This window comes from Pseudomonas sp. NFACC10-1, from assembly GCF_900119195.1.
GTDB lineage: Bacteria > Pseudomonadota > Gammaproteobacteria > Pseudomonadales > Pseudomonadaceae > Aquipseudomonas > Aquipseudomonas cerasi.
Map to the genome: position 1 here is coordinate 844,974 of NZ_FPJB01000001.1, position 56,014 is coordinate 900,987.

The window sequence follows — 56,014 nt, forward strand, 5'->3', positions numbered from 1 at the left end:
GAGAACTGCATTCCCACGCTGGAGCGTGAGGAACGATAACCTCAACTATCGTGCCCGATGCTCTGCGCTTCTGCCCGAAGGGCGTGGGAGTGAGCTTGCTCACGAAGGGGCAAGTGCAGGCGCGACTACCGTGCGGCGCTCTGCGTCGCATGCCTTCAGCCAATAAAAAGCCCCGCTAAAAAGCGGGGCTCTGTGGTGCGTGCTGTCAGGGCAATCAGCTGCCTTTGACGGCCTTGCCGTTGACGGTGCCGTCCAGCAAGACGATGTTGTATTCCTTGCCGTCGGTTTCGACCTGTTGCAGGCGGACCAGCAGGTAATCCCAGTCCTTGGCGAACCACAGCACAGTGGTGCGCTTGCTTTGCGTCGGGTCACGCACGCGCTCGACCTTGATTGCATCGACCTGGCCGGTCTTGGTGGTGACCTTTTCCGAACCCAGCACGCGGAAGTCGTAGGTGTCTACTTCATCACCGTCGACAACCTGATAGCTCATGCTCTTCTTGCCCTCAGCGATGTCGTGTTGCAACGCCAGCTGATAGGTGGACTTGTCGAGGATGCCACGGTTGAGCGGCAGCTTGATCGCATCGCCACGGTCGGTGCCGGTGACGAACTTGGTGTTCCAGTCGAACGCCAGATCGACCTTCTTGGATTTACCCAGGCCACTGCGCTCGAAGTTGTAGGTCTGCGGCAGCAGGGTGTCCTTGTCGACCTTAAGGGTGCTGACTTCAGTCAGGCTGGCGATCATCATCGAGGCCTTGAAGCTCAGGGTCCAGGTGCCATTGGCGCCGGCTTCCAGGCTGCGTTCGGCCGTGCCGCTCATGGGCAGCTGTTTCCAGTCGGCGGTGTAGCTGGCGGAGAAGGGTTGAAGGTCTGCGGCCTGTACGGCAGGCAAGGCGAGCAGAGCGAAAGCGAAGAGCAGAGCGCGACGCATAGTATCTCCTAATGTCGAATCAGATGGCCGCTGGCCGGGAGTAACTGGCTATCGAGTAACGCACCTTGTTCACCAAGGCTCAGTCGGCCTTCGGCAAACCAGCGAATGGCCAGTGGGTAAATACGGTGCTCTTGAACATGGACCCGTTGCGCGAGCGTTGCGGGCGTGTCGTGCAACTGTACCGAAATAACAGCCTGTACGACCAGTGGGCCGCCATCGAGTTCCTCGGTAACGAAATGCACGCTGCAACCATGCTCGGTGTCGCCGGCCTCCAGCGCACGCTTGTGCGTGTGCAAGCCTTTGTAACGCGGCAGCAGGGAAGGGTGAATATTCAACAGGCGGCCATGGTAGTGGCGAACGAATCCTGCGCTGAGAATGCGCATGAACCCGGCCAATACGACCAACTGTGGCTGGAAGGCGTCGATCCGTTCGATCAGCGCTGCATCGAAGGCTTCACGGCCCTCGTATGCGGTGTGATCCAGTACGCAGGTTTCGATGCCTGCGTCCCTTGCACGTTGCAGGCCGAATGCATCTGCGCGGTTGGAAATCACCGCGCGGATGCGGACGGGGCTGGCCCCGTCCTTGAAGCTGTCGATCATCGCTTGCAGGTTGCCGCCGGTGCCGGACAACAGCACCACGACTTCGCAGATGGCTGGCATCAATGCGCCTTGAGGTTTTTCAGCTCGACCTGTGCTGCGCCTTCGGCAGCGGTGGCGATCTGGCCGATCACCCAAGGCTGCTCGCCGGCTTCACGCAGCACCTTCAGTGCTGCTTCGACGTGCTCCTGAGCGACACAGATCACCATGCCCACGCCGCAGTTCAGCACGCGGTGCATCTCGTTTTCCGCAACGTTGCCTTGCTGCTGCAGCCAGTCGAACACGGCCGGACGCTGCCAGCTGGCGACGTCGACCACGGCCTGAGCGCCTTCCGGCAGTACGCGTGGAATGTTGTCGAGCAGGCCGCCACCGGTGATGTGGGCCATGGCCTTGACTGCGCCGGTTTCCTTGATCAGCTTGAGCAGCGGCTTCACGTAGATGCGGGTCGGCGCCATCAGCAGTTCGGTCAGTGGCTTGCCGTCCAGCTGGATGTTTTCGATATCGGCGCCTGCCACTTCGATGATCTTGCGGATCAGCGAGTAGCCGTTGGAGTGCGGGCCGGACGATGGCAGGGCGAGCAGGGCGTCACCGGCAGCGACTTTCGAGCCGTCGATGATCTCGGCCTTTTCCACGACGCCGACGCAGAAGCCTGCCAGGTCGTAGTCTTCGCCTTCGTACATGCCCGGCATTTCAGCGGTTTCGCCGCCGACCAGCGAGCAGCCGGCCAGTTCGCAGCCGGCGCCGATGCCGGTGACGACCTGAGCGGCGGTGTCGACGTTCAGCTTGCCGGTGGCGTAGTAATCGAGGAAGAACAGTGGCTCTGCGCCGCAGACCACCAGGTCATTGACGCACATGGCGACCAGGTCGATGCCGATGGTGTCGTGCTTGTTCAGGTTCAGCGCCAGACGCAGCTTGGTGCCCACACCGTCGGTGCCGGAAACCAGAACCGGTTGCTTGTAGCCGGCCGGGATTTCGCAGAGGGCGCCGAAGCCTCCCAGGCCGCCCATGACTTCCGGACGCTTGGTGCGCTTGGCGACGCTCTTGATGCGTTCGACCAATGCTTCACCGGCGTCGATGTCTACACCGGCGTCTTTATAGCTCAGGGAGGGTTGCTTGCTCATAGAAAATCCAGGCCTTTAGGGGGGATTCGGAGGTATCGACCGCTGCGTTAGGACCCGTTCAGCACCGCGCTGTCATGCGGTGGTAATGTTGGGGCCATGGCGATTGCCGGTCTGCGAAGGCGCGCGATTTTATCAGGCTTGCTCATCAGGGGCCATCCTTGCGCCGACAACAGGGCGGTGTTGCACCAAATTAACCTCAAGCAGGTGGCCTGTCAGTGCGACCCTGGACGTTTAGGGTGTACTTTATGCGCGAACTGAATGATAGGTGGCTCACGTCTGTCCCAGACTGGTACACCTGCTGAAACCGCTTCTTTTTACTTTTTTCCGTTCGGGAACTGTCCATGCGTTTTTCCAGAATTCTTCTAGTCGGCTGTCTATCCCTGATCAGCCTTCCCAGCCTTGCCGAAACGGTCAGCAACCTTTATCAGGTTCGCGAGCCGGTCAATGGCCAGTCGCCCGATGAGCGCACGCGGGCCACGCAGGCCGCCGTCGAAACCCTGGTGCTGCGCCTGACCGGCGACGCCAAGGCCGTGCAGGGCTCGGCCATCGCCGCACTGCGCAAGGACCCGCAGCAGATCATCAGCCAGTACGGCTACGAGGCCGGCCCGCCGGAAACCCTGCTGGTCGACTTCGATCCGGCCACCACCGACCGTGCCTTGCACGATGCGGGGCTGCCGATCTGGGGCAGCAATCGCCCGTCGATTCTCGGCTGGTGGCTGAATGACTCGGTGGAAGGCTCGAATCTGGTCGGCGACGGTCAGGCCGCTGCCGAACCCTTGCGCCAGGCCGCTCAGCACCGCGGACTGCCGCTGCGTCTGCCGCTGGCTGATTTGAGCGAGCAGGGTATCGGTAATGCGAAAACCCTGGAGGGCACTGACCCTGCGCCGCTCAAGGAAGCCTCCGAGCGCTATGGCGCTGACGCGATACTGGCCGTGCACGCCCGGGAAGATGGCGGTCAGTGGCAGGGCAAATGGCGCTTGTGGCTGGGTGATCAGCGCGAACAGGGCACCGCAACCGGTGCCACATCCGAAGCCTTGGCCGATGCGGTGCTGCTGTCGGTCAGCGAGCGTCTGGCTCCGCGCTTCGTCGCCAAGCCCGGTGCGTCGACCGGCATGCTGATCCAGGTCCAAGGCATGACACTCGAGCGCTATGCGCAACTGCTTCAGTTACTCGAACCGTTCGGCGTGCGTCTGAGTTCTGTCGAAGGCGATAAAGTGGTGTTTGAGGTCAGTGGCAGCACCGATCAGCTACGCTCGCAGTTGTCGCTGGCCAAATTGCAGGAAGTGCCCGCAGCCGAAGCAGCCGCTACCGCAACGTCGCCTGCTGCGCCTGTCGATGCGACTGCGCCGGTTGCGCCAGCCAATGGAGCTGCTGCTGTTCCGGCACCTGCGCCCGCACCGATGATTGTTCCGGCGTCTGCGCCACAGCTCTATTTCCGCTGGTAACCCGGCAAGAACGCTTTTCCACTGGCTTGAGGGATGTTGATGACTGATACGCGGCGTTGGTTCTGGATCGGCGGCCTGGCCTTGCTGGTTGCATTCGTGGTGCTGTTGCACACGATCCTCACTCCTTTTCTGGTGGCGTTACTGCTGGCCTACATGGGTGATCCGCTGGTGGACCGTCTGGAGCGCGCCGGACTGTCCAGAACCCTGAGCGTTGTGGTCGTGTTCGGGTTGTTCACGCTGGTGCTGATGGCGTTGCTGCTGGTTCTGGTGCCGATGCTCGCCAAGCAGTTGTTCCGTCTTTACGAGCTGGCGCCGCAGATTCTTGACTGGCTGCAGCACTCGGCGTTGCCGTGGGTCCAGGCCAAGTTCGGGCTGGCAGACGGGTTCTGGAAGTTCGACAAGATCAAGGCAGCCATCTCCGAGCATATGGGCCAGGCCGGGGACATCGTCTCTATCGTGCTGTCCCAGGCTACGGCGTCCAGCCTGGCGCTGATCGGCTGGCTGACCAATCTGGTGCTGATCCCAGTGGTGTGTTTCTACCTGCTGCGTGACTGGGACATCATGACCGGCAAGATCCGTGGCCTGCTGCCGCGTCAGCGTGAAGGGCAAATCGTCAAGCTGGCGGGCGAGTGCCACGAAGTGCTGGGCGCGTTCATACGCGGTCAGTTGCTGGTGATGGTCGGCCTTGGCGTGATCTATGCGGCCGGTCTGATGCTGGTCGGGCTGGAGCTGGGCCTGCTGATCGGCGTGATTGCCGGTCTGGCGGCCATCGTGCCTTATATGGGGTTCGTGATCGGTATCGGTTCGGCGCTGGTGGCCGGGCTGTTCCAGTTTGGCGGTGACCTGTACCCGATGATGGGGATTGTGGCGGTGTTCATGATCGGTCAGGCCCTCGAGGGGATGGTGCTGACGCCGTTGCTGGTCGGTGATCGCATCGGCCTGCACCCGGTCGCCGTCATCTTCGCGATTCTGGCGGGTGGCGAGCTGTTCGGCTTCACCGGCATTCTGCTGGCCCTGCCGGTGGCGGCGGTGATCATGGTGCTGGTGCGCCACATGCATGATCTGTACAAGGACTCGGAAATCTACGCAGGCGCGGAAGATCCGGAGCTGTAATATCGATGCAAGCCTCTTCGCCGCCCGGTGAGGAGGCTCATGCCTTGAGTGCATGCCCCCTGCAAACGCCCTGTCCTGGGCTCTGTACGAAAAGTGGCTGCGCTCGGTGATGCTTCGTTAAAAACAGGCTCGGATGCGAGTCCAATCGGAATGCTCATTTACAACACGTAGAGTCGAGCGCGACCCCGGCCGTTCCTCGCCTGTTTTTGCCTTGCCTGACCTTCGCTCGCCGACTTTTCGTACAGCGCCTGGACGGCGCTTTACTCACCCTGACGCAAACCTTTGATTTTGCTTGAGGTCTGTCGCATTGTGCGACCAGCGTCACGGGTATAAACTTTGCGCTCTTTACACAGAGGCCTTGACGGTTTGCATGAGCCGTTAGTCAGCATGAAACCGATTCAGCTGCCCCTGAGTGTGCGTCTGCGTGATGACGCCACTTTCGTCAATTACTATCCAGGCGCCAACGCCGCTGCACTCGGCTATGTCGAGCGGCTGTGCGAAGCCGACGCTGGCTGGACCGAAAGCCTCATCTATCTGTGGGGTAAGGACGGAGTAGGGCGCACGCACCTGCTGCAGGCTGCCTGCCTGCGTTTCGAGCAGTTGGGCGAGCCTGCAGTGTATCTGCCGCTGGCCGAAGTCATAGATGAAGGCATCGAGCTGTTCGATCATCTGGAGCAGTACGAGCTGGTGTGTCTGGACGATCTGCAGGCGATCGTCGGCAAGCCCGACTGGGAAGAAGCGCTGTTTCATCTGTTCAATCGTCTGCGTGACAGCGGGCGTCGTCTGCTGATTGCCGCGTCCAAATCGCCCCGCGAATTGCCGGTAAAGCTTCCCGACCTGAAATCGCGCCTGACCATGGCATTGGTGTTCCAGATGCGCGGTCTGTCCGACGAGGACAAGCTGCGCGCCTTGCAACTGCGTGCCTCTCGGCGTGGTCTGCACCTGACCGACGATGTCGGGCATTTCATCCTGACGCGTGGTACACGCAGCATGAGCGCGCTGTTCGAATTGCTCGAGCGCCTCGATCAGGCGTCACTCCAGGAAAAGCGCAAGCTGACCATTCCCTTCCTTAAAGAGACCCTCGGGTGGTAGATCAGGCGCTGTTGATGCAGACGGCGGCTGCCTTGCGCCATGCACAACGGATTCTGGTGATCACCGGGGCGGGTTTGTCTGCCGATTCGGGGTTGCCGACCTACCGAGGTGTGGGCGGGCTTTACAATGGCAAGACCGATGATGGCCTGCCTATCGAAATGGCCCTGTCCGGGCCCATGCTGCGTCGTGACCCGGAGCTGTGCTGGAAGTACATCGCTGAACTGGGCAGGGCGTGTCTGGGTGGCGAGCCGAATGTCGCGCATTACGCCATCGCCCAGTTGCAACGCATCAAACCCGAGTGCTGGGTGCTGACCCAGAACGTCGACGGTTATCACCGTGCGGCGGGCAGTCCGCCGGAGCGCCTGATCGAAATTCACGGGCAACTCTCGCCACTGTTTTGCCAATCCTGCGGTGCTGAGGATTCGCAATTGAGTGAGCACTTGCAGCGCCCTTTGCCCCCCTTATGCCCGGCATGTAGTGGCATTTTGCGACCGTCCGTCGTTCTTTTTCAGGAAATGCTTCCCGAAAAAGCCCTGGAAACACTGTATGAACAGCTGGCTAAAGGCTATGACGCAGTGCTCAGTATCGGCACCACCGCAAGCTTCCCCTACATTCACGAACCGGTCATTCGCACCAGAGTTTCCGGGGGGTTTACCGCAGAAATCAATCCGCAGCCGACGGATCACAGCGCGCAGATGGACGTATTTTTGCCCTACCGCGCGGCACATGTCATGGCCGAACTCATAAGTCACATCTAGTTCGATTGAATTTGCAAATCACCTTCATAAAAGGCATAGTCTCGCCATCTTAACTAGTCAGCCACGGTTGTGCCCATGCAAGTTGTTCGCTTCGCACCCCTCGTGCCTCTCGCACTCGTTACATTTCTCTTCGGTTGCTCGGCCAATATGCCGGTCGCACAGCAGGAACAGGCCCAGCCAGTTCCACGCTATCAGAGCGCAATCAATGCCAATGCCCAGTCCGCAGCCCGTCGCGCCGACGCGGCAGTCCTGCAGGACGAGCTCGCTACCGAAGACGAACTGGCCCAGTTCGCTGATAACAAGTCTTACCAACTGCCGGCCCTGGCCGACAGCATCCTGGAGCGTGGCAAGTCGCTGATCGGCACACGCTACAAGTTCGGCGGCACGTCGACTTCTTCGGGTTTCGATTGCAGCGGCTTCATCGGTTATCTGTTTCGCGAAGAGGCTGGCATGAGCCTGCCACGTTCCACGCGTGAAATGATCAACGTCAACGCACCTCTGGTGGCGCGCAACAAGCTTCAGCCGGGCGATGTGCTGTTCTTCAGTACTCGCGGTCGCGGTCAGGTCAGCCACGCAGCGATCTACGCCGGTAATCGGCAGTTCATCCACTCCAGCAGTCGCCGCAGCGGCGGTGTGCGCATCGACAGCCTCGATGACGCCTACTGGAGCAAGACCTTCATCGAGGCCAAGCGGCCCCTGGCGATGGCCCCGGGTACTGTTGCAGTAAAATCGACACCTGAAGTAACGCAGACAACGGCGATGACTTCGACTACAGTCAAGACCGCGCCCAAGCGGCGTAAATAAATAGAACGCGCAGTACAAGACCTTCGGGTCTTTCTGCGTTTTTGAGCTTCTCGGCAGCGTAAGCCGCATCCGGATAGGTTGTTGTGGTTATGTCGATTGCGTTGCGCCTGTTAGTCATTTCTGTTGCTGCGTTGCTCGGTGCCTGCGCCAGCGCGCCGCCCCCGCCCAAAGCGCCCCGGATCGTTCAGCGTCCGGTGGTCACTGCTCCTCCCCAGATTCTTTCTCCAGCTGCCGAAGACGTGCTGTTTCGTGCGTTGGGGCTGGTTGGCACGCCTTATCGCTGGGGCGGCAACACGCCTGACTCCGGTTTCGATTGCAGCGGTCTTATAGGTTACGTCTATCGTGACGCGGCTGGCATTTCCCTGCCACGTTCCACACGCGAGATGATCGTGATGGGCGCACCGAATATTCGCCGCGAGCAACTGCAGTCAGGTGATCTGGTGTTCTTTGCCACGTCAGGTGGTTCGCAGGTGTCGCATGCGGGGATTTACGTGGGCGAAGGCCGCTTCGTGCATGCGCCGGCCACCGGCGGCACGGTGAAGCTCGACAGTCTCGACAAGCCTTACTGGCAGAGAGCCTACCTCAACGCCAAGCGCGTGATTCAGCCGTCCAGTCTGGCGCAGAATCGGCCCTAGGCAGGAACCGCTGATCAGCGGCTCCCCCCAGCTCCAGCCTCAGGATCGGACGCAGAGCGTCCAGAAAGGCGTGTCCACGCTGGGGATCGCCGCAGCTGTGTCGGCCTCTTCGCGAGCAAGCTCGCTCCCACAGGGATCACCGCTCGGCGTTACTGAGCAGCCTTGGCTGATGTCACGCGCCAGATCTTGTTGCCGACATCGTCCGCCACCAGCAAACCGCCGCGCTGGTCATTGACCACGCCAACCGGACGGCCCATGGCTTTTTCATCCTTGTTGAGGAAGCCGGTCAACACATCGACCGGTGTGCCGTTGGGTTTGCCGCCACTGAATGGAATGAACACCACCTTATAGCCGCTGTGCGGTTTGCGGTTCCATGAGCCGTGCTGGCCAATGAACAGGCCTTCGTTGAACGGTGCAGCCAGTGTCTTGCCGTCGGCGAACACCAGGCCCAGCGAAGCGGTGTGCGGACCGACTGCGTAATCCGGGGCAATCGCCTTGGCAACCAGGGCCGGGTTCTGCGGCTTGACGCGCTCGTCGACATGCTGGCCGTAGTAGCTGTAAGGCCAGCCGTAGAATGCGCCGTCCTGCACCGAGGTGACGTAGTCAGGCACCAGATCGCTGCCGATCTCGTCGCGCTCGTTGACCGCCGTCCACAGTTTGCCGGTCTTCGGCTCCCAATCCATGCCGTTGGGGTTGCGCAGGCCCGACGCGAAGATCCGGTGGTTGCCGGTGGCCGCGTCCACTTCCCAGATCGCCGCACGACCCTCTTCCTTGTCCATGCCGTTTTCGGCCACGTTGCTGTTGGAGCCCACGGTCACGTACAGCTTGCTGCCATCCTTGCTGGCGATGACATTCTTGGTCCAGTGGTGATTGAGCGTGCCGCCCGGCAGGTCGACCACCTTGGTCGCCTGCGCGCTGATCGAGGTCTGCCCTGATTCATACGGGAAGCTGATCAGGCGATCGGTATCGGCGACATACAGCTTGTTGCCCACCAGGGTCATGCCGAACGGCGAATTGAGGTTTTGCAGGAAAACCGTGCGCGTCTCTGCCACACCGTCCTTGTCCACGTCGCGCAGCAAGGTGATGCGGTTGGCGCTGGGCACACCGGCACCGGCGCGCCCCATGACTTTTTCCATCACCCAGCCGCGAATGCCTTTGGAATCATCCGGTTTGGCGGGCGAATTGGTTTCTGCGACCAGCACGTCACCGTTGGGCAACACATACAGCCAGCGCGGGTGGTCGAGGTTTTCGGCGAACGCAGCCACTTGTGTGCCCGGCGCGGCGACCGGCTTGGCGCCTTTTTCCCAGCCTACGGCAGGGGCGATGTTGACGGTCGGGATCAGCGTCTTGTTGGGCTCCGGCAGCTTGGGCGAGGGGCCTGTTCCATCCGAGACTTGCAGTCTCGAAGACTCGCCGCAGGCAGCGAGGCCGCCGGCGACCAGAAGCAACACTGCGTAGTGGGGGCTGAGTTTGAACATTGTCGATCTCCATTAACAAGGGCATGGTCCAGTAACTGATAGAGGCACCGCCAACCCGCTAGGTTCAATCACGTTCCGCGGCGACGGTGTCGATTGACGCTCCCGGTCCAACCCTCTACCCTTCGCGGTTTGTTTCAGGTGCTCTGCAATCCCCGATTGGCAGAGTGAAACAGGGAAGCCGGTGTGGGTCGACAGATCCGATCCCGGCGCTGCCCCCGCAACGGTAAATGAGTCAAGGCTGTGCCTGACGCCACTGTGTTTCGACATGGGAAGGCGCGCAGCCGGGGTGACCCGCTCATGAGCCCGGAGACCGGCCTGAATCACTCAATGACATCACGGAGGGTGATGTTCTGTGCAGGGCGTTGCCGTGCTGTCCAGTGCTGTCCTTCCGTCTGTTGTCGCCTGCCCCGAGCGGAGAACCCAGATGAACGAATCCCCCGAACGCGACGAACGCCATCTGGCGCGCATGCAGCGCAAGAAAGCCGTCATGGACGAGCGTATCGCCAGCTCGCCCAACGAGTGCGGCCTGCTGCTGGTATTGACCGGCAATGGCAAGGGCAAGAGCAGCTCGGCATTCGGCATGCTCGCCCGCGCCATGGGCCACGACATGCAGTGTGGTGTGGTGCAGTTCATCAAGGGCCGCAACAGCACGGGCGAAGAAATGTTTTTCCGCCGTTTCCCCGAGCAGGTGCGCTATCACGTAATGGGTGAGGGCTTCACCTGGGAAACCCAGGATCGCCAGCGCGACATCGCCGCCGCCGAAGCCGCCTGGGCCGTGTCTCAGGAAATGCTTCGCGATCCGGCCATTGGTCTGGTGGTGCTCGACGAACTGAACATCGCCCTCAAACATGGCTACCTCGACCTTGAACAAGTGCTCAGCGACCTGCAGGCACGTCCGCCGATGCAGCATGTATTGGTGACTGGCCGCGGTGCCAAAGCCGAATTGATCGACCTGGCCGATACCGTTTCCGAGATCGGCGTGGTCAAGCACGCGTTTCAGGCCGGTATTCGTGCGCAGAAAGGTATCGAGCTGTGAACCCTTCATCATTGAGCGCATTGCAATGAGAGCCCCGCGTGATTGTCCGGCGGTATTGATCGCTGCGCCTGCCTCCGGGCAAGGCAAAACCACGGTGACCGCTGCACTGGCACGCTTGCACCGCAACCAGGGGCGCAAGGTCCGGGTGTTCAAGTGCGGCCCGGACTTTCTTGACCCGATGATTCTTGAGCGGGCCAGTGGTGCGCCGGTCTATCAACTGGACATGTGGATGGTCGGTGCCGATGAAAGCCGTCGCCTGTTGTGGGAGGCGGCTGACGAGGCGGACCTGATTCTGATCGAAGGGGTCATGGGGCTGTTCGACGGCACGCCGTCGAGCGCCGACCTGTCCCGGCATTTTGGCGTGCCGGTACTCGGTGTGATCGACGGCACGGCCATGGCGCAGACGTTTGGCGCACTGGCGCTGGGCCTGGCGCGCTATCAGCCTGATCTGCCGTTCGCCGGCGTGCTGGCCAATCGCGTCGGCACGGTACGCCATGCGCAGTTGCTGGAGAACAGCCTGACCGAAGGCCTGCGCTGGTACGGCGCACTGTCCCGGGAAGTCGGCTTCGAATTGCCCAGCCGTCATCTGGGGTTGGTCCAGGCCAGTGAGCTCAATGATCTGGACGTGCGTCTGGACATGGCTGCTGCGGCGCTGGCCAGTACCTGTGAAGTGGCTTTGCCGCCGGCCGTGACCTTTACCGCGCCCGACCCGGTTCATGTCGAACCGCTGCTGCGCGGCGTACGCATTGCCATCGCACGCGATGAAGCCTTTGCCTTTCTGTATGGCGCGAGCCTGGAACTGCTGAGGAACATGGGCGCCGAGCTGAGTTTCTTCTCGCCGATCCATGATCGCGAGCTTCCCGAGGCCGACAGCCTGTACCTGCCCGGTGGCTACCCGGAGCTGCACCACGTGGCGTTGGCCGCCAATGGCACAATGCAGGCTTCGATCAGGGCTCACCATATTGCCGGCAAGCCGATTCTTGCCGAGTGCGGCGGCATGCTCTATTTGCTCGAAGCCCTGACCGATGTCGAGGGCGTGCGCGCCGAACTGGTCGGCTTGCTGTCCGGTGAAGCGGTCATGCAGAAGCGTCTGGCGGCGCTGGCCTTGCAGGCCGTCGAGCTGCCCGAGGGCACGCTGCACGGCCATACCTATCACCACTCGCTGACCAGCACCGAGCTGCAGCCGATTGCGCGTGGCGTCAGCCCCAATGGCGGGCGCGGCGCAGAAGCGGTCTATCGTTTGGGTCGTCTGACCGCGTCCTACGTGCATTTCTATTTTCCTTCCTGCCCCCGGGCGATTGCGGCGCTGTTCAAACCATGACCGAGCAAGCGTTCAGCCCCGAAGAGCGGGCTGCGGTGTACCGCGCTATCGCCGAACGTCGCGACATGCGCCACTTCATCGGTGGTGCGGTCGCGCCCGAGCTATTGGCGCGCGTGCTCGAAGCTGCGCATCAGGCTCCCAGCGTCGGGCTGATGCAGCCGTGGCGCTTCATCCGCATCAGCGATCCGCTATTGCGCGGCAGGATGCAGGCGCAGGTAGAGGAGGAGCGTGTTCGTACCGCCGAGGCGCTGGGGGAGCGAACCGACGAGTTCATGAAGCTCAAGGTCGAAGGCATCAACGACTGCGCAGAAGTGCTGGTCGCCGCGCTGATGGAAGGGCGTGAGCAACACATTTTCGGGCGTCGCACCTTGCCCGAAATGGACATGGCATCGCTGTCCTGCGCGATCCAGAACCTGTGGCTGGCATCGCGTGCAGAAGGCCTGGGCATGGGCTGGGTGTCGCTGTTCGACCCCGAGGCATTGGCCGAACTGCTGGGCATGCCTGACGGCGCGAAGCCGCTGGCGATCATTTGCCTGGGGCCGGTCAAGGAATTCTATCCTGCGCCAATGCTGGTGATGGAAGGCTGGGCGCAGGCGCGTCCGCTGCACGAGCTGCTGTACGAGAATCAATGGGGAGTGAATCAATGAGTGTGGCGCTGTTGAGCGTCGCCGGGGTCGCGCTGGATGCGCTGCTCGGTGAGCCAAAACGATGGCATCCGCTGGTGGCGTTCGGCAACTTCGCCAATCGGGTCGAGCAGCGTTTCAACAGTGGCGGCCGTGGCTGGCGCAGTCACGGCGTTACCGCCTGGGTCATCACCGTTGTGCCGCTGACGCTGCTGGCCACGCTGCTGAGCTGGTTGCCTGGCGTGGGCTGGCTGTTCGAGATTCTGGCGCTGTATGGCGCGCTGGGCATGCGCAGTCTGGGCGAGCACGTTCAGCCGGTGGCGCAAGCGCTGCGCAGTGATGATCTGGTTGAAGCACGTCAGCGGGTCGGTTATCTGGTCAGTCGCCAGACCACTGAGCTGGACGCTACCGAAGTCGCCCGCGCAGCCACCGAGTCGGTACTGGAGAACGGTAGCGATGCGGTGTTCGCGGCGTTATTCTGGTTTGTCGTGGCCGGTGCGCCCGGCGTGGTGCTGTACCGGCTGAGCAATACGCTGGACGCCATGTGGGGCTATCGCAACGAGCGCTTTGAGCGTTTTGGCTGGGCTGCGGCGAAGATCGACGATCTGCTCAACTATATTCCCGCACGTCTTGTGGCATTGACTTACGCTTTGTTGGGCAAGACCCGACTGGCGCTGCGTTGCTGGCGTACGCAGGCTCCGGCCTGGGACAGTCCGAATGCCGGTCCGGTGATGGCCGCTGGCGCAGGCGCGCTGGGTGTCGAACTGGGTGGCGCGGCGATCTACCACGGCGAGTTGCATCAGCGTCCGCAACTGGGTGAGGGTGCGCCTGCCGACGCGGACTCGATCGATCGCGGCTGGCAACTGGTGCAGCGCGGCGTCTGGTTATGGCTGCTGGTCATCTGCGTGGCGGCTGAATTTTATGCTTGAGCACGGCGGGCGGTTGCGCGCGGCGGCGCAGCATTACGGTATTCAGCTAGCCGACTGGCTGGACCTGTCCACTGGGATCGCGCCCTGGTCGTGGCCCATCCCGGAGATTCCGACGCGTGCCTGGGCGCGGTTGCCCGAGACCGACGATGGTCTGGAAGCGGCGGCCTGCGCGTATTACGGTGTGTCCCGGTTATTGCCGGTGTCTGGTTCGCAGGCCGCGATTCAGGCACTGCCGCGGGTGCGCAGCGGGGGGCGAGTTGGCGTTCTGTCGCCCTGCTACGCAGAGCACGCGCATGCCTGGCGCAAGAACGGTTTCGTGGTCCGTGAGGTGGGTGAGCAGGAGGTCGACTACTTCCTCGACAGCCTGGACATACTGGTAGTGGTCAACCCCAACAACCCGACCGGTCTGCACCTGAGCGCCGAGCGCTTGCTGGAGTGGCATGCACGACTGGCCGAGCGCGGTGGCTGGCTGGTCGTCGATGAAGCGTTCATGGATAACACGCCGGGCATGAGCCTGGCGGCCGAAACGGGGCGCAGCGGGCTGATCGTCCTGCGTTCGTTCGGCAAGTTTTTCGGCCTGGCTGGCGTGAGGCTCGGTTTTGTCATGGCCGAGCCGGTGCTGTTGAGGATGCTGGCGCAGGAAATCGGCCCCTGGTCGGTCAGTGGGCCAACCCGGATCATCGGTCAGGTGTGCCTCAGTGATCAGCAGGGGCAGGCGCGTCAACGTGAGCGCTGTGACCAGGCCCGCGACCGGCTGGTGGCGTTGCTCGACCGCTACGCTCTGACCCCGCAAGGCGGCTGTGCGCTGTTCCAATGGCTGGTGACCCCTGAGGCGCAGACGCTCTATGAGTTTTGTGCGCGGCGCGGCGTGCTGCTGCGTCTGTTCAAGGGTGACACCTCCGAGTCGTCCAGTCTGCGTTTCGGTCTGCCCCGCGACGAGGCCGACTGGCTGCGGCTGCACGATGTTCTGCTTGAATACCGCAAGGAATACCCATGAGCACGCTGATGGTACAAGGCACCACCTCCGATGCCGGCAAAAGCACTCTGGTGACGGCCCTGTGCCGCTGGCTGACTCGTCAGGGCGTCAGGGTCGTGCCGTTCAAGCCGCAGAACATGGCGCTCAACAGCGCGGTGACTGCAGACGGCGGCGAGATCGGCCGCGCGCAGGCCGTGCAGGCGCAGGCGTGCTACCTCGAACCGCACACCGACATGAACCCGGTGCTGCTCAAGCCCAACAGTGACACGGGCGCGCAGGTGATCATTCACGGCCGTGCAGTGACCACCATGAACGCGGTGGCTTATCACGGCTACAAAGAGATCGCCATGCAGGCGGTGCTGGAATCCCATCGGCGCCTGGGTGAAAGCTACCCGGTGATCGTGGTCGAGGGCGCGGGTTCTCCGGCCGAGATCAACCTGCGCGCCAACGATATCGCCAACATGGGCTTTGCCGAGGCGGTCGACTGCCCGGTGCTGCTGATTGCCGATATCAATCGTGGCGGGGTGTTTGCCCATCTGGTCGGCACCCTCGAGCTGCTGTCGCCCAGTGAGCAGGCGCGGGTCAAGGGTTTCATCATCAACCGTTTTCGCGGTGACATCGCCTTGTTGCAGCCGGGCCTGGACTGGCTGGAAGCACGCACCGGCAAGCCGGTCGTTGGCGTGCTGCCCTACGTGATGGACCTGCACCTGGAAGCCGAAGACGGCCTGGACCAGCGCCAGACCGACAAGGTCGAGCATGTGCTGAACGTGGTGGTCCCGGTGCTGCCTCGCATCAGTAATCACACTGATTTCGACCCGCTGCGCCTGCACCCTCAGGTCAATCTGCAGTTCATCGGTCCCGGCCAGGCGATTCCTCCTGCGGACCTGATCATTCTGCCCGGCTCGAAAAGCGTGCGCAGTGATCTGAACTACCTGCGCAACAATGGCTGGGACACCGCCATCGAGCGGCATTTGCGTTATGGCGGCAAGCTGATGGGGATCTGCGGCGGCCTGCAAATGCTCGGTGAGCAGGTGCACGATCCTCTCGGGCTGGAAGGCGCAGCCGGGTCCAGCGCCGGGTTTGGCCTACTGGCAATGAGCACGGTGCTGGAAGCGGAAAAGCAACTGCGCAATGTGCGCGGTCGTCTGACCCTGGAAGACGCCGAGGTCAGCGGCTACGAAATTCATGCCGGGGTAACGACAGGGCCGGCGCTGGAGCAGGCTGCCGTGCAACTGGACGACGGGCGTTGCGATGGCGCGCAGAGTGTCGACGGGCAGGTGCTCGGGACTTACCTGCACGGCCTGTTCGAATCACCTGCGGCCTGTAGCGCGTTACTGCGCTGGGCGGGGTTGGCGAACGTGCAGTCCGTCGACTATCACGCCCTGCGCGAGCGCGACATCGAACGTCTGGCGGACCTGGTGGAAAAACACCTGGACGGCCCATTGCTTCGCGAACTGTGTGGCCTGGAGGCGAACTGAATGCTGCAATTGATCCTCGGCGGCGCGCGCTCCGGCAAGAGTCGCCTGGCGGAAAAACTGGCCGCCGACAGCACGCTGAAGGTGACCTACATCGCCACCAGTCAGCCTCTGGACGGCGAAATGAATCAGCGTGTTGCCAGTCATCGCGCACGCCGTCCCGAGCACTGGGGGTTGGTCGAAGAGCCGATCGAGCTGGCGCGGATGCTGCGCGAAAATGCGGCGCCCGATTGCTGCCTGCTAGTCGATTGCCTGACCCTCTGGCTGACCAATCTGCTGATGCTCGACAACCCCGAGCGCTTGCTTCAAGAACGTGAATCCCTGCTCGACAGCCTTGCCGGGCTGCCGGGTGAAATCATTTTTGTCAGCAACGAAACCGGGCTTGGCGTCGTGCCGCTCGGCGAACTGACCCGTCGCTATGTCGATGAAGCCGGCCTGTTGCATCAGGCGCTGGCCGAGCGTTGCCAGCGTGTCGTGTTGACCGTTGCCGGCTTGCCCCTGACGTTGAAAGGAACCGCGCTATGAGTAATTCCTGGTGGCTCAAGCCTGCACAGGCCATTGATGTACCGATGCGCGAGGCGGCACTGGCCCGTCAGCAGCAACTGACCAAACCCGCCGGTTCGCTGGCGCAATTGGAGCGCCTGGCGGTACAGCTGGCCGGTTTGCAAGGGCGTGAGCGTCCGTCCGCCGATCAACTGTGGATCGCGATTTTTGCCGCTGATCATGGTGTCGTCGCTGAAGGTGTGTCGGCGTATCCACAGGAAGTCACCGGGCAGATGCTGCACAACTTCGTCAACGGCGGCGCCGCGATCAGCGTGCTGGCGCGTCAGCTCTCCGCGCAACTGGACGTGGTCGATCTGGGCACTCTGTCGCCAATGGATTTGCCCGGGGTGCGCCATCTGCGCATTGGCGCGGGCACCGCCAATTTTGCCTACGGGCCGGCCATGAGTGTCGAGCAGGGGCTCGCTGCCCTGCAGGCCGGGCGTGACAGCGTATTGCGCGCCAAGGCTGTCGGCACTGAACTGTTCATCGGCGGCGAGATGGGCATCGGCAACACCACAGCCGCCAGCGCAGTCGCCTGCTCGTTGCTGGAGTGCGCTGCGCCGTTGCTGGTTGGACCCGGTACCGGGCTGAACGCCGAGGGTATTCAGCACAAGACTCATGTCATCGAGCGCGCACTGGCATTGCACGCCGATCAGGCGGGAGACCCGTTGAACAGCCTGTTCTGCCTGGGCGGCTTCGAAATCGCCGCGCTGACCGGTGCGTACCTGGCCTGCGCGCAGGAAGGTATTGCGGTACTGGTCGACGGTTTCATTTGCAGCGTGGCCGCGCTGGTAGCGGTGCGCCTGAATCCTTCCTGCCGCAACTGGCTGTTGTTCGGTCATCGGGGCGCCGAACCGGGCCACCGGCATCTGCTGGAAACGCTGCAGGCCGAACCGCTGCTGGACCTCGGTTTGCGTCTGGGCGAGGGCAGCGGTGCCGCACTGGCTGTGCCGCTGGTACGCCTGGCGTGCGAGCTGCACAGCGGCATGGCGACGTTTGCCGAAGCAGCTGTGGCGGATCGCCCCGCATGACCTTGCACCTGGACCTGTTGCGGCACGGCGAAACCGAACTGGGCGGCGGCCTGCGCGGCAGTCTCGACGACGCGCTGACCGAGTCTGGCTGGCAGCAGATGCGTGCGGCGGTGGTCGATGGCGGCCCCTGGACGCGGATTGTCAGCTCGCCGCTGCAACGTTGCGCACGTTTCTCCGAAGAGCTGGCGCAGCGCTTGTCGTTGCCTCTGCACCTGGAGCCAGGTTTGCAGGAGCTGCATTTCGGCGACTGGGAAGGGCACAGCCCTGCGCAACTCATGGAAACCGATGCGCAGGGCCTGGGTCTGTTCTGGGCGGACCCCTACGCGTTCACACCCCCCAACGGCGAGCCGGTGCTGGATTTCTCGAGCCGGGTATTGAGTGCCATTGAGCGTCTGCATCAGGCTTACGCCGGTGAGCGCGTGTTGCTGGTCAGTCATGGCGGTGTCATGCGCTTGCTGGTGGCGCAGGCGCGTGGTTTGCCGCGTGAGCAACTGTTGCAGGTGGTGGTCGGGCATGGCGCGCTGTTGTCGATTCAGGTCGCTGCTGATCGCGTACTCACGGAGATCTGAGATGCTGCCGTTCTGGATCGCCCTGCAATTTCTCGGCAGCCTGCCGATCAGACTGCCCGGCATGCCGCGCCCTGAAGAGCTAGGACGCTCCTTGCTGTACTACCCGTTGGTCGGGGCGGTGTTCGGCACGCTGCTGCTGGGCTTCAACACCTTGCTCAGTGGTACGCCGCTCATGCTGCACGCCGCGCTGGTACTCAGTGCCTGGGTATTGCTCAGCGGCGGCCTGCATCTGGACGGTCTGGCCGACAGTGCTGACGCCTGGCTGGGCGGCTTCGGTGACCGTGAACGCACCTTGAAGATCATGAAGGACCCACGCAGCGGGCCTATCGCCGTGGTCACGCTGGTCCTGGTGCTGATGCTCAAGTTTGCTGCGATTCTGGCGCTGATCGAGAGTCATGCCAGTGTCTGGCTGCTGTTGGCGCCGGTGATCGGGCGCGCGGCCATGCTTGGGCTGTTTCTGGGAACGCCGTATGTGCGTTCCGGGGGATTGGGGCAGGCGCTCGCCGATCACCTGCCGCGTGGCCCTGGACGCAAGGTTTTGGCCGCCACTGCCATTGCGTGCGTGCTGCTCGCCGGCTGGTCAGGGGTAGCTGTATTGCTGGTCTGCGCCGTTTGTTTCTTCTGGCTGCGGCAGTTGATGATGCGCCGTTTGGGCGGCTGCACCGGCGATACGGCCGGGGCATTGCTCGAGCTGCTGGAATTGGCGGTGCTGCTGACGCTGGCGCTGCTTTGAGACCCTGCACAACGCTTTGTTGACAGCTTTTACCGGCAGCGCGTAGCTTCGCGAATCGCGGGTCAAACCATGTAACACAAAGCGCAGGGAGCTTAACCATGACATCGATCTGGCGTACCAGTGGCTGGGTTCTGCTGGGCAGTGCGTTGATTCTTGCGCTTTCGCTGGGTACGCGGCACGGCTTCGGTCTGTTTCTGGCACCCATGAGTGCCGAGTTTGGCTGGGGGCGTGAAGTCTTTGCCTTTGCCATCGCCCTGCAGAATCTGATGTGGGGCCTGGCGCAGCCCTTCGCCGGTGCGCTGGCAGATCGATTCGGGGCGGCGAAAGTTGTCTTCGTCGGCGGTGTGCTGTATGCAGCAGGTCTGCTGTGTATGAGTACCGCCGATTCTTCCCTCAGCCTTTCATTGAGCGCCGGTCTGCTGATCGGTATCGGTCTGTCCGGCACATCGTTTTCGGTCATCCTGGGGGTCGTGGGGCGTGCGCTGCCTGCGGAAAAACGCAGTATAGGCATGGGGATCGCCAGCGCCGCCGGCTCATTCGGTCAGTTCGCCATGCTGCCCGGTACATTGGGTTTGATCAGTTGGCTGGGCTGGTCCGGCGCCTTGCTGGTGCTGGGTGTGATGGTGGCGTTGATCCTGCCTCTGGTGGGCATGCTCAAGGATACGCCGAGTGTATCCACCGGCGTCGAACTGACCCTCGGCGAGGCGCTGCGCGAGGCGTGCTCGCATTCGGGGTTCTGGCTGTTGGCGCTGGGGTTCTTTGTCTGCGGTTTTCAAGTGGTCTTCATTGGCGTGCACTTACCGGCCTATCTGGTGGATCAGCACTTGCCCGCCAAGGTTGGCACTACAGTGCTGGCCCTGATTGGCCTGTTCAATATCTTCGGCACCTATACCGCAGGCTGGCTGGGCGGGCGCATGTCCAAACCCCGGCTGCTGACTGTGCTTTACCTGTTGCGCGCGGTGGTGATCGTGCTGTTTCTCTGGATACCCTTGAGCCAGACCACGGCGTATCTGTTCGGCGTGGCGATGGGCTTGCTGTGGCTGTCGACCGTGCCGCTGACCAACGGTACGGTTGCGACACTGTTCGGTGTGCGTAACCTGTCGATGCTGGGCGGCATCGTCTTTCTGTTTCACCAGTTGGGCGCCTTCCTCGGTGGCTGGCTGGGCGGGCTGGTGTATGACCGCACCGGCAGCTACGACCTGATCTGGCAAGTCTCGATCCTGCTGAGCCTGCTCGCGGCGGCGCTCAACTGGCCGGTGCGCGAGCGCCCGGTGGCGCGCTTGCAGGCGCAGGGCAGTCTGGCATGAGTCGGCGATGGCCTTTGCTGATGGCACTGCTGGTGGGCGCGGTGGTGCTGGGATTGCTCTGGTGGGCCTGGCAGCATGTCGGGCTGGCCGCTCTGCAATTGGGAATGGGCGCTTGCTAGGCAGACGCTCCGGCATGGGGTAGCGTGTCGGCAGACGACAACAATATTCAGGGCCGCCATGATGAACATTCGCTTTCTTTCGATCCCTCTTTTGCTGCTGGCCGTGAGCGGTGCAGCAATGGCTGCCGACTGCCCGCCATTGCTGCAAGGCGAATTGCCCAAGCTGCGCGCCAAGGAAAACATCGACCTGTGCAAACGCTTCGCCGGCAAGCCGCTGGTGGTGGTCAATACTGCCAGCTTCTGCGGCTTCGCCCCGCAGTTCAAAGGTCTTGAAGAGCTGAGTCAGCGCTACAAGGGGCAGGGGCTCGAGGTGTTGGGCGTGCCGTCCAATGATTTCAAACAGGAAGCCAAGGATGGTGAGGAGACCGCCAAGGTCTGCTACGTCAACTATGGCGTGACCTTCACCATGACCGAGCCGCAGGCGGTACGCGGTGACGATGCGACCCACTTGTTCAAGGTGCTGGCCGAGCAGAGCAGTGCGCCGCGCTGGAACTTTTACAAATACGTGGTTGATCGCCAGGGCAAGGTCATCGCCAACTTCTCCAGCATGACCAAGCCGGATGATCCGGAGCTGATCGCAGCCATTGAGAAGGCGATTGCGTCGAAGCCTTAAGGGGGCAAAAAAGGGCGGTTTGAGTCTTGTTTGAATCGACCACCCTTGTGTGACGCGGAGTGCCATAAAGAGGACGCAGAGCGTCCAGAACTGCATGCCGACGCGGAGCATCGGCACGATAGTCAATCAGTGACGCGGAGTGTCGGCACGATAGTCAGTCAATGACGTGGAGCATCGGCACGATAGTCAGTCAATGACGTGGGGCGTCGGCACGCTAGTCAATCAATGCAGGTCTGAGCGCTCCAGGCACGCAATAAAAAAGCCCGCAACCATCACTGGTTGCGGGCTTTTTTCAGCCTGGCAGTTGCTATCAGAAGCGATAGGTAACCGAAGTGCCCAGGCCGTGAGCGGTGTTGCGGTAGTCGGCGCTGTACGAGCCTTTAGACGGGCTGCTGTCGCGGATCTTGGTTTCGTCTTCACGCAGGTACGAATACGCCACGTCGATGGTCAGGTCGTCGGTCGGGCTCCAGCCTGCACCGAAGCTGATGATCTTGCGATCGCCGGTCGGGATGCGTGGGGAGCGGTTGACGTTGTTGGTCGGCGACTGATCAACGGAGAAGCCGGTGCGCAGCGTCCACTCTTTATTGACCTTATACGACGCACCGATGGCGTGTGCCCAGGTGTCGTGCCAGTTCTGTTCTTCGGTGATGGTGCCGATTGGGCCTGCGGAACCGCCCAGCAGGGCAGGGACGCCATCGTTGTTGACGGTGATGTCTTGCAGGCGGCTCCAGCGAGTCCAGGTACTGCCGGCGTAGACCGTCCAGTTCTCGTCGATCTGCTGGGTGATGGAGAAGTCCACGGACTCAGGCGTGGAGATGTCCAGCGAAGCGTCATACTTCTGACCGCCGAACGGACCAAAGCCCGAACCTTCGATCTTGGTCTTGCCCTTGAGCTTGTAATCGACCTTGGAGTGGTAAGTCAGGCCCAGGCGGGTGGTGTCGGTAGCCTGGACCAGAATGCCGGCATTGAAGCCGACTGCGGTGTCATCGCCTTCGATCTTCACCTTGCCGTCGTTACGGCCAAGCGAGCTAGTATTCAGGGTCGCAGAGGTCAGCTCGCCGTCGATACGGTTGATCGTCGGGCCGAAACCGATGGAGACCTTGTCGTTGAATGCATAACTGACGGTCGGCTGGAAGGTCACGACCTGGACGTGACTCTTGTCGCCAAAATAGCGGCCAGCGAAGCCTTTTTCGTAATCGGTGACCAGGCCGAACGGTACGTACACGCCCAGACCAAATGCCCAGTGATCATCGATTGGTTTGACGTAGTAGCCCATGGGTACGCCGACCACCGGAACCATATCGCCGTCGTTGCTGCCGCCAAATGTGCCACGACCGTTGTCGATGTCGGTCTTGGCGATCACGGCAGCTGCGCCGCCGCTGATTTGTTCACGTTTGATGCGGGACATACCGGCAGGGTTGCCGAATACGGTGCTTGCGTCATCGGCTGACGAGGAGCGACCTGCAAAGCCGGTGCCCATGCCGCTGATGCTTTGTTCGTTGAGGGCAAAGCCGGCAGCGAGCAGTTGAGAAGAGGCCAGACCCAGTGCGAGTCCAAGCGTTGTCCGGTTCAGTGCTTTTGTCATTATTTTCATTATTAGAACTCCTTGTTGTTCACCGGTCGAAAATTACCAACATTTTCGACGGCGCGCTATAGGCTGAGGAGCCCGATTTAGAGCTATTCTTGTAGGACAATCCCATCAAGGGAGTAGGAATTGCAATTTAGAGCAAGTTCCAGTGCTGCAGGCATTGTGTGATGCAGACGATACAAAGCGCGCATAAAAAAGCCCCGCCTTTGCAGTGCGGGGCTTTCGGCTTGCGGTGCAGCGTTTTCGTCAGGCGATGAGGGCCTGACGGGTACGCTCGATCACGGCCTGCAGCGGCTCGGCGCTGGCGTACTGATCGGGGTACAGGCGTTCGCTGTGGCGGGCGATGCCGTGTTCATTGACGATGGTGAAGCTGAAGCAGCCTTTGCGAGCGGCCATGATCAGGCAGTTCATCGGGGCAAAAGCGTTGGTCAATGTGTGAATTGCATGTTGAGTCTGAGTATTCATATTCAAGGTGTTTCCTGAAGCAACACGGAACAATACCGTGCAAAAATAAAGATTCCAGTAAACGCGGGCCGACATTTGATACAAAAGCCTGGCTGGGCGGAGAACCTGACTGGAACAAAGACAGGCAGTTGAAGCGCGCTTTATCGTATGGCGCTCTGGCTGACCGGTAGGTACTTAGGAGGGCAGGCAACACAACAGGAGCAAAGGTTCTACGCTCCGGGTGAAGATCCTGATCAATTGCAGGCTGGTTGAAGCAGACCATGAGAGCCATAACTGCACTGTCACCCCAAATGGTGCATCAGCGCGAGAGGTTCATGTCTGGAAACCATCGAGGTGGTCGATCCCTTGTTGCCAACATTCTCGTCGTATGGAGGAGTGTCTGTCGGGGGACTTGTCGACCGGAATTGATTTTCAGCTTGGTACTAACGGCGGCGATATTACCCGCCTCATCGAAACATTGCAAGTGGCAGTGAATGAATCTTCACCAGTGCCCGACCAGTCGATAGATCAGTACGGTAACCGATGCAACCATCGAGCAGCCCAGCAGGTAGGCGGCTACGGTCAGCCGTAGTGACCTGCGGCTTTCGATGGCGCGCATGATATCGCCTGTCGCGTTGATACGCCCGTTGCTCAGATCGCTGCAGATGATCAGCATCAGGGCAATCGCCGACAGCAGCACGCTGTAGGCGAACACGCCGCCGTCCGGGGGTGGCAGTACGATACTGACTGCCAGGGCGACGAGGCAGACGGCCAACAACAGCAGGAAGAACCTGGCGATCTCCTTCATGGATTCCTTCACTGAATCGTTGGTGAATTAGGGTGAGGTGCATTTTTGCCAGTGCTTGGACCGCGGCTTGTGCAATTTGTCGCCTGCGTCGCTTTCATTGCCCCGAATAATGCTCGAAATGCGTCGTCAGCCCTGTCGATCCAGCACCTGAAAACCTGCTGAAAGCCTTGTATTCATTGAGAATACGTTGCAATTGAGCAAACATTACATGACGCGTGAAATGATGCAAAAGGGGCATGCTCATGAGTTGTGCACATTAGCGGCACAAGCTGCCACATCACTGTCACAAGCGAAGCTAAGGGTTTGATTTATGACGGTGAATTATTAAGTCAATGAAAAACATCGTTTTTTTTAGCTGGTGAAAAAATCGTCAGTTTGAGCGCAGGCCCCATGCTGCTTGCGTTTGCGGAAGTTAAAGGGGGGTTGTCCACTGAGTTATCCACAGCTTCTGTGGATTGTCCCGCGCAAAATGTCCCCCTAATAGGGGCTGTGTGCCGCGCTGAAAACGCGTACAATCCGTCCCCCCGATTTACCCCCGCCTGTTGATCCCGTCTCACCCGAGACGATGTTTCTGCTGCACTATCACGCTCTACCCAAACTGCCGCTGGCCCTTATTATTCAGCCCGCATGGAGTCTTTATGGCACTGGACCTGAACAGCCTGTTACTGGGGCTTGGCGCAGCAGCATTGCCCTTGCTGGGCCTGCTCTGGCATTTGCAGCGCCGTCTGGCCGCTCGCCAGGCTGAGAGCGCCCTGCTCGACGAGCGTCTGAGCATGGCGCAAATGGCGCAGGAGGGTCTCAATGCCCAGCTGGATGCGTGCCGTGACGAGGTCAGCGACCTCAGTCAGGCCAATGCGGCCAAGCAGGCTGACCTTGCGGCATTGCGCCGCGAGGTCGAGTTGCTGCGCCAGGAAAGCGATAACGCGCGCGAAACGGCGCAGGACTGGAATCATGAACGTGCCGCCAGAGAGGCGGAGTTGCGCCGTCTTGATGCGCAGTGTGCCGCGCTTAACGCTGAGTTGCGCGAACAGCAGGATGGCCATCAGCAGCGCCTGAACGATTTGCAGGGTTCCCGGGATGAACTGCGCGCGCAGTTCGCCGAACTGGCGGGCAAGATTTTCGATGAGCGCGAGCAGCGCTTCGCCGAGACCAGCCAGCAGCAGTTGGGCCAATTGCTCACGCCGCTCAAGGAACGTATCCAGTCGTTCGAAAAGCGTGTCGAGGAAAGTTACCAGAACGAAGCGCGCGAACGCTTCTCCCTGGCCAAGGAGCTGGAACGTCTGCAGCAGTTGAATCAGCGTTTGAGTGATGAGGCGACCAACCTGACACGCGCCTTGAAGGGGCAGAAGACCCAGGGCAACTGGGGCGAGTTGATCCTGGAACGCGTGCTGGAGCATGCCGGGCTTGAAAAGGGCCGTGAGTACCAGACGCAAATCAGCCTCAAAGGGCCGGACGGTGAGCGCTTTCAGCCTGACGTGCTGATCATGTTGCCGGGCGACAAGCAGGTGGTGGTCGACGCCAAGGTCAGCCTGACGGCCTACCAGCAATATGTGTCTGCCGATGACGAGGTGATTGGACAGGCTGCGCTGAAGCAGCACGTACTGTCGTTGCGTAACCATGTCAAAGGCTTGTCGGGCAAGGATTACAAGCGTCTAGAAGGGCTTCACAGTCTGGATTTCGTTCTGCTTTTCGTGCCGATCGAAGCGGCTTTTTCTGCCGCCTTGCAGGCCGAGCCGAATCTGTTTCAGGAAGCCTTCGACCGCAACATCGTGATTGTCAGCCCCACGACCCTGCTGGCCACGTTGCGGGTGATTGACAGCTTGTGGAAGCAGGAGCGTCAGAGCCAGAACGCCCGTGAGATCGCCGAGCGGGCAGGCTGGCTATACGACAAGTTCGTATTGTTCATTCAGGATCTGGATGAGGTAGGCAACCGCCTGCAACAGCTGGATAAGGCCTATTCGGCAGCGCGCAACAAGCTCACCGAAGGGCGCGGTAACCTGATCAGCCGCAGCGAACAACTCAAACTGCTCGGTGCGCGGGCCAGCAAGAGTCTGCCCGCCGATTTACTGGAGCGGGCGATGACCGATAATGATGGCCTGATCAGCCCGCCGGACTGAGCTGCTCGAATCGTCGGCGTAATGTTCAGTAACAGGCCGTCCGTCGCAAAGACTAGAAGCGATCCTGCACAAATGTCACATTGGCTCCATCGGGAAAATTGTTTCTCGTTGCACTCGGCTAACAGTTCATTTGCTTCTATGATCTCTAGTGAGTGATGAGTACGGATTGACTGCCGGGTATTTCCCTCAAGGGGGCTCTATGAATAGCAAACTGCAAGAATGGCTCCACGATGTAGGCGTTGCACTGGGTCTGATAGAACGCCCAAAACTGCAACCCATTCCGGTTCGTGCCGATGACGATCGTCGCCGTCAACGCCGGTAAGCTTCTCGCCTGATCCTGGCCACAGGGTAGTGCGCATGTTGAGTTTCGTCGGGGCGCATAGGGCGTCCCGATACAAGAGCCGGCGCTAATGCTGATGCCCGGGCTCGTTCTTCGGCTCTATCGAGCCCTTTTCCGTCTCCTGCAATAAAATCAGTCCTATGATCCTGTGCAACGCAAACTGTCCGGGGCTGGCGATCACCGCTGTCCTGATGGTTTCCGTGAGTGTGAAGCCGAGGGCTTCCTTCAGTTCGAGGAAAAACAGCTCGATATCATCGTCATCAAGGGCCAGATCGGCGAGCGTGGCGTCATCCTGAATCGCGCTCTTGTCCACTAGAATGATGCCTAGGGCGTTGAATACCTTTTGCCTGATCTCTTCGCGATTCATGAAAGCCCCTGATGTGGATCTTGTCAGATACAACAGGCGTACTTCATTTCTCCAGCCCAGACCCATGAGGCTAGCTCAAATCGCCGTTGCGGCTGTGGATTGCCCCGCCGTTATGGTGCCGATTTGTTTAAAATGCAGGGCTGTTCGACAGGCGGTTGGTGGCAACGCTGATTCGTTGTGCTGTGCAGCACCTTTAACCTTGTGAGATTGACCGAGTACTGATCCATGTCCCGCGCCCGTTGTGAGCGTTGTCTGCGTCCTGCCACGCATTGTCTGTGCGCCCTGATTCCGCAGCTGGACAGCCGCACGCGAGTGTTGATCCTGCAGCATCCCGATGAAGTCGGCCATGCCTTGAACACCGCCCGACTGGCCGCGCTCGGCCTGGTCAACGCGCAGTTGTTGGTGGGCGAAGTGTTCGACGATCTGCAGCAGATTCTGAATCCGCCCGGCTATCAGCCTCGATTGCTGTTTCCGGGTGAGGCTGCGCAGGCGCTGACGCCTTATGCACAGGATTCACTGCCCATGCTGCTGGTCGTGCCGGATGGCACGTGGCGCAAGGCGCGCAAATTGCTGCACCTCAACCCCTTGCTCGCCGAGCTGCCAAGGGTGACGCCGGGCGCTGCGCCTGTTTCGCGTTATCGCTTGCGCAAGGCGCCGGGCCCGGAAGCCTTGTCGACGCTCGAGGCCATCGTGCATACCTTGCAGACGCTGGAAGCACCCACCTCGTTCGAGGCGTTGCTCAAGCCGTTCGATGCGTTGATCGAAGGTCAGATTCAGGCCATGGGCAGTGAGACCTACCAGCGCAATCACGGCGGCCAGCGGTAAGGAACACAATTTGCGCCGTTAACTGCATCCAGCTGTAACTGTTGCTTTGCCGATCAGCGCCTAGAATGAGTGCTCTGTTCTATCTCTTGCGGAAGTTGCGATGCACATCTCGTCTGGTCGCTGGGTCTATGGCCTTTGTCTGTCACTGTTGACCGCGCTGCTGTGGGGGATTTTGCCGATCAAACTCAAGCAGGTGCTGCAGGTGATGGATCCGGTGACCGTGACCTGGTTCCGTCTGGCTGTGTCCGGGGCGCTGTTGTTCATCTGGCTGGCGTCGGTCAAACGCCTGCCCAGTTTCAAGGTGCTGGGGCGCAAGGGCAGGGTGCTGGTCGGGCTGGCCGTGTTCGGTCTGGTCGGCAACTATGTGCTCTATCTCATTGGCTTGCGGTTGCTGAGCCCGGGTACCACGCAATTGCTGGTTCAGGTCGGTCCGATTTTTCTGTTGATCAGCAGCATCTTTCTGTTCAAGGAGCGTTTCAGTCTGGGGCAGGGCATCGGTCTGGCGGTGCTGCTGGTGGGTTTCGGGTTCTTTTTCAATCAGCGGCTGGTGGAGCTTTTCACCTCGTTGGGCGATTACACCCTGGGCGTACTGGTGGTGCTCCTGGCCTCGACCATCTGGACGTTCTACGGGCTGAGTCAGAAGCAGCTTCTGACGGTATGGAATTCACTGCAGGTGATGATGGTGATCTACCTGTTTTGCGCCCTGTTGCTCACGCCGTGGGCGCACCCTGCCGAGGCGTTGCTGTTGAGCCCGTTACAGGGCTGGCTGCTGCTGGCCTGCTGTCTGAATACGCTGGTGGCTTACGGTGCGTTCGCTGAAGCGCTGGCGCACTGGGAGGCCTCGCGGGTCAGTGCGACGCTCGCGCTGACGCCCTTGGTCACGCTGACCGCCGTGGCGGTTGCCGCCTGGCTGTGGCCGGATTACGTGCAGGCTGAAGAGTTGAACATGCTGGGTTATGGCGGTGCGCTGCTGGTGGTGGCCGGATCGGCGCTGACGGCGCTTGGCCCCTCGCTGGTCGCCGGTCTAAGGGCCCGCAAGGCGCGGCTGGCGCAGGCCTGACTTGCGGGTGGTGGGGCAGATCAGCGTCTGCCCAGCCCCTGCGCCTGAATAATCCACTCCTGACGCTGCTGTTCGCTGGCGCTGTGTACCGGGGCAAACTCGGTCAGACGTTTGGTCTTTATCCCGCAAAAGCCGAGTATGGTCCGCACCATCTGCCGGTGAGCCGGCGCGCCGTATATCCAGTGAAAGTAGCGTGGCGGCGTGTCCATGGCGACCATCAGCTCCGCCGTCCGGCCTCGGAGCAGCTCATTGGATGAATGCTTGCGACCATGCACCTTGAACGCAAAACCGGGTGTCAGCACCCGGTCGAAAAAGCCCGTCAGTAATGCCGGCAAACCGCCCCACCAGACCGGATAGACGAAGACCAGATGCTCGGCCCAGTGGATCTGGCGCTGGGCTTCGAGCAGGTCGGGCTCAAGTGTCTGAGTCTGATCGTAGCCGTTGTGCAGAATCGGATCGAAGTCCAGTTCGCCGAGCTTGATAACCCGCACTACATGCCCTTCGCCCCGTGCCGTCTGCGCATACGCGTCACCCAGCGCGTGGCAGAAACTGATGGCCTTCGGCGTGCCGTAGACCATCAGGATTCGTTTGCCATTGCCCTCCAGAGGCGTTGCGCCGCTTCTGGCATCAGCCATTACTGCCTGCCTCGAGCATTTTGTCCGGCCGCACCCAGGCGTCGAACTCTTCATCGGTCAGGTAGCCGAGGGCCAATGCCGCTTCGCGCAGGGTCAGCCCCTCGGTGTAGGCTTTCTTGGCAATCTGCGCCGACTTGTCATAGCCGATATGCGGATTGAGTGCGGTGACCAGCATCAGGCCGCGCTCCAGGTGTTCAGCCATTTTTTCGCCATCCGGCTCCATGCCCGCGATGCAGTGCTCGTTGAAATTGCTGCAGCCATCGGCCAGCAGGCGAATCGACTGCAGAATGTTATGAATGATCACCGGTTTGTACACGTTGAGTTGCAGGTGACCCTGACTGGCGGCGAAACCGATGGTCACGTCGTTGCCCATGACCTGGCAGGCCAGCATCGACAAAGCCTCGCACTGGGTCGGGTTGACCTTGCCGGGCATGATCGAACTGCCGGGCTCGTTGGCGGGCAGTCTGACTTCTGCCAGCCCTGCACGCGGGCCTGAGCCCAGCAGGCGCAGGTCGTTGGCAATCTTCATCAACGTACCGGCCAGCGTCTTCAGTGCGCCGGACAGCGCTGCGAGCGGCTCATGACCGGCCAGCGCGGCGAACTTGTTGGGCGCCGTGACGAACGGCAGACCGGAGAGGGCGGCGAGTTCTGCTGCAATGGCCTCGGCAAAGCCCTTGGGCGCATTGAGTCCGGTGCCGACTGCTGTCCCGCCCTGAGCCAGCTCGTAAACGGCGGGCAGGGCGGCGCGAATGGCTTTTTCCGCGTAATCGAGTTGCGCGACAAACCCGGACAGCTCCTGGCCGAAGGTGATCGGCGTTGCGTCCATCATGTGCGTGCGCCCGGTCTTGACCAGCTTCATGTGCCGCGCGGCCTGTTCGGCCAGCCCGCTGGACAATTCGGCGATGGCGGGCAGCAGCTGCGCCTTGACCGCCTGAGCTGTGGCGATGTGCATGGCCGTCGGGAAGCAGTCATTGGAGCTTTGCGAGCGATTGACATGATCGTTGGGGTGGACCGGCGACTTGCCGCCACGACCCTGGCCAGCCAGTTCGTTGGCGCGGCCTGCGATCACCTCGTTGACGTTCATGTTGCTTTGCGTGCCACTGCCGGTCTGCCAGACCACCAGCGGAAATTGCGCGTCATGCTGACCATCGAGCACTTCATCGGCGGCCTGTTCGATCAGGCGGGCGATGTCGGCAGGCAAGTCGCCATTTCGATCATTGACACGTGCAGCAGCTTTCTTGATCAGGGTCAGCGCGTGCAGGACGGGCAACGGCATTCGCTGGTCGCCAATCGCAAAATTGATCAGTGAGCGTTGGGTCTGCGCGCCCCAGTAGGCATCTTCGGGGACTTCGATCGGGCCAATGCTATCGGTTTCGGTGCGGCTCACTGGTCTTACTCCTTTAAGTGCGTTGCAGGGTTAGGTGTCCATATGCCCACAGGGTTCCCGCGCAGTGCTTTTTAACCGCTGGGTGAACCGGGGGTTGAGCCAAAAGCCCAGATAAGCGCAGAATGGTCGGCCCTGGGGTAATGCCTCGTTTGCTAGATAAGGAAACTCGATGACCCGTCTTCGTGCCATTTGTACCGCGGTAGCCCTGGTCTGTGCCAGCGGCCAGGTCTTCGCCGACACCGCCAGTCACAACGCGAGCGCCGAAACGTTCCTGAAGCTTGCCAACGCCGATCGCCTGGGCGCTCCGGTCTACGCTCAGGTTCAGCAGATGTTCGCTCAGCGTTTTGCTGAAACCAAGGCACCTGCATCGAAAAAAGCCCTGCTTGAAACCTATCAGGCCAAGGCCAACACCGCTCTGGACCAAGCCATTGGCTGGAACAAGCTCAAGCCCGAGATGGTCAAGCTGTACACCGCCAACTTCACCGAAAGCGAGCTGAAGGATCTGGTTGCGTTCTACCAGTCGCCACTGGGCAAGAAAGTGATGACCAAGATGCCTGAGCTGGCTCAGCAGTCGGCCCAGCTGACCCAGAGCAAGCTGGAAAGCGCTGTTCCGGTCGTCAACAAGCTGCTGGCTGACATGACTGCCGAACTGGAACCTGCCAAGGCAGCTGCTCCGGCTCCGGCCAAAAAGCCCTGACAGGCGATTTCCATCATGACCATGCAACAACGAATCGAGTCGGCGCTTGCGCTGCTGCAACCGCATCATCTGCAAGTGCTCGACGAGAGTCATATGCACAGTCGTGGCCAGCAGACCCATTACAAGGCTGTTCTGGTCAGTGATCAGTTTCAGGGCTTGAACTCGGTCAAGCGGCATCAGAAGGTGTACGCCACGCTGGGCCCGCTCGTGGGCGAGTTTCATGCGCTGGCGTTGCACACTTACACGCCTGAAGAATGGTCGAAGGTCGGTGCAGCGCCTGCTTCGCCGACCTGCGCCGGCGGGCACTGATCAGGGCTTTTTACTGATCCGACCCCCTTGCCGGGGGCGATTGCCCCGCCGAGCTGTCTGCTGTACTCCGGTTTTTGCTAGAATCCGCACCGCGCCGCCTGGCCGGTGCGTTTTTTTGGTCCGCAATTTTTTACCCGGTAGGCCCTTTGCGAGGGTCGCCACTGGAGAGATACATGACTCAAGAGCCGATGACTCAGCCGATCGTCGTGGCCGCGCTGTACAAGTTCGTCACCCTCAGCGATTACGTGCAGCTGCGCGAGCCGCTGTTGCAGGCGATGGTCGACAATGGCATCAAGGGCACGTTGTTGATCGCCGACGAGGGCATCAACGGCACCGTGTCCGGCAGCCGCGAAGGCATCGATGGTTTGATGGCGTGGTTGAAGAACGACCCGCGTCTGATCGACATCGATCACAAGGAATCCTACTGCGACGAGCAGCCGTTCTATCGCACCAAGGTCAAACTCAAGAAAGAGATCGTGACCCTTGGTGTCGAAGGCGTCGACCCGAACAAGAGCGTCGGTACTTACGTCGAGCCCAAGGACTGGAACGACCTGATCAGCGATCCCGAAGTGCTGCTGATCGATACTCGCAACGATTACGAAGTCTCGATCGGCACCTTTGAGGGCGCCATCGATCCGAAGACCACGTCGTTTCGAGAGTTCCCGGAATACATCAAGGCGCATTTCGACCCGGCAGTACACAAGAAGGTCGCTATGTTCTGTACCGGCGGCATCCGTTGCGAAAAAGCCTCGAGTTACATGCTTGGCGAGGGCTTCGAAGAGGTCTATCACCTCAAGGGCGGCATTCTCAAGTACCTGGAAGAGGTCCCCGAGCAGGAAAGTCACTGGCGCGGCGAGTGTTTCGTGTTCGACAATCGGGTCACGGTGCGTCATGACCTGACCGAAGGCGATTATGATCAGTGCCACGCGTGTCGCACGCCCATCAGTGCCGAGGACCGCGCCAGCGAGCATTACTCGCCTGGCGTCAGTTGCCCGCATTGCTGGGATTCGCTGAGCGAGAAGACCCGACGTAGCGCCATCGACCGGCAAAAGCAGATCGAACTGGCCAAGGCACGTAACCAGCCTCATCCGATCGGTCGCAACTATCGTTTACCCTCCGAGGCCTGAGCCATGTCTGCCCGCCTGATCTATGTCATGGACCCGATGTGTTCCTGGTGCTGGGGCTTCGCCCCGGTTGCCGACGCGTTGGTGCAACAGGCTCGGGCGGCGGGTGTGCCGCTGCATCTGGTCATGGGCGGTCTGCGCTCCGAAGGTGCTGCGCTGGAGCCGGCCAAGCGTCGTTACATTCTTGAGCACTGGCAGGCGGTCGAAGAGGCCACCGGCCAGCCGTTTCTTCGTGAAGGCGCGCTGCCGGAAGGTTTTGTCTATGACACCACACCCGCTTGTCTGGCCGTCACTGCAGCAAGGCAGCTGGACCCTGACCGCGCCTGGGCACTGGTCGGGCTCATTCAGCGTGCGTTCTACAGCGAGGCCCGGGACGTGACGCGTCCTTCAGTGCTGGCCGAACTCGCGGAGCAGACGGGGCTGTCGCGTCAGGCATTTGCCGATGAGTTCGAAAGTCCGCAGCGGCAGGCGGCCACCGCCGCCGATTTCGCCTGGGCACAGGATCTGGGCATCGCCGGCTTCCCCACCCTGCTGGCCGAGCGCAACGGTCAGTTGGCGCTGCTGACCAACGGTTATCAGCCACTGAGCAGCCTTTCGCCCTTGCTGGGTCGATGGCTGGAGCGTGCAGCCAGTGCATGATGAAGTGCCTGAGGCTGCCCGACAGTCGCACACCACGCGCAGCGATGCGCTGAGCTGGGCCGAGATCCGTCGTCTCGCCCTGCGGCATAAAAAAGCCCTGTGGCTGGCCAACGGTGTCGCAGTGCTGGCCACGCTGTGCAGCGTGCCTATCCCGTTGCTGCTGCCGTTGCTGGTCGACGAGGTGTTGCTGGGCCGTGGCGATGCTGCGCTCAAGGTCATGGATCACTTGCTGCCTGGCAACTGGCAAAAGGCGGCGGGCTACATTGGTCTGATGCTGTCGTTGACACTGGTGCTGCGGGTCGGGGCGCTGGTGTTCAACGTGCTGCAGGCGCGGCTGTTCGCCGGGCTGGCCAAGGACATCGTCTATCGTATCCGGCTGCGGCTGATCGAGCGGCTCAAGCGTATTTCCCTGCGTGAATACGAAAGCCTGGGCAGTGGCACGGTGACCACACACCTGGTCACCGATCTGGATACGCTGGACAAGTTCGTCGGTGAAACCCTCAGTCGTCTGCTGGTGGCCACGCTGACGCTGGCAGGCACTGCGGGCATTCTGATGTGGATGCACTGGAAGCTGGCGCTGCTGATCATGCTGTTCAACCCGCTGGTCATCCTGCTCACGGTGAAACTGGGCAAGCGCGTCAAGCACCTCAAGAAGCTGGAGAACGACAGCACGTCGCGGTTCACCCAGGCACTGAGCGAGACGCTGGATGCGATTCAGGAAGTTCGGGCGGGTAACAGACAAGGCTTCTTTCTGGGACGCCTGGGCGTACGTGCGCAGGAAGTGCGTGATTACGCGATCAATTCACAATGGAAAAGCGACGCCTCGGGCCGTGCCAGCGGGCTGCTGTTCCAGTTCGGTATCGATATCTTTCGCGCCGCAGCAATGCTTACCGTGCTGTTCTCGGACCTGTCCATCGGGCAGATGCTCGCGGTGTTCAGCTACCTGTGGTTCATGATGACGCCAGTCGAGCAATTGCTGAACCTGCAATACGCCTACTATGCGGCAGGCGCTGCCCTGACACGCATCAATGAGTTACTGGCGCGCGCCGACGAGCCGCAATATGCCGGCGGTACTGATCCGTTCGAGGGTAAGGAAACCGTCGGGGTCGAAGTGCGTGGCCTGACTTTCGGTTATGGCGAAGACCTGGTCCTGGACCAGTTGAACCTGAACATCGCGCCGGGAGAAAAGGTCGCCATTGTCGGTGCCAGTGGTGGCGGCAAGAGCACGTTGGTGCAGTTGCTGCTGGGGCTCTATACAGCGCGCACCGGGGTGATCCGTTTTGGCGGTGTCAGCCAGCAGGATATCGGCCTGGAAACCGTGCGCGAGAACGTCGCCGTGGTACTGCAGCATCCGGCGCTGTTCAACGACACCGTGCGCGCCAACCTGACCATGGGCCGCGACTGCAGCGATGAAGCCTGCTGGCGTGCGCTGGAAGTTGCGCAACTCGATTCTGCGATCCGCGATCTGCCACAAGGTCTGGACAGCGTGGTCGGACGCTCCGGGGTCAGAATGTCGGGTGGCCAGCGCCAGCGCATGGCTATCGCGCGCATGGTGCTGTCCGACCCCAAAGTAGTGATCCTCGACGAGGCCACCTCGGCGCTGGACGCTGCCACCGAATACAACCTGCATCAGGCGCTCGCACGTTTTCTGCGCAGTCGCACGACACTGATCATTGCCCACCGCCTCTCGGCCGTGAAGCAGGCCGACCGGGTACTGGTGTTCGATGGCGGGCGTATTGTGGAAGATGGTGACCATCAGCAGTTGATTGCCGATGGAGGTCTGTACGCCAAACTGTACGGACATTTGCAACAAATCTGATGCGCGAAGCCTCTATCAGCGCACAGGTTGGCTCGATTGCGGGAGAATCACCTGCCATCATGGGCGAATTTAGCCTAGTCTCTGCGCTAGACGTTTATTCAGGCATGTGGTGACGTGAAACCCATGAAGCAACCATGGATCTTCTCCAAGCCCCGTCTGTTGGGCATCGTATGGCCTTTCATTGCCGTCGCGCTGTTTCAGGCGTTGCTGGGATGCGTCAGTCTCTACACCATGTCTGCCGTGCGCAGCTATGTGGCGGGGGAGAGTCTCTGGTCCAAGGGGCAGAAGGACGCCATCCACTACTTGAGCCTGTACGCCAACCGGCATGATGAGCGTGACTACCTCAAGTATCAAAAAGCCTTTTCCGTCCCCCAGGGCGGCCATGCGCTGCGCAAGGCGCTCGATCAGCCCAATCCGTCCCTGGCCGAGGCCAGAAGTGGAATCATTCAGGGCGGCAATCACCCGGATGACGTAAACGGCATCATCTGGATGTACCTGAATTTCCACAACTTCAGTTTCATGAAGCAGGTCATTCATTTCTGGGAAGTGGGTGACGGCTACCTCATGCAGCTCGACGAACTGGCCCGGCGCATCCATGAGCGGGTCGGGCAGGGCGCTGTGAGCGCCGCCGAAGTCGATCAATGGCGCGAGCAGATCAATGTCATCAATGAAGGCGTAACGCCTGCTGCGCGAGCGTTCAGTGATGCGCTGGGCGAAGGCTCCAGGCTGATCCTCAACCTGTTGATAGCGGTCAACCTGGTCACCGCTGTGGTATTGATTCTTCTGGCGCTGCTGCGTGTGCGTCGTCTGATCGTCCAGCGACGTGTGTTTGCCGATGCCCTGCAACTCGAAAAGGAGCGCGCGCAGATCACGCTGGAGTCTATCGGCGACGGCGTGATCACTATCGATGTGGCCGGCGCTATCGTCTACATGAACCCCGCCGCCGAGGGCCTCACCCACTGGAAAAGCACTCAGGCCAGCGGGCTTCCGCTGGCTGCGCTGTTCAATCTGCTGGATGAAAACGATCAGAAGGACCAGTCAACGCTGGTCGAGCAGATCATCACCGGCAAGCTCAAGGGCGGCAGCGCCAACAGCAAGCTGATCCAGCGGCTTGATGGCAGCACGGTGCCGGTCGCGCTGGTCGGCACGCCGATCTACACCGAAGGCGTGATCAGTGGTGCGGTGCTGGTGTTGCATGACATGACCCAGGAGCAGCAATACATCGCCGATCTGTCGTGGCAGGCTGCCCATGATCCGCTGACGGGCTTGGTCAACCGCAGTGAATTCGAACGCCGCTTGCAGCGAGTGCTCGACGAAGACTGCGGTCAGGGCCGCAGCCACTGCCTGATGTTTCTCGATCTGGATCAGTTCAAGCTGGTCAATGATACCGGTGGCCATGCGGCGGGTGATGAACTGCTGCGTCAGCTGTGCCGGGCCTTGCCGCAGGGCTTGCGTGACGGGGATACGCTGGCCCGGCTGGGAGGTGACGAGTTCGGTGTTTTGCTGGTTGATTGTCCCGCCGAAACAGCGCTGGATATTGCCGAGGCGTTGCGCGAGGTGGTGCAGCATCTGCATTTCATGTGGAAAGGTCGGCCATTCATGACTACCGTCAGTATTGGCCTGGTGCACCTCGGCGACACGCCTGCTTCTCTGGAGGGTTCATTGTCTGCCGCTGACATGGCCTGTTATATGGCCAAGGAAAGGGGGCGCAATCGGGTTCAGGCCTACAGTGTGGATGATCTCACGCTGTCGATGCGTTTCGGCGAAATGGCCTGGATACAGCGGCTGCACATGGCAATGGACGAGAATCGCTTTTGTCTTTACGCGCAGGAAATCGCGTCGATAAAGGGCGAAGTGGGCGAGGTGAGGCACATTGAAATCCTCTTGCGTCTGCGCGATGAGTCTGGGCGAATGGTCGTACCGGACAATTTCATTCCGGCCGCCGAGCGCTACGGACTCATGACCACGCTGGATCGCTGGGTGGTACACAATGTGTTCAAAGTCATAGCCCAGTGCCAGAGTGATGATCGGCATCAGGTACCGCAGGCACTATGTGCTATAAATTTGTCTGGATCGAGTATCGGTGATGATACGTTCCTCGAATATTTGAAACAGCAATTCAGCACGTTTGCCGTGTCGCCCGGGATGATCTGCTTCGAGATCACCGAGACCAGTGCGATTGCCGACCTGCAAAGTGCGATCAGATTCATCAACGAGTTGAAGGGATTGGGGTGTCAGTTTTCCCTTGATGATTTCTGCTCGGGTATGTCGTCTTTTGCCTATCTCAAGCACCTGCCGGTGGATTTCCTGAAGATTGATGGCAGTTTTGTAAAGGACATGCTCGACAACCCGATCAACAAGGCGATGGTCGAGGTGATCAATAACATCGGCCATGTCATGGGCAAACGCACCATTGCAGAGTACGTTGAAACGCCGCAGATCGAATCTGCATTGCAGGAAATGGGCGTGGATTTTGCACAGGGCTATCTGATTTCCCGCCCTGAATTGTTCACTTGCGAGAGTCTTTATATTCAGCCCGTACGGCCTGACCCCCTGATGTTCGGCGCGCCAGGAACGCTACGTTAATCAGTTGAAACCCTCATAAGGAGATACCCAGTGATCGACGCTTTCGATAGAACCGGTCCGCTCATGGAAGCCAGCAGTTATCCGGCCTGGGCGCAGCAGTTGATCAAGGATTGCAGCGCTGCAAAAGCACGCGTGGTCGAGCACGAGTTGTACCAGCAGATGCGTGACGCGAAGTTGAGTCCGCAGATCATGCGCCACTACCTGATCGGCGGCTGGCCAGTGGTCGAGCAATTCGCGGTGTACATGGCCAAGAACCTCACCAAGACCCGCTTCGGTCGTCACCCTGGTGAAGACATGGCGCGCCGCTGGCTGATGCGCAATATCCGCGTCGAACTCAATCACGCCGACTACTGGGTCAACTGGTGTGCGGCCCATGGCGTGACGCTTGAGGACTTGCATGATCAGCGGGTAGCGCCCGAGTTGCATGCGCTGAGCCATTGGTGCTGGCAGACCAGCTCGTCGGATTCGCTGGCCGTGGCGATGGCGGCTACCAACTATGCCATTGAAGGGGCGACCGGCGAATGGTCGGCCGTGGTCTGCTCCAGCGGTGTATACGCCGAAGCGTTTCCTGAAGAGACCCGCAAGAAAGCCATGAAGTGGCTCAAGATGCATGCACAGTATGACGATGCGCACCCTTGGGAGGCGCTCGAGATCATTTGTACGTTGGTGGGTAACAAGCCGAGTGTACAATTGCAGGCCGAGCTGCGTCAGGCCGTTACCAAAAGCTACGACTACATGTACCTGTTTCTTGAGCGTTGCATGCAGCTGGACAGGGTCAAGCCGCGAGGACGTGTTGCCGCGCTGGAAGCGTAGGGGCGGGCGAGAAGGCAGGAAGAGTGCTAGCTGGCCATGGCGATACGATTGCGGCCTTCGCGTTTGGCGACGTACAGGGCATTATCGGCACGGCGCAGCAGGCTGTCGGCTGTTTCAGTCGGCAGCAGTGTCGAGCAACCCAGGCTGACGGTCATGGTCAAGGCCGGGCTGAGCTCGCGAAACTCGAGGTTTCGCACGGCCTGGCACAGCCGCTGACCAATCAGTTCAGCGGACTCTGCGCCAGTGTTGGACAGAATCACCACGAACTCTTCACCGCCATAGCGGAATACCCGATCAATATTGCGCAGTTGCGCCTTCAGGCTCTGCGCGACAGTCTTTAGCACATCGTCGCCGGTGTGATGACCGTACTCATCATTCACTTTCTTGAAGTGGTCGATATCCAGCATCAGCAAGGACAGGGGCTGTTTGTGGCGACGTGAAATCTCGATTTCACGGGCCAGGCCCTGATCCATGGCGATGCGGTTGCCGGTGCTGGTCAGTGGGTCACGCAGGGCAGTCTGTGTGGCAATGCGGTAAAGCAGCGCATTCAGCAGCGGGTACACCAGGCAGACCAGCAGCGACTCAAGGTCGCTCAGTTGTCGGGTGTCGAATGGCCTGGCGCCCTGAAACTCCAGTTCGCCGATGCACTTGCCTTCATGACGCAGATGAAAACTGGCGCTGTCGGATGACATCTCGCCCAGACGCAGATGCAAGTCGCTCTCGATATGCCGATACATCAAGCCGCTCAATGGCAGGAAGCGTTGTACGCCCTGAAAAAACAGGGTCAGTATCCGCTCGGCTTCCAGACTGGTCTGCAGTTGTCGCCCAAGCTGATAGACCAGCTCGGGCAGTGACGGGGGTGGAAGTACTGCGTCAGGTCGATTTCTAAAACCGAGGCGTTGCAGTTCAGCCGTATCGAAGTCGATTGCATGGGTCTGGGTAGGAAAATTCATCTCTTCGCTCCTCAGCACATATTGCTGGCTTGGCTGGGTTAGAGGGGACGTGGTGCCATTCGGTTCATTTTTGGCCAGACTTATTAAAATCAGTGGTTTAGCTGACGCCATCTCTCTGACAGTGGCGCCGGATCGGCAATTCCTTGACTTGGAAAGCCGCTCGAAACAGCCTTTTTGACGGTTTTCCGTCACAACGGCCTTCTCCCCTCACTGGGCATTCAACGCCTGTCCGTTGATGCCTTTGCTGTCCGGTCCCATCAGGTACAGATACACCGGCATGATAGCTTCTGGCGTCGGATTATTCTGCGGATTTTCATCCGGGTAGGCCTGTGCGCGCATGCCGGTGCGGGTTGCGCCGGGGTTGATGCTGTTGGCGCGGACCGTACTGACGCCTTCCAGCTCGTCAGCGAGGGTTTGCATCAAGCCTTCGGTGGCAAACTTCGACACCCCGTAAGCTCCCCACTGTGCGCGTCCCTTGCGGCCCACGCTGCTGGAGGTGAAGGCTATCGATGCATCCGTCGAACGCTGCAGCAGGGGCAGCAGTGCCTGGGTGAGCATGAAGGTAGCATTGACGTTGACGTGCATGACCTGCATGAAGTCTTCGCCTGGCAGGTGTTCCACTGAAGTGCGCGGTCCGATGATCGAGGCGTTGTGCAGCAGTCCGTCCAGATGGCCGACCGTGCGCTCGATCATGGTCGCCAAGTCGTGATACTGCGCTGGGTCGGCGCTTTCCAGATCGAAGGGTATGACCAGTGGCTGCAGGTGACCTGCTGCCTTTATCTCGTCATGGACCTGAGCCAGGCTGGCCTCGGTCCTGCCCAGCAGCAGGACAGTGGCGCCATGCGCTGCGTAGGTTTTGGCGGCTGCGGCACCGATGCCGCGAGCGGCGCCAGTGACCAGAATGACCCGGCCCTCGAGGAGTTCCGGGTGCGCGGAGTAATCAAACATGTAAAGCCTCGTTCAGCAGCTGCACAGTGCGTTATCCAGCACTTTGCGCAATTCCAGCGGATGATCGACCACCACGTCGGCACCCCAATGATCGGGGTTGTCGTCGGGGTGAATATAGCCGTAGCGTACGGCGGCGGTTTTTGTGCCGGCGTCGCGTCCGGACTCGATGTCGCGCAGGTCGTCGCCTACGAACAGAACGCTGGCCGGGTCGAGGTCAAGCATCCGGCAGGCCAGAATCATCGGCTCCGGGTGTGGCTTGCTGTGCGTGACATGGTCAGGGCAGATCAGCAGCGCCGAGCGTTCCGCCAGGCCGAGCCGCTCCATGATGGGCTGGGCGAATCGCACCGGCTTGTTGGTGACCACGCCCCAGATCAGACCCGCCTTCTCGATGTCGGTCAGCAGTTCGTCCATGCCGTCGAACAGTTTGCTGTGAACGGCGCAGTCACGCTGATAGCGCTCCAGAAACTCCAGGCGCAATGCCTCGAATTGTGGATCTTCAGGGGACATTGCAAAGGTGGCCGCCACCATGGCTCTGGCACCGCCGGAAACTTCGTCACGGATCAGTTTGTCCGGTACCGCAGGCAGGTTGCGGTCGGCAAGCATTGCCTGGGCAATGGCGATGAAGTCCGGTGCGGTGTCGAGCAGGGTGCCGTCCATGTCGAATAAAACCGCTCTCAGGCGCATCTGTCATGCCTCCCGCAGGGTCTGGATCATGTAGTTGACGCCGACGTCGGAGGTCAGCTTGTAATGCTTGGTCAGCGGATTGTAGGTCAGGCCAATAACGTCCTTGACTTGCAGACCGGCGTCACGGCTCCAGGCGCCCAACTCGGAAGGGCGGATGAATTTCTTGAAGTCGTGGGTGCCGCGCGGCAGCAGATTGAGGACGTATTCGGCGCCGACCACGGCGAACAGGTACGCTTTCGGGTTGCGGTTGATGGTCGAGAAGAACACCTGGCCGCCTGGCTTGACCATGCGGTAGCAGGCGCGGATCACCGAGGAGGGGTCCGGCACGTGCTCGAGCATTTCCAGGCAGGTCACCACATCGTACTGCTCGGGCATTTCTTCGGCCATGTCCTCGGCGGTGATCTGCCGATACTCGACGCTGACACCCGATTCGAGCTGATGCAGTTGTGCGACGGCCAGCGGCGCTTCGCCCATGTCGATGCCGGTCACCGTTGCGCCGCGCAGGGCCATCGCCTCGCTGAGAATGCCGCCGCCGCAGCCGACGTCGAGCACCTTCTTGCCTGCCAGGCCGACACGCTCGTCGATCCAGTTGACGCGCAGCGGGTTGATGTCATGCAGCGGCTTGAATTCGCTTTCGCGGTCCCACCAGCGATGGGCCAGGGCCTCGAATTTAGCGATTTCTGCGCGGTCGACGTTGCTCATGGGTGTCCCTCTTGAACTCAAAATTCTTTTTCATCAGTCAGGCTTATAGATAAGCCTGACTGGCATGTGTTCGGTCCGAATCGAATTATTCGGCTTTACCGGAAATACGCTGGCCCCACGCAATCGCGGTGTCGCGCAGTGCGGGTTCATCCATGCGAGTCAGCCGGCGAGCGTCGAGCAATTGCTTGCCGGCCACCCAGACATGGCTCACGCAATCGCGGCCAGTGGCATATATAAGCTGCGATACCGGGTCGTAGATCGGTTGCTGGGCCAGACCCGACAGGTCGAACGCGACCATGTCCGCCGCCTTGCCGATCTCCAGCGAGCCGGTCTCGGCCTGAATACCCAGGGCGCGAGCGCCGTTCAGCGTCGCCATGCGCAGCGCGCGGTGTGCGTCCAGCGCCGTGGCCGAGCCGGCAACAGCCTTGGCCAGCAAGGCGGCGGTGCGGGTTTCGCCGAGCAGGTCCAGGTCATTGTTGCTGGCGGCACCGTCGGTGCCTACCGCAACGTTCACACCGGCCTGCCACAATCGTTCGACCGGGCAGAAACCGCTGGCCAGCTTGAGATTGGATTCGGGGCAATGAATGACGTTGGTATTGCTTTCCACCAGCAGGGCCAGATCGTCGTCGTTGATCTGCGTCATGTGCACGGCCTGGAAGCGCGGCCCGAGCATACCCAGCCGGTTGAGGCGGGCGAGGGGGCGTTCCTGGCGCTGTTCGACAGCCTGCTCGACTTCAAATGCGGTCTCGTGGACGTGCATCTGGATCATGGCGTCCAGCTCGTCGGCGATCACCCGGACCTTCTCCAGGTTTTCGTCGCCCACGGTGTAGGGCGCATGCGGGCCAAAGGCGATCTTGATGCGTGGATGATGAGCGAGGTCGTTGAACAGTTCGATGCCGTTGTGCAGGGCTTCAGCCGTGGTGTGGGCACCTGGAATCGGAAAATCCAGCACCGGGACGGTGATCTGCGCGCGCATGCCGCTGGCGTGGACACGTTCGGCGGCCACCTTGGGGTAGAAATACATGTCGGAGAAACAGGTGATGCCGCCCTTGAGCTGCTCGGCGATGGCCAGGTCTGTACCGTCACGCACGAAGTCTTCATCGACCCACTTGCCTTCGGCGGGCCAGATGTGGTCCTGCAGCCAGGTCATCAGTGGCAGGTCGTCGGCCAGCCCGCGAAACAGCGTCATCGCCGCATGGCCGTGGGCGTTGATCAGGCCGGGGCTGAGCAGCATGCCGGGCAGTTCCTGCACCTGCACGGCGTTTTGCCGCAGCGCTTCGGCGCGTGGACCGATATAGACGATACAGCCATCGCGGATGCCGATGCCGTGGTCCTTGAGCACGACGCCTGCGGGCTCGACCGGCACCAGCCAGGCGGGCAGGAGCAAAAGGTCGAGCGGTGCTGTAGCGTTCGGCATGAGAAGGTTTCCATCGTTTATTACGTTGATGACGAAGTATACCCGAGCGTCTTCGCAGGCGGCTCGCTATAATCAGCGGCTTTTGATGCTGGGTTTCGGATGTTCAAGATGGAGTTGGCGATGCGCGATCGACTGTTGGCTGCGGAGAAGGTTAAGGCCATCGATTGGCGGGACGACGCTCTGTACCTGCTGGACCAGCGGGTACTGCCGTTCGAGGAAGTCTGGCACCGCTATACCACCGCCGAGGGAGTCGCCGAAGCGATTCGCACGATGGTCGTGCGCGGGGCGCCAGCTATCGGCATCAGTGCCGCCTATGGTGCGGTGCTGGGCGCACGTGCGCGTATTGCGCAAGGTGGAGACTGGTATCCGGCGCTGGAAGAGGACATGCAGTTGCTGGCCGATTCGCGCCCGACTGCAGTGAACCTGTTCTGGGCGCTGAACCGGATGCGTGATCGTCTGATGCGCGTGAAGGACGGCGATGACCCGCTGGCGGCCCTCGAGGCCGAAGCCGTGGCGATTCACCTGAGCGACCGCGAGGCCAATCTGACCATGGCGCAGCTGGGCGCTGACCTGATCCGCAAGCACCAGGGCAATCTGCAGACGGTGCTCACCCACTGCAATACCGGGGCGCTGGCCACGGGCGGCTTCGGCACGGCGCTGGGCGTGATTCGTGCGGCGCATCTGGAAGGCATGATCGAACGGGTCTACGCCGATGAAACCCGGCCCTGGCTGCAGGGCTCGCGGCTTACTGCATGGGAGCTGGCCAACGAGGGCATCCCGGTGACGCTGAACGCAGATTCCGCCGCCGCGCACCTGATGCGCACCAAGGGCATCACCTGGGTCATCGTCGGCGCCGACCGCATCACGGCCAACGGCGACGTGGCGAACAAGATCGGCACCTATCAGCTCGCCGTTGCCGCCATGCATCACGGGGTGCGCTTCATGGTGGTCGCGCCGAGTTCGACCATCGACATGGAAATGGCCAGTGGCGACGACATCATCATTGAAGAGCGCGACGGCCGCGAATTGCTCGAAGTGGGCGGCCAGCGGGTCGGCGCCGAGGTCGAGGCTTTCAACCCGGTATTCGATGTGACGCCGGCAGACCTGATCGACGCCATCGTGACCGAAAAGGGCATTGTCGAACGTCCCGATACCGCGCGCATGGCTCAATTGATGAGCCGTAAACACCTTCACTGAGGCCGACAGGCCCGACCCGTCGCCGCTGTGCAATGCGGCTGGACGGGCCTGTAAGCGTTTCTCAGGCGTGTTATGCGTGTGCGGCTCGCTTTCAGCGCCTGCAAAGGATGTGAGCGCCTCGGCGATTGTGGTAATATCCGGCGGTTATCGGGGACACTGATTGTGGTCGCCCATGCTGCGTAGATTCATGGCATAACTCGTTGATTTGTCGTAAGTCGCTGCCCTGCACATGCTGGCAGCGGCGAGCTTCGTATACCCCGAATGGGTTTGCGAGGTTTCACCAGAAAAAGGAATCAGGCTTCTCATGGGCGAACTGGCCAAAGAAATCCTCCCGGTCAATATCGAAGACGAGCTGAAGCAGTCCTACCTCGACTACGCAATGAGCGTAATCGTCGGTCGCGCACTGCCCGATGCACGCGATGGCTTGAAGCCCGTGCACCGGCGCGTGTTGTTCGCAATGAGCGAGCTGGGTAACGACTGGAACAAGCCGTACAAGAAATCCGCCCGTGTGGTTGGTGACGTGATCGGTAAGTATCACCCGCACGGCGACACGGCGGTGTACGACACCATCGTTCGTATGGCTCAGCCATTCTCGCTGCGCTACCTGCTGGTAGACGGTCAGGGCAACTTCGGTTCGGTCGACGGCGACAACGCCGCCGCCATGCGATACACCGAAGTGCGCATGACCAAGCTGGCGCACGAACTGCTGGCCGACCTGCACAAGGAAACCGTGGACTGGGTGCCGAACTACGACGGCACCGAGATGATCCCGGCGGTCATGCCGACCCGTATTCCCAACCTGCTGGTCAACGGTTCCAGCGGTATCGCCGTGGGCATGGCGACCAACATTCCGCCGCACAACCTCGGTGAAGTCATCGACGGCTGCCTGGCGCTGATCGACAACCCCGAGTTGACGGTCGACGAGTTGATGCAATACATCCCCGGCCCGGATTTCCCGACGGCGGCGATCATCAACGGTCGCGCCGGCATCATCGAGGCCTATCGCACAGGCCGCGGACGCATTTACATGCGTGCCCGCTCCATCGTCGAAGACATCGACAAGGTTGGCGGTCGCCAGCAGATCGTCATCACCGAGCTGCCTTACCAGCTGAACAAGGCGCGTCTGATCGAGAAGATCGCCGAGCTGGTCAAGGAAAAGAAACTCGAAGGCATCACCGAACTGCGCGACGAGTCCGACAAGGACGGTATGCGCGTGGTCATCGAGCTGCGCCGTGGCGAAGTGCCTGAGGTTATCCTCAATAACCTGTATGCCCAGACCCAGCTGCAAAGCGTTTTCGGCATCAACATCGTTGCCCTGATCGACGGTCGCCCGCGCATCCTGAACCTCAAGGACCTGCTGGAAGCCTTCGTTCGTCACCGCCGCGAAGTGGTGACCCGTCGTACCGTGTTCGAACTGCGCAAGGCGCGCGAACGTGGCCACATCCTTGAAGGTCAGGCGGTTGCGCTGTCCAACATCGACCCGGTCATCGCCCTCATCAAGGCATCACCGACACCTGCCGAAGCCAAGGAAGCGCTGATCAAGACGCCTTGGGAGTCGAGCGCAGTGGTCGAGATGGTCGAGCGTGCCGGTGCCGATTCGTGCCGCCCCGAGAACCTCGATCCGCAATACGGTCTGCGTGAAGGCAAGTATTTCCTGTCGCCGGAACAGGCTCAGGCCATTCTGGAACTGCGTCTGCACCGCCTGACCGGTCTGGAACACGAGAAGCTGCTGGGCGAGTATCAGGAAATCCTCAATCAGATCGGCGAGCTGATCCGCATCCTCAACAGCGCGACGCGCCTGATGGAAGTGATCCGCGAAGAGCTGGAACTGATCCGCTCCGAATACGGCGATGCCCGTCGCACCGAAATTCTCGATGCGCGTCTGGACCTGACACTGGGTGACCTGATCACCGAAGAAGAGCGCGTGGTCACCATTTCCCACGGCGGTTATGCCAAGACTCAGCCACTGGCGGTCTATCAGGCTCAGCGTCGTGGCGGCAAGGGCAAGTCGGCCACCGGCATCAAGGATGAGGACTACATCGCTCACCTGCTGGTCGCCAACAGCCACACCACGCTGCTGATGTTCTCCAGTAAGGGCAAGGTCTACTGGCTCAAAACCTACGAGATTCCGGAAGCGTCTCGCGCTGCCCGTGGTCGTCCGCTGGTCAACCTGTTGCCGTTGAGCGACGGCGAATACATCACCACCATGCTGCCGGTCGATCTCGAAGCCATGCGCAAGCGTGCCGATGAAGAAGGCGAGGCCCTGGAAGGCGAGCTGGACGACGCGGAAAACAGCAGCGAGACCGAAGAGGAGCGCAAGGCTCGTATCAAGGCTGCCGACAAGAAGAAGGCTCCGTTCATCTTCATGTCCACCGCCAACGGTACTGTCAAGAAGACCCCACTGGTTGCATTCAGCCGTCAGCGCAGCTCGGGCCTCATCGCCCTTGAGCTGGACGAGGGCGACATCCTGATCTCTGCGGCCATTACCGATGGCGAGCAGGAAATCATGCTGTTCTCCGACGGTGGCAAGGTGACCCGCTTCAAGGAATCCGACGTGCGCGCCATGGGCCGTACCGCTCGCGGTGTTCGTGGCATGCGTCTGCCAGAAGGGCAAAAGCTGATTTCGATGCTGATCCCGGAAGAGGGCAGCCAGATTCTGACCGCTTCCGAGCGCGGCTACGGCAAGCGTACGGCCATCTCCGAGTTCCCCGAGTACAAGCGTGGTGGTCAGGGCGTCATCGCCATGGTCAGCAACGAGCGTAACGGCCGTCTGGTCGGTGCGGTTCAAGTGCTCGACGGCGAAGAAATCATGCTGATTTCCGACCAGGGCACACTGGTTCGTACCCGCGTCGGCGAAGTCTCCAGTCTGGGTCGTAACACCCAGGGCGTTACCCTGATCAAGCTGGCCAGCGACGAGAAGCTGGTCGGTCTGGAGCGTGTTCAGGAGCCGTCGGAAGTCGAAGGCGAAGAGCTTGAAGGCGAAGAAGTTATCGATGGCGTGATCGTCGATGGCGCTGAAGCTGAAGTGGACGATGCCGGTGAAGACCTGCAGGCAGATGCTGCGTCAGACGAAGACGAACCACAGAACTAAGCGGTAACGTAAATCAGGTAAGGGCTGGCTCGTCTGTGCATGCATCTGCATTCCAGGCAAGTCCAGCCCTTGCGGTATTCGGCCAGCCCTGCGGCCGGAGCAAGATTCCCGCAAGGAGCTGCCAGTCGCTGCGGCGTCTGTCTGCTCGTGGCAAGCAACCAGAAACAAGCGCGTACAGACCCAACGTATTTGACGAGAGTGGATATGAGCAAGCGAGCCTTTAACTTCTGCGCAGGTCCTGCTGCGCTTCCTGAAGCTGTTCTGCTGCGTGCCCAGGCGGAACTCCTCGACTGGCACGGCAAAGGCCTTTCCGTCATGGAAATGAGCCACCGCAGTGATGAGTTCGTCTCCATTGCCACCAAGGCCGAGCAGGATCTGCGTGACCTGCTGTCCATTCCTTCGAATTACAAGGTGTTGTTCCTGCAAGGCGGTGCCAGCCAGCAGTTCGCCCAGATTGCGCTGAACCTGCTGCCTGAAAACGGCAAGGCCGATTACATCGACACCGGCATCTGGTCGCAGAAGGCTATCGACGAGGCGTCACGCTACGGCGCAATCAACGTCGCGGCCAGCGCCAAGGCCTACGATTACTTTGCCATTCCCGGCCAGAACGAGTGGAAGCTGTCCAAGGACGCGGCTTACGTCCACTACGCGCCGAACGAAACCATTGGCGGTCTGGAATTCAACTGGATTCCGGACACCGGCGACGTTCCGCTGGTTGCCGACATGTCTTCGGACATCCTCTCGCGTCCAGTGGACATCTCGCGTTTCGGCATGATCTACGCTGGCGCCCAGAAGAACATCGGCCCCAGCGGCATCGTGGTGGTGATCATTCGCGAAGACCTGCTGGGCCGCGCGCGCTCGCTGTGCCCGACCATGCTCGACTACAAGGTCGCTGCCGACAATGGCTCGATGTACAACACGCCGCCGACCCTGGCCTGGTACCTGTCCGGGCTGGTCTTCGAATGGCTGAAAGAGCAGGGCGGTGTCGAAGCGATCGGCAAGCGCAACGAAATCAAACAGCGCGCGCTGTATGACTTCATCGACGCCAGCGAGCTGTACAGCAACCCGATCAACAAGCCTGATCGTTCGTGGATGAACGTACCGTTCCGTCTGGCTGACGATCGTCTCGACAAGCCGTTCCTGGCCGGTGCCGATGCAAACGGCCTGCTCAACCTCAAGGGCCATCGCTCGGTAGGCGGCATGCGTGCATCCATCTACAACGCGATCGATATCAACGCCATCAACGCGCTGGTGGCCTACATGAAAGACTTCGAGAAGGAGCACGGCTGATGTCCGAGCAAGAACTCAAGGCGCTTCGCGTCCGTATCGACAGCCTCGATGAAAAGGTTCTGGAACTGATCAGCGAGCGTGCCCGCTGTGCCCAGGAAGTGGCCAGGGTCAAGATGTCCTCGCTGGCGGAAGGCGAAGTGCCTGTGTTCTACCGTCCGGAGCGCGAAGCTGCGGTGCTCAGGCGAGTCATGGACCGCAATCGTGGTCCGTTGAGCAACGAAGAGATGGCGCGTCTGTTCCGCGAAATCATGTCTTCCTGCCTCGCATTGGAGCAGCCGCTCAAAGTCGCCTATCTCGGGCCTGAGGGGACGTTCACCCAGGCCGCGGCGATGAAGCATTTCGGTCACGCCGTCATCAGTCTGCCGATGGCTGCAATTGACGAAGTGTTCCGCGAAGTGGTCGCTGGTGCCGTGAATTTCGGTGTGGTTCCGGTGGAAAACTCCACCGAAGGCGCGGTCAATCACACCCTCGACAGCTTCCTCGAACACGACATGGTGATCTGCGGCGAAGTCGAACTGCGCATTCATCACCATCTGCTGGTGGGCGAAAGCACCAAGACGGAAAGCATCACGCGCATTTATTCCCATGCCCAGTCACTGGCCCAGTGCCGTAAATGGCTGGATGCCCATTACCCGAATGTCGAGCGTGTCGCCGTTGCCAGCAACGCCGAAGCCGCCAAGCGGGTCAAGGGCGAGTGGAACTCGGCGGCCATCGCTGGCGATATGGCGGCAGGTCTGTATGGCCTGACCCGTCTGGCGGAAAAGATCGAAGATCGTCCGGACAACTCCACACGCTTTCTCATTATCGGCAATCAGGAAGTCCCGCCGACCGGCGATGACAAGACCTCGATCATTGTGTCGATGAGCAACAAGCCGGGCGCGCTGCACGAGTTGCTGGTGCCGTTCCACGAGAATGGCCTGGACCTGACGCGTATCGAGACCCGTCCTTCGCGCAGTGGCAAGTGGACCTACGTGTTCTTCATCGACTTCGTCGGCCATCACAAGGATCCGCTGGTCAAGGCCGTGCTGGAGCAAATCAGCAGCGAAGCCGTGGCCTTGAAGGTGTTGGGTTCCTACCCGAAGGCGGTTCTCTGAAGGTGCGGTCCATGATTCGTTTGTTTTTTACCTTGGCAGGCTGTCAGGTGTGTTCGCGTGGTTGATGTGATTGCAGAACAGTCGGTACGGCCCGTGATCGGTCGTCTGGTGGTTGTCGGGCTCGGGCTGATCGGCGGTTCCTTTGCCAAGGGTGTGCGTGAAAGCGGCCTGTGCCGCGAGGTAGTCGGCGTCGACCTTGACCCGCAGTCGCGACACCTGGCGGTCGAGCTGGGGGTTGTGGACCGTTGCGAGGCAGACCTTGCCACCGCTTGCCGTGGCGCTGATGTGATTCAGCTGGCGGTGCCGATACTGGCAATGGAAAAGCTGCTTGCCCTGCTGGCACCGATCGATCTGGGTCATGCCATTCTGACCGATGTCGGCAGCGCCAAAGGCAATGTGGTGAGGGCTGCGCGTCAGGCGTTCGGGCACATGCCGTCGCGCTTCGTGCCCGGCCATCCGATTGCCGGTTCCGAGCAGAGCGGCGTCGAGGCCTCCAATGCCGCGCTGTTTCGTCGCCATAAGGTCATTCTCACTCCGCTGGCTGAAACCGATCCTCACGCGGTGGCGATTGTCGACCAGTTGTGGTCAGCCCTGGGGGCCGATGTCGAGCACATGCAGGTCGAGCGTCACGACGAGGTGCTGGCTGCCACCAGCCATCTGCCGCACCTGCTGGCATTCGGTCTGGTCGATTCGCTGGCCAAGCGCAATGAAAACCTGGACATATTCAGGTATGCAGCAGGCGGGTTTCGTGACTTCACGCGCATCGCAGGCAGCGATCCGACCATGTGGCATGACATTTTCATGGCCAATCGTGATGCCGTACTGCGCACCCTGGACAGCTTTCGCACCGATCTCGACGCCTTGCGCGACGCTGTGGATGCTGGCGACGGCGCGCAGTTGATGGACGTATTTACCCGCGCGCGCGCAGCGAGGGAGCACTTCGGCAGAATCCTCGCCAGCCGTGCCCGTGTCGACACCGCACCCGGCGAGCCTTGTGCCATTCACGGCGGGTCTGCGGAGGGTGTCAGTCATCGCATCAAGGGGCCGGTGGATGTGACGTCTGCGGTGCTGTTCATGGTCGCGACGTCGATCAGTGAAGGCTGCGACCTGTTGCTGGAGGACGTTCCCGTCAGCTCATTGTGCGAGGGTGCGATCGATATTTTGCGCCTGATGGGCGGAGATATCGTGCTGCAGAACGTCCGCAAACTGGCGGGTGAAACGGTCGCCGACCTGCACGTTCGCTCGACCCGGCTCAAAGGCGCTGACATCCCCGAAGCGCTGGTGCCGCTGGCACTGAATGCATTTCCGGTGCTTCTGGTTGCCGCAGCCTGCGCAGAAGGGCGTACCATTCTGCGCGGCGCGCAGGCCCTGCAAGCCGATGAGTCGGAGTGCGTCAGGCTGATGGCTGACGGTTTGCTGGCTCTCGGCATCGAGGCCGAGCCCGTGCTGGATGGCATCATTATCGAAGGCGGTGTGCCGGGTGGCGGCGAGGTTGATGCTCGCGGTGATCAGCGTATCGTCATGGCGTTTCGCGTTGCATCGTTGAGGGCTTCGGCGCCCATCCGTATTCAGGCGTGCGCGGATGCCGCCGCATTGTTTCCCCATTTTCTGGCGCTGTGCGCTCAAGTTGGCATGCGTGTAGCGCAAGAGGACAAAAAGTGAAAATCAAAGCTCCTGTTATTACCATCGACGGACCCAGCGGTTCCGGAAAGGGCACGGTCGCCGGATTGCTGGCCAGGAAACTCGGTTGGTGCCTGCTCGACTCCGGTGCGCTGTATCGCCTGCTGGCTTTCGCGGCGCGCAATCACGGTGTCGACCTGACCAATGAAGAAGCGCTCAAGCTCCTGGCCGCTCATCTGGATGTTCAGTTCGAGGCGACTGCGGCAGGGCAGGGGCAGCGCATCATTCTTGAAGGCGAGGACGTCACTCACGCCATTCGCAACGAGCAGGTCGGCAGCGGCGCATCGCAGGTGGCCTCGCTGCCGGCGGTGCGCGATGCGTTGCTGTTGCGCCAGCGCGCGTTTCAGGAAGAACCGGGTCTGGTCGCGGACGGTCGCGACATGGGCACCGTGGTCTTCCCGGATGCACCGCTGAAGATATTCCTTACCGCCAGTGCCGAGGAGCGTGCGCGTCGACGTTACTTGCAGTTGAAGGCCAAGGGCGATGATGTTAGTCTGTCGAGTCTGCTAGATGAGATATGTGCACGCGACGAGCGTGACACCCAGCGAGCGGTAGCCCCGCTGAAGCCGGCGCATGACGCCATACAGCTGGATTCCACTGAATTGTCCATCGAACAGGTGCTGGAACGCATTCTGAGTGAAATCGCGCTTCGCGGTATTGCCGGATGACGAAGAAGCGTGTGGGAGACCAGTCATAGTCCCGCAGGCTTTCTTTTACTTGAACGAAACCCACGTTGTCTGGAGCGTGGCAGATGGGCGTATCCTTCGCCCTTGATCAACAGGAATTAAAATGAGCGAAAGCTTTGCAGAACTTTTTGAAGAAAGCCTAAAGACCCTCAACCTTCAGGCCGGTTCGATCATCACCGCGATCATCGTTGATATCGATTACCAGGCAGGTTGGGTTACGGTTCACGCCGGTCTGAAATCTGAAGGCCTCATCCCGCTGGAACAGTTCCACAACGACGCTGGCGAGCTGACCATCAAGATCGGTGATGAAGTTCACGTTGCGCTGGACGCGGTCGAAGATGGCTTTGGCGAAACCAAGCTGTCCCGCGAAAAAGCCAAGCGTGCCGAGTGCTGGATCGTTCTGGAAGCGGCTTTCGCAGCTGAAGAAGTGGTCAAGGGCGTTATCAACGGTAAGGTTAAAGGCGGCTTCACTGTCGACGTTAACGGCATCCGTGCGTTCCTGCCTGGTTCTCTGGTTGACGTCCGCCCTGTGCGTGACACGACTCACCTGGAAGGCAAAGAGCTCGAGTTCAAGGTCATCAAGCTGGACCAGAAGCGCAACAACGTTGTCGTTTCCCGTCGCAGTGTCCTGGAAGCCGAGAACAGTGCCGAGCGCGAAGCTCTGCTCGAGTCCCTGCAGGAAGGTCAGCAAGTCAAGGGTATCGTCAAGAACCTCACCGACTACGGCGCATTCGTCGATCTGGGTGGCGTCGATGGCCTGCTGCACATCACCGACATGGCCTGGAAGCGTATCAAGCATCCATCGGAAATCGTCAACGTTGGCGACGAGATCGATGTCAAGGTCCTGAAGTACGATCGCGAGCGCAATCGTGTTTCCCTGGGTCTGAAGCAACTGGGTGAAGACCCATGGGTTGCTATCAAGGCTCGCTACCCGGAAAGCACCCGCGTTACCGCGCGTGTTACCAACCTGACCGACTACGGCTGCTTCGCAGAGCTGGAAGAAGGCGTGGAAGGCCTGGTACACGTTTCCGAAATGGACTGGACCAACAAGAACATCCACCCTTCGAAAGTCGTTCAGGTTGGCGACGAAGTGGAAGTCATGGTTCTGGACATCGACGAAGAGCGTCGTCGTATCTCCCTCGGCATCAAGCAGTGCAAATCCAACCCATGGGAAGATTTCTCTGGCCAGTTCAACAAGGGCGATAAAATCTCCGGCACCATCAAGTCGATCACCGATTTCGGTATCTTCATTGGTCTGGACGGCGGCATCGACGGTCTGGTTCACCTGTCCGACATCTCCTGGAACGAAGTGGGCGAAGAAGCCGTACGTCGCTTCAAGAAGGGCGACGAGCTCGACACTGTGATCCTGTCGGTTGATCCTGAGCGTGAGCGTATCTCGCTGGGTATCAAGCAGCTGGAAAGCGATCCGTTCTCCGAGTACGTCACTGTCAATGACAAGGGCGCGATCGTTCGCGGTATCGTTAAGGAAGTTGACGCCAAAGGCGCCATCATCACTCTGGCCGACGACATCGAAGCGACCCTCAAGGCTTCCGAAATCAGCCGTGACCGCGTTGAAGACGCGCGTAACGTTCTGAAGGAAGGCGAAGAGATCGAAGCCAAGATCATCAGCGTTGACCGCAAGAGCCGCGTAATCAGCTTGTCCATCAAGTCGAAAGACGTTGAAGACGAGAAAGAAGCGATCCAGAGCCTGCGTAGCAAGCCTGAAGTCGCTGAAAGCACTGGTCCTACCACTATTGGTGACTTGCTGCGCGCGCAAATGGAAAAACAGAACTAAGTTCTGCTTGACCAAAAAAAGGACGACTTCGGTCGTCCTTTTTCGTTTCTGCCGTTCAGGCCCTACAGGTTCGGATGCGCCTCGCTTGCTCTCACGCACAGTGTGAGTCGCTAAACGTCTCCAGTAGCCTCTCAGGCCGTCTCGTTTCGCCTATTGCTCAAGCTCCCTTCCCGTATCTGTCTCCTGTCATGTCGCTGTAATCTGTTCATGCCTGGTTAGACGGTATTGAACATAAGTCAATAGATGGGCTGTTCAAATTCATCCGGTCATGCTAAAACCTTCCAAGCGCTGATCTAGCTGCTTGAAAAAGAAGGGAAAAATATGACGAAGTCGGAGTTGATCGAACGAATTGTCACCCATCAAGGGCTGCTCTCATCCAAGGATGTCGAGCTGGCCATCAAGACCATGCTTGAACAAATGTCCCAGTGCCTGGCAACCGGTGACCGAATCGAGATTCGGGGCTTTGGCAGCTTTTCGCTGCATTACCGTGCACCACGGGTAGGGCGCAACCCGAAGACCGGACAGTCGGTCAGTCTCGATGGCAAGTTTGTCCCGCATTTCAAGCCGGGCAAGGAGCTGCGGGATCGGGTCAACGAGGATGAAGAAGAGGGCCTTTAAAGCCATCCACCACAGGATTACCAGATGCGTATCTTCAAACGAGTCATTCTGATCGTCGCCGTGTTGCTCGCTGTTTTGGCAACAACCGTGTTTGTGCTTGAGAACCGGCAGTCTGTTGCCGTGACGTTTTTCGGTTGGTCGGCGCCTCAGCTTCCTCTGGCATTGCCTGTTGTCCTTGCGTTGCTCTTGGGCATGGTCATCGGCCCGATACTGGCATGGATAGCCAGTCTTCGTAAAAAGCGCACACCTTCCCCTCGCTCTGTCTGAGCAGCGTCGATCATGCGTCGTCGGAGATTGATCTGGCGACACGATAGCGCGCGTTTTTTACCCCTTTCTGTTCAATAAAGCCGCATGCGATGCTTCGGGGCTGGTGTGCTTCGTTGTGCCTTCGCGCGTTTTTATCGAAAAAAGAGCCTTATAGTTCTGTCAGTTTATTCTTCGCTTATATAGAGAATAGTTGCTCAGGCGTGTAGGAATATTCGCTTTTTTAATTCGTGTACCCATTTTAAAGGGGGTGCGGGTTATATTCATTTTCAGTGTTGATTACTGCTGCCCTGACTGCCTTGTGTCAAGGCTTGAAAATGAATCGTTCAAGTGCAGAATGCGCCGAAACTTAATGTTCAGACCTGCTGCCGGATGTACCGCGTATTCAGAGCAGGCTGGCAAGAAAAGGTGACTGCATGTCTTATCCGCAAATCATTCATCACGGCGCTGTCGATACAGTCACGGGTTCGTGTCATCAATTGCACATGGATGCATCGAGCAGCCTGCTGATTGACTGCGGGGCGGTGCAGGAGCGCGGCAGGCAGTCCGGGACCGCTTTATTCGGATTCGACCCGGAGGCTGTCAGAGCGTTATTGATCAGCCATGTGCACAATGACCATGTCGGGCGTATTCCCGAGTTGCTGGCATCCGGTTACAAGGGGCCGATACTGTGCAGTGAGCCCAGTGCCCACCTGTTGCCACTGGTCATGGAAGATCTTCTGAAAATCGAATTTGCACACGACCCCGGGCAAGTCGGACGCTACCTGGATGTCATCAACAAGAGAATCATCG

At 60.4% G+C, this 56,014-nt stretch carries 55 protein-coding genes and 1 riboswitch (1 of these 56 running past the window's edge); of the genes, 40 read left to right on the top strand and 15 right to left on the bottom strand.

All coding sequences use genetic code 11. The annotated features are described in order from the left end of the window. Positions 1 to 214 precede the first annotated feature (214 nt). From BT119_RS03615 to purM, 3 genes are read right to left on the bottom strand one after another with little or no spacing between them, the layout of a single operon-like run. Positions 215 to 928, bottom strand: a complete 714-nt coding sequence (locus tag BT119_RS03615) for a DUF3108 domain-containing protein (protein ID WP_003369623.1) — start codon at positions 926 to 928, stop codon at positions 215 to 217. Positions 929 to 936: 8 nt separating this feature from the next. Further along, positions 937 to 1,587 (bottom strand): phosphoribosylglycinamide formyltransferase, encoded by a 651-nt coding sequence (gene purN, locus BT119_RS03620; protein ID WP_003344861.1) that lies wholly within the window; start codon positions 1,585 to 1,587, stop codon positions 937 to 939. Then, the gene (gene purM / locus BT119_RS03625; protein WP_003344863.1) at positions 1,587 to 2,645 is read right to left on the bottom strand and encodes a phosphoribosylformylglycinamidine cyclo-ligase; all 1,059 of its coding nucleotides are present in this window, start codon (positions 2,643 to 2,645) and stop codon (positions 1,587 to 1,589) included. The genes purN and purM overlap by 1 nt, the downstream gene beginning before the upstream one ends. A 341-nt stretch (positions 2,646 to 2,986) precedes the next feature. On the opposite strand from purM, the gene BT119_RS03635 reads away from it, so the two are divergent. The 6 genes from BT119_RS03635 (at position 2,987) to BT119_RS03660 (ending at position 8,492) form a co-directional block, all read left to right on the top strand. Continuing rightward, positions 2,987 to 4,090 (top strand): DUF2066 domain-containing protein, encoded by a 1,104-nt coding sequence (locus BT119_RS03635; protein WP_003369628.1) that lies wholly within the window; start codon positions 2,987 to 2,989, stop codon positions 4,088 to 4,090. 39 nt (positions 4,091 to 4,129) lie between these two features. After that, the gene (locus BT119_RS03640; RefSeq protein ID WP_003434374.1) at positions 4,130 to 5,203 is read left to right on the top strand and encodes an AI-2E family transporter; all 1,074 of its coding nucleotides are present in this window, start codon (positions 4,130 to 4,132) and stop codon (positions 5,201 to 5,203) included. A 387-nt stretch (positions 5,204 to 5,590) separates the two neighbouring features. Continuing rightward, positions 5,591 to 6,295, top strand: coding sequence for a DnaA regulatory inactivator Hda (hda, locus tag BT119_RS03645; RefSeq protein ID WP_003369632.1), 705 nt, complete (start codon positions 5,591 to 5,593; stop codon positions 6,293 to 6,295). Beyond that, complete coding sequence (locus BT119_RS03650; RefSeq protein ID WP_161806747.1) at positions 6,289 to 7,053, top strand: NAD-dependent deacylase; 765 nt, start codon at positions 6,289 to 6,291, stop codon at positions 7,051 to 7,053. Before hda ends, BT119_RS03650 begins: the two co-directional genes overlap by 7 nt. A gap of 75 nt (positions 7,054 to 7,128) precedes the next feature. Then, positions 7,129 to 7,857 carry a C40 family peptidase gene (locus BT119_RS03655; protein WP_003369635.1) on the top strand — a complete coding sequence of 243 codons (729 nt, stop codon included), beginning with the start codon at positions 7,129 to 7,131 and terminating at the stop codon, positions 7,855 to 7,857. Between the two features lie 89 nt (positions 7,858 to 7,946). After that, a complete protein-coding gene (locus tag BT119_RS03660; protein ID WP_003369637.1) occupies positions 7,947 to 8,492 on the top strand; it encodes a C40 family peptidase in 546 nt (181 codons plus the stop codon). Positions 8,493 to 8,641: 149 nt separating this feature from the next. On the opposite strand, the gene BT119_RS03665 is transcribed toward BT119_RS03660, so the two are convergent. Then, positions 8,642 to 9,970 (bottom strand): PQQ-dependent sugar dehydrogenase, encoded by a 1,329-nt coding sequence (locus tag BT119_RS03665; protein WP_072364814.1) that lies wholly within the window; start codon positions 9,968 to 9,970, stop codon positions 8,642 to 8,644. Between the two features lie 119 nt (positions 9,971 to 10,089). Further along, positions 10,090 to 10,304: riboswitch (cobalamin riboswitch) on the top strand. A gap of 90 nt (positions 10,305 to 10,394) precedes the next feature. Here BT119_RS03665 and cobO point away from each other — a divergent pair. The 13 genes from cobO (at position 10,395) to BT119_RS03725 (ending at position 21,245) form a co-directional block, all read left to right on the top strand. Next, positions 10,395 to 11,006 (top strand): cob(I)yrinic acid a,c-diamide adenosyltransferase, encoded by a 612-nt coding sequence (cobO, locus tag BT119_RS03670; protein WP_003369640.1) that lies wholly within the window; start codon positions 10,395 to 10,397, stop codon positions 11,004 to 11,006. Between the two features lie 25 nt (positions 11,007 to 11,031). After that, a complete protein-coding gene (locus tag BT119_RS03675; RefSeq protein WP_044309727.1) occupies positions 11,032 to 12,327 on the top strand; it encodes a cobyrinic acid a,c-diamide synthase CobB in 1,296 nt (431 codons plus the stop codon). Further along, positions 12,324 to 12,974: a 5,6-dimethylbenzimidazole synthase gene (gene bluB, locus BT119_RS03680; RefSeq protein WP_024661931.1), complete on the top strand. Its 651-nt coding sequence runs from the start codon at positions 12,324 to 12,326 to the stop codon at positions 12,972 to 12,974. Before BT119_RS03675 ends, bluB begins: the two co-directional genes overlap by 4 nt. Further along, on the top strand, positions 12,971 to 13,879 hold the full coding sequence (cbiB, locus tag BT119_RS03685; RefSeq protein ID WP_003369648.1) for an adenosylcobinamide-phosphate synthase CbiB: 909 nt from the start codon (positions 12,971 to 12,973) through the stop codon (positions 13,877 to 13,879). The genes bluB and cbiB overlap by 4 nt, the downstream gene beginning before the upstream one ends. Further along, positions 13,872 to 14,876 carry a threonine-phosphate decarboxylase CobD gene (gene cobD / locus BT119_RS03690; protein ID WP_024661930.1) on the top strand — a complete coding sequence of 335 codons (1,005 nt, stop codon included), beginning with the start codon at positions 13,872 to 13,874 and terminating at the stop codon, positions 14,874 to 14,876. The genes cbiB and cobD overlap by 8 nt, the downstream gene beginning before the upstream one ends. Next, positions 14,873 to 16,333, top strand: coding sequence for a cobyric acid synthase (locus BT119_RS03695; protein ID WP_024661929.1), 1,461 nt, complete (start codon positions 14,873 to 14,875; stop codon positions 16,331 to 16,333). The genes cobD and BT119_RS03695 overlap by 4 nt, the downstream gene beginning before the upstream one ends. Then, complete coding sequence (gene cobU / locus BT119_RS03700; protein ID WP_003434380.1) at positions 16,334 to 16,855, top strand: bifunctional adenosylcobinamide kinase/adenosylcobinamide-phosphate guanylyltransferase; 522 nt, start codon at positions 16,334 to 16,336, stop codon at positions 16,853 to 16,855. After that, on the top strand, positions 16,852 to 17,904 hold the full coding sequence (gene cobT, locus BT119_RS03705; RefSeq protein WP_060708081.1) for a nicotinate-nucleotide--dimethylbenzimidazole phosphoribosyltransferase: 1,053 nt from the start codon (positions 16,852 to 16,854) through the stop codon (positions 17,902 to 17,904). Before cobU ends, cobT begins: the two co-directional genes overlap by 4 nt. After that, positions 17,901 to 18,473: an alpha-ribazole phosphatase family protein gene (cobC, locus tag BT119_RS03710; RefSeq protein WP_003434382.1), complete on the top strand. Its 573-nt coding sequence runs from the start codon at positions 17,901 to 17,903 to the stop codon at positions 18,471 to 18,473. Before cobT ends, cobC begins: the two co-directional genes overlap by 4 nt. A 1-nt stretch (position 18,474) precedes the next feature. After that, a complete protein-coding gene (locus BT119_RS03715) occupies positions 18,475 to 19,206 on the top strand; it encodes an adenosylcobinamide-GDP ribazoletransferase (RefSeq protein WP_072364816.1) in 732 nt (243 codons plus the stop codon). 98 nt (positions 19,207 to 19,304) lie between these two features. Further along, positions 19,305 to 20,513: an MFS transporter gene (locus BT119_RS03720; RefSeq protein WP_072364818.1), complete on the top strand. Its 1,209-nt coding sequence runs from the start codon at positions 19,305 to 19,307 to the stop codon at positions 20,511 to 20,513. Beyond that, positions 20,510 to 20,632 (top strand): hypothetical protein, encoded by a 123-nt coding sequence (locus BT119_RS27425; RefSeq protein ID WP_003369667.1) that lies wholly within the window; start codon positions 20,510 to 20,512, stop codon positions 20,630 to 20,632. Before BT119_RS03720 ends, BT119_RS27425 begins: the two co-directional genes overlap by 4 nt. Positions 20,633 to 20,693: 61 nt before the next feature. Further along, a complete protein-coding gene (locus tag BT119_RS03725; protein WP_003369669.1) occupies positions 20,694 to 21,245 on the top strand; it encodes a glutathione peroxidase in 552 nt (183 codons plus the stop codon). 310 nt (positions 21,246 to 21,555) lie between these two features. Here the strand turns inward: BT119_RS03725 and BT119_RS03730 are convergent, their stop codons facing one another. From BT119_RS03730 to BT119_RS03740, 3 genes are all read right to left on the bottom strand, one after another. After that, complete coding sequence (locus BT119_RS03730; RefSeq protein WP_072364826.1) at positions 21,556 to 22,839, bottom strand: OmpP1/FadL family transporter; 1,284 nt, start codon at positions 22,837 to 22,839, stop codon at positions 21,556 to 21,558. Positions 22,840 to 23,079: 240 nt separating this feature from the next. Further along, positions 23,080 to 23,298: a hypothetical protein gene (locus tag BT119_RS03735; RefSeq protein ID WP_002554588.1), complete on the bottom strand. Its 219-nt coding sequence runs from the start codon at positions 23,296 to 23,298 to the stop codon at positions 23,080 to 23,082. Between the two features lie 481 nt (positions 23,299 to 23,779). After that, positions 23,780 to 24,085: a hypothetical protein gene (locus BT119_RS03740; protein WP_003369674.1), complete on the bottom strand. Its 306-nt coding sequence runs from the start codon at positions 24,083 to 24,085 to the stop codon at positions 23,780 to 23,782. A gap of 752 nt (positions 24,086 to 24,837) precedes the next feature. On the opposite strand from BT119_RS03740, the gene rmuC reads away from it, so the two are divergent. Next, on the top strand, positions 24,838 to 26,202 hold the full coding sequence (gene rmuC / locus BT119_RS03745) for a DNA recombination protein RmuC (protein WP_161429162.1): 1,365 nt from the start codon (positions 24,838 to 24,840) through the stop codon (positions 26,200 to 26,202). 199 nt (positions 26,203 to 26,401) lie between these two features. Continuing rightward, positions 26,402 to 26,524, top strand: coding sequence for a PA1414 family protein (locus BT119_RS27430; RefSeq protein WP_003418154.1), 123 nt, complete (start codon positions 26,402 to 26,404; stop codon positions 26,522 to 26,524). 85 nt (positions 26,525 to 26,609) lie between these two features. Here the strand turns inward: BT119_RS27430 and BT119_RS03750 are convergent, their stop codons facing one another. Next, positions 26,610 to 26,909: a hypothetical protein gene (locus BT119_RS03750; protein ID WP_003369678.1), complete on the bottom strand. Its 300-nt coding sequence runs from the start codon at positions 26,907 to 26,909 to the stop codon at positions 26,610 to 26,612. A 225-nt stretch (positions 26,910 to 27,134) separates the two neighbouring features. Between BT119_RS03750 and BT119_RS03755 the strand changes: the two genes are divergently transcribed. Together BT119_RS03755 and BT119_RS03760 are read left to right on the top strand one after the other, a co-directional pair. Further along, a complete protein-coding gene (locus BT119_RS03755; protein WP_003434387.1) occupies positions 27,135 to 27,734 on the top strand; it encodes a tRNA-uridine aminocarboxypropyltransferase in 600 nt (199 codons plus the stop codon). A 100-nt stretch (positions 27,735 to 27,834) separates the two neighbouring features. Beyond that, positions 27,835 to 28,794, top strand: a complete 960-nt coding sequence (locus BT119_RS03760; RefSeq protein ID WP_003434388.1) for a DMT family transporter — start codon at positions 27,835 to 27,837, stop codon at positions 28,792 to 28,794. A gap of 20 nt (positions 28,795 to 28,814) precedes the next feature. On the opposite strand, the gene BT119_RS03765 is transcribed toward BT119_RS03760, so the two are convergent. Both BT119_RS03765 and BT119_RS03770 read right to left on the bottom strand, forming a co-directional pair. After that, on the bottom strand, positions 28,815 to 29,429 hold the full coding sequence (locus tag BT119_RS03765; protein ID WP_003369682.1) for an NAD(P)H-dependent oxidoreductase: 615 nt from the start codon (positions 29,427 to 29,429) through the stop codon (positions 28,815 to 28,817). Next, on the bottom strand, positions 29,422 to 30,816 hold the full coding sequence (locus tag BT119_RS03770) for a class II fumarate hydratase (RefSeq protein ID WP_003434389.1): 1,395 nt from the start codon (positions 30,814 to 30,816) through the stop codon (positions 29,422 to 29,424). Before BT119_RS03770 ends, BT119_RS03765 begins: the two co-directional genes overlap by 8 nt. A gap of 169 nt (positions 30,817 to 30,985) precedes the next feature. Between BT119_RS03770 and BT119_RS03775 the strand changes: the two genes are divergently transcribed. From BT119_RS03775 to BT119_RS03805, 7 genes are all read left to right on the top strand, one after another. After that, positions 30,986 to 31,513 (top strand): DUF2059 domain-containing protein, encoded by a 528-nt coding sequence (locus BT119_RS03775; protein WP_003314637.1) that lies wholly within the window; start codon positions 30,986 to 30,988, stop codon positions 31,511 to 31,513. A 15-nt stretch (positions 31,514 to 31,528) separates the two neighbouring features. Beyond that, on the top strand, positions 31,529 to 31,822 hold the full coding sequence (locus BT119_RS03780; protein WP_072364828.1) for a BolA family protein: 294 nt from the start codon (positions 31,529 to 31,531) through the stop codon (positions 31,820 to 31,822). A 173-nt stretch (positions 31,823 to 31,995) separates the two neighbouring features. Continuing rightward, positions 31,996 to 32,949, top strand: coding sequence for an oxygen-dependent tRNA uridine(34) hydroxylase TrhO (locus tag BT119_RS03785; protein ID WP_003369690.1), 954 nt, complete (start codon positions 31,996 to 31,998; stop codon positions 32,947 to 32,949). Between the two features lie 3 nt (positions 32,950 to 32,952). After that, the gene (locus BT119_RS03790; RefSeq protein WP_003434392.1) at positions 32,953 to 33,585 is read left to right on the top strand and encodes a DsbA family protein; all 633 of its coding nucleotides are present in this window, start codon (positions 32,953 to 32,955) and stop codon (positions 33,583 to 33,585) included. Continuing rightward, a complete protein-coding gene (locus BT119_RS03795; protein WP_072364830.1) occupies positions 33,578 to 35,404 on the top strand; it encodes an ABC transporter ATP-binding protein in 1,827 nt (608 codons plus the stop codon). Before BT119_RS03790 ends, BT119_RS03795 begins: the two co-directional genes overlap by 8 nt. A 123-nt stretch (positions 35,405 to 35,527) precedes the next feature. Next, positions 35,528 to 37,990 (top strand): EAL domain-containing protein, encoded by a 2,463-nt coding sequence (locus BT119_RS03800; protein ID WP_003369698.1) that lies wholly within the window; start codon positions 35,528 to 35,530, stop codon positions 37,988 to 37,990. Between the two features lie 30 nt (positions 37,991 to 38,020). Further along, positions 38,021 to 38,803 (top strand): iron-containing redox enzyme family protein, encoded by a 783-nt coding sequence (locus BT119_RS03805; RefSeq protein ID WP_003369700.1) that lies wholly within the window; start codon positions 38,021 to 38,023, stop codon positions 38,801 to 38,803. Between the two features lie 26 nt (positions 38,804 to 38,829). Here the strand turns inward: BT119_RS03805 and BT119_RS03810 are convergent, their stop codons facing one another. From BT119_RS03810 to BT119_RS03830, 5 genes are all read right to left on the bottom strand, one after another. Then, positions 38,830 to 39,756, bottom strand: coding sequence for a GGDEF domain-containing protein (locus BT119_RS03810; protein WP_003369702.1), 927 nt, complete (start codon positions 39,754 to 39,756; stop codon positions 38,830 to 38,832). 207 nt (positions 39,757 to 39,963) lie between these two features. Further along, the gene (locus BT119_RS03815) at positions 39,964 to 40,704 is read right to left on the bottom strand and encodes a YciK family oxidoreductase (protein ID WP_003434395.1); all 741 of its coding nucleotides are present in this window, start codon (positions 40,702 to 40,704) and stop codon (positions 39,964 to 39,966) included. Between the two features lie 12 nt (positions 40,705 to 40,716). Next, positions 40,717 to 41,388: an N-acetylmuramic acid 6-phosphate phosphatase MupP gene (gene mupP, locus BT119_RS03820; RefSeq protein WP_011268565.1), complete on the bottom strand. Its 672-nt coding sequence runs from the start codon at positions 41,386 to 41,388 to the stop codon at positions 40,717 to 40,719. Positions 41,389 to 41,391: 3 nt separating this feature from the next. Then, the gene (gene ubiG, locus BT119_RS03825) at positions 41,392 to 42,090 is read right to left on the bottom strand and encodes a bifunctional 2-polyprenyl-6-hydroxyphenol methylase/3-demethylubiquinol 3-O-methyltransferase UbiG (protein ID WP_003434397.1); all 699 of its coding nucleotides are present in this window, start codon (positions 42,088 to 42,090) and stop codon (positions 41,392 to 41,394) included. 85 nt (positions 42,091 to 42,175) lie between these two features. Next, a complete protein-coding gene (locus tag BT119_RS03830) occupies positions 42,176 to 43,507 on the bottom strand; it encodes a TRZ/ATZ family hydrolase (RefSeq protein ID WP_054080850.1) in 1,332 nt (443 codons plus the stop codon). Positions 43,508 to 43,627: 120 nt separating this feature from the next. Between BT119_RS03830 and mtnA the strand changes: the two genes are divergently transcribed. From mtnA to BT119_RS03880, 10 genes are all read left to right on the top strand, one after another. Beyond that, the gene (mtnA, locus tag BT119_RS03835) at positions 43,628 to 44,704 is read left to right on the top strand and encodes an S-methyl-5-thioribose-1-phosphate isomerase (RefSeq protein WP_003434400.1); all 1,077 of its coding nucleotides are present in this window, start codon (positions 43,628 to 43,630) and stop codon (positions 44,702 to 44,704) included. Positions 44,705 to 45,008: 304 nt separating this feature from the next. Beyond that, positions 45,009 to 47,795, top strand: a complete 2,787-nt coding sequence (gene gyrA / locus BT119_RS03840; RefSeq protein WP_058417419.1) for a DNA gyrase subunit A — start codon at positions 45,009 to 45,011, stop codon at positions 47,793 to 47,795. Between the two features lie 204 nt (positions 47,796 to 47,999). Continuing rightward, positions 48,000 to 49,085, top strand: coding sequence for a 3-phosphoserine/phosphohydroxythreonine transaminase (gene serC / locus BT119_RS03845; protein ID WP_003369720.1), 1,086 nt, complete (start codon positions 48,000 to 48,002; stop codon positions 49,083 to 49,085). Next, positions 49,085 to 50,179 (top strand): prephenate dehydratase, encoded by a 1,095-nt coding sequence (gene pheA, locus BT119_RS03850; protein WP_003369723.1) that lies wholly within the window; start codon positions 49,085 to 49,087, stop codon positions 50,177 to 50,179. The genes serC and pheA overlap by 1 nt, the downstream gene beginning before the upstream one ends. Positions 50,180 to 50,236: 57 nt before the next feature. After that, positions 50,237 to 51,841: a prephenate dehydrogenase/arogenate dehydrogenase family protein gene (locus BT119_RS03855; RefSeq protein ID WP_072364832.1), complete on the top strand. Its 1,605-nt coding sequence runs from the start codon at positions 50,237 to 50,239 to the stop codon at positions 51,839 to 51,841. Next, positions 51,838 to 52,527 carry a (d)CMP kinase gene (cmk, locus tag BT119_RS03860; RefSeq protein ID WP_002554563.1) on the top strand — a complete coding sequence of 230 codons (690 nt, stop codon included), beginning with the start codon at positions 51,838 to 51,840 and terminating at the stop codon, positions 52,525 to 52,527. Before BT119_RS03855 ends, cmk begins: the two co-directional genes overlap by 4 nt. A gap of 121 nt (positions 52,528 to 52,648) precedes the next feature. Then, positions 52,649 to 54,340, top strand: a complete 1,692-nt coding sequence (rpsA, locus tag BT119_RS03865) for a 30S ribosomal protein S1 (RefSeq protein WP_002554562.1) — start codon at positions 52,649 to 52,651, stop codon at positions 54,338 to 54,340. A gap of 321 nt (positions 54,341 to 54,661) precedes the next feature. Then, positions 54,662 to 54,958 carry an integration host factor subunit beta gene (ihfB, locus tag BT119_RS03870; RefSeq protein ID WP_003369729.1) on the top strand — a complete coding sequence of 99 codons (297 nt, stop codon included), beginning with the start codon at positions 54,662 to 54,664 and terminating at the stop codon, positions 54,956 to 54,958. Between the two features lie 24 nt (positions 54,959 to 54,982). Next, positions 54,983 to 55,225 (top strand): lipopolysaccharide assembly protein LapA domain-containing protein, encoded by a 243-nt coding sequence (locus BT119_RS03875; protein ID WP_003369732.1) that lies wholly within the window; start codon positions 54,983 to 54,985, stop codon positions 55,223 to 55,225. 413 nt (positions 55,226 to 55,638) lie between these two features. Then, on the top strand, positions 55,639 to 56,014 hold the beginning of the coding sequence (locus tag BT119_RS03880) for an MBL fold metallo-hydrolase RNA specificity domain-containing protein (RefSeq protein WP_072364834.1). 1,058 nt of this gene lie beyond the right edge of the window; the window shows 376 of its 1,434 coding nt (coding positions 1-376); its start codon is at positions 55,639 to 55,641; its stop codon lies off the right edge, out of view.

Excerpts from the sequence above, each read along its gene's own strand:
- ihfB (WP_003369729.1), top strand. The coding sequence starts at position 54,662 with ATGACGAAGTCGGAGTTGATCGAACGAATTGTCACCCATCAAGGGCTG.
- BT119_RS03765 (WP_003369682.1), bottom strand. The coding sequence starts at position 29,429 with ATGGCTGATGCCAGAAGCGGCGCAACGCCTCTGGAGGGCAATGGCAAA.
- BT119_RS03695 (WP_024661929.1), top strand. The coding sequence starts at position 14,873 with ATGAGCACGCTGATGGTACAAGGCACCACCTCCGATGCCGGCAAAAGC.
- BT119_RS03735 (WP_002554588.1), bottom strand. The coding sequence starts at position 23,298 with ATGAATACTCAGACTCAACATGCAATTCACACATTGACCAACGCTTTT.
- BT119_RS03830 (WP_054080850.1), bottom strand. The coding sequence starts at position 43,507 with ATGCCGAACGCTACAGCACCGCTCGACCTTTTGCTCCTGCCCGCCTGG.
- BT119_RS03750 (WP_003369678.1), bottom strand. The coding sequence starts at position 26,909 with ATGAATCGCGAAGAGATCAGGCAAAAGGTATTCAACGCCCTAGGCATC.
- cobO (WP_003369640.1), top strand. The coding sequence starts at position 10,395 with ATGAACGAATCCCCCGAACGCGACGAACGCCATCTGGCGCGCATGCAG.
- BT119_RS03800 (WP_003369698.1), top strand. The coding sequence starts at position 35,528 with ATGAAGCAACCATGGATCTTCTCCAAGCCCCGTCTGTTGGGCATCGTA.
- ubiG (WP_003434397.1), bottom strand. The coding sequence starts at position 42,090 with ATGAGCAACGTCGACCGCGCAGAAATCGCTAAATTCGAGGCCCTGGCC.
- BT119_RS03760 (WP_003434388.1), top strand. The coding sequence starts at position 27,835 with ATGCACATCTCGTCTGGTCGCTGGGTCTATGGCCTTTGTCTGTCACTG.
- BT119_RS03715 (WP_072364816.1), top strand. The coding sequence starts at position 18,475 with ATGCTGCCGTTCTGGATCGCCCTGCAATTTCTCGGCAGCCTGCCGATC.
- mtnA (WP_003434400.1), top strand. The coding sequence starts at position 43,628 with ATGCGCGATCGACTGTTGGCTGCGGAGAAGGTTAAGGCCATCGATTGG.
- bluB (WP_024661931.1), top strand. The coding sequence starts at position 12,324 with ATGACCGAGCAAGCGTTCAGCCCCGAAGAGCGGGCTGCGGTGTACCGC.
- cobU (WP_003434380.1), top strand. The coding sequence starts at position 16,334 with ATGCTGCAATTGATCCTCGGCGGCGCGCGCTCCGGCAAGAGTCGCCTG.
- BT119_RS03755 (WP_003434387.1), top strand. The coding sequence starts at position 27,135 with ATGTCCCGCGCCCGTTGTGAGCGTTGTCTGCGTCCTGCCACGCATTGT.
- BT119_RS03660 (WP_003369637.1), top strand. The coding sequence starts at position 7,947 with ATGTCGATTGCGTTGCGCCTGTTAGTCATTTCTGTTGCTGCGTTGCTC.
- pheA (WP_003369723.1), top strand. The coding sequence starts at position 49,085 with ATGTCCGAGCAAGAACTCAAGGCGCTTCGCGTCCGTATCGACAGCCTC.
- BT119_RS03785 (WP_003369690.1), top strand. The coding sequence starts at position 31,996 with ATGACTCAAGAGCCGATGACTCAGCCGATCGTCGTGGCCGCGCTGTAC.
- serC (WP_003369720.1), top strand. The coding sequence starts at position 48,000 with ATGAGCAAGCGAGCCTTTAACTTCTGCGCAGGTCCTGCTGCGCTTCCT.
- cbiB (WP_003369648.1), top strand. The coding sequence starts at position 12,971 with ATGAGTGTGGCGCTGTTGAGCGTCGCCGGGGTCGCGCTGGATGCGCTG.
- BT119_RS03875 (WP_003369732.1), top strand. The coding sequence starts at position 54,983 with ATGCGTATCTTCAAACGAGTCATTCTGATCGTCGCCGTGTTGCTCGCT.
- BT119_RS03665 (WP_072364814.1), bottom strand. The coding sequence starts at position 9,970 with ATGTTCAAACTCAGCCCCCACTACGCAGTGTTGCTTCTGGTCGCCGGC.
- BT119_RS03815 (WP_003434395.1), bottom strand. The coding sequence starts at position 40,704 with ATGTTTGATTACTCCGCGCACCCGGAACTCCTCGAGGGCCGGGTCATT.
- BT119_RS03775 (WP_003314637.1), top strand. The coding sequence starts at position 30,986 with ATGACCCGTCTTCGTGCCATTTGTACCGCGGTAGCCCTGGTCTGTGCC.
- cobT (WP_060708081.1), top strand. The coding sequence starts at position 16,852 with ATGAGTAATTCCTGGTGGCTCAAGCCTGCACAGGCCATTGATGTACCG.
- BT119_RS03740 (WP_003369674.1), bottom strand. The coding sequence starts at position 24,085 with ATGAAGGAGATCGCCAGGTTCTTCCTGCTGTTGTTGGCCGTCTGCCTC.
- BT119_RS03640 (WP_003434374.1), top strand. The coding sequence starts at position 4,130 with ATGACTGATACGCGGCGTTGGTTCTGGATCGGCGGCCTGGCCTTGCTG.
- mupP (WP_011268565.1), bottom strand. The coding sequence starts at position 41,388 with ATGCGCCTGAGAGCGGTTTTATTCGACATGGACGGCACCCTGCTCGAC.
- BT119_RS03655 (WP_003369635.1), top strand. The coding sequence starts at position 7,129 with ATGCAAGTTGTTCGCTTCGCACCCCTCGTGCCTCTCGCACTCGTTACA.
- BT119_RS03730 (WP_072364826.1), bottom strand. The coding sequence starts at position 22,839 with ATGAAAATAATGACAAAAGCACTGAACCGGACAACGCTTGGACTCGCA.
- cobC (WP_003434382.1), top strand. The coding sequence starts at position 17,901 with ATGACCTTGCACCTGGACCTGTTGCGGCACGGCGAAACCGAACTGGGC.
- BT119_RS03615 (WP_003369623.1), bottom strand. The coding sequence starts at position 928 with ATGCGTCGCGCTCTGCTCTTCGCTTTCGCTCTGCTCGCCTTGCCTGCC.
- cobD (WP_024661930.1), top strand. The coding sequence starts at position 13,872 with ATGCTTGAGCACGGCGGGCGGTTGCGCGCGGCGGCGCAGCATTACGGT.
- BT119_RS03780 (WP_072364828.1), top strand. The coding sequence starts at position 31,529 with ATGACCATGCAACAACGAATCGAGTCGGCGCTTGCGCTGCTGCAACCG.
- BT119_RS27425 (WP_003369667.1), top strand. The coding sequence starts at position 20,510 with ATGAGTCGGCGATGGCCTTTGCTGATGGCACTGCTGGTGGGCGCGGTG.
- BT119_RS03675 (WP_044309727.1), top strand. The coding sequence starts at position 11,032 with ATGAGAGCCCCGCGTGATTGTCCGGCGGTATTGATCGCTGCGCCTGCC.
- purM (WP_003344863.1), bottom strand. The coding sequence starts at position 2,645 with ATGAGCAAGCAACCCTCCCTGAGCTATAAAGACGCCGGTGTAGACATC.
- hda (WP_003369632.1), top strand. The coding sequence starts at position 5,591 with ATGAAACCGATTCAGCTGCCCCTGAGTGTGCGTCTGCGTGATGACGCC.
- rpsA (WP_002554562.1), top strand. The coding sequence starts at position 52,649 with ATGAGCGAAAGCTTTGCAGAACTTTTTGAAGAAAGCCTAAAGACCCTC.
- BT119_RS27430 (WP_003418154.1), top strand. The coding sequence starts at position 26,402 with ATGAATAGCAAACTGCAAGAATGGCTCCACGATGTAGGCGTTGCACTG.
- BT119_RS03635 (WP_003369628.1), top strand. The coding sequence starts at position 2,987 with ATGCGTTTTTCCAGAATTCTTCTAGTCGGCTGTCTATCCCTGATCAGC.
- gyrA (WP_058417419.1), top strand. The coding sequence starts at position 45,009 with ATGGGCGAACTGGCCAAAGAAATCCTCCCGGTCAATATCGAAGACGAG.
- BT119_RS03790 (WP_003434392.1), top strand. The coding sequence starts at position 32,953 with ATGTCTGCCCGCCTGATCTATGTCATGGACCCGATGTGTTCCTGGTGC.
- BT119_RS03810 (WP_003369702.1), bottom strand. The coding sequence starts at position 39,756 with ATGAATTTTCCTACCCAGACCCATGCAATCGACTTCGATACGGCTGAA.
- purN (WP_003344861.1), bottom strand. The coding sequence starts at position 1,587 with ATGCCAGCCATCTGCGAAGTCGTGGTGCTGTTGTCCGGCACCGGCGGC.
- BT119_RS03725 (WP_003369669.1), top strand. The coding sequence starts at position 20,694 with ATGAACATTCGCTTTCTTTCGATCCCTCTTTTGCTGCTGGCCGTGAGC.
- BT119_RS03720 (WP_072364818.1), top strand. The coding sequence starts at position 19,305 with ATGACATCGATCTGGCGTACCAGTGGCTGGGTTCTGCTGGGCAGTGCG.